At 67.7% G+C, this 56,640-nt stretch carries 54 protein-coding genes and 1 tRNA gene (2 of these 55 cut by a window edge); 35 read left to right on the top strand and 20 right to left on the bottom strand.

From position 1 onward, the window contains the following. The 4 genes from BMW54_RS04255 to BMW54_RS04240 all read left to right on the top strand — a co-directional run. Positions 1-291, top strand: the 3' portion of a protein-coding gene (locus tag BMW54_RS04255) for a YadA family autotransporter adhesin (protein ID WP_090053239.1). It extends 2,025 nt beyond the left edge of the window; the window shows 291 of its 2,316 coding nt (coding positions 2,026-2,316); its start codon lies beyond the left edge, outside the window; its stop codon occupies positions 289-291. 217 nt (positions 292-508) lie between these two features. Continuing rightward, entirely contained in the window at positions 509-1,231 is a 723-nt protein-coding gene (locus BMW54_RS04250) for a 3-keto-disaccharide hydrolase (RefSeq protein ID WP_254779053.1), read from the top strand. A gap of 343 nt (positions 1,232-1,574) precedes the next feature. Continuing rightward, entirely contained in the window at positions 1,575-2,867 is a 1,293-nt protein-coding gene (locus BMW54_RS04245) for a carbohydrate-binding protein (RefSeq protein ID WP_090053236.1), read from the top strand. Positions 2,868-2,961: 94 nt separating this feature from the next. Next, on the top strand, positions 2,962-4,125 hold the full coding sequence (locus BMW54_RS04240; protein WP_090053235.1) for a zinc-dependent alcohol dehydrogenase: 1,164 nt from the start codon (positions 2,962-2,964) through the stop codon (positions 4,123-4,125). A gap of 1 nt (position 4,126) precedes the next feature. Here the strand turns inward: BMW54_RS04240 and BMW54_RS04235 are convergent, their stop codons facing one another. The 4 genes from BMW54_RS04235 to BMW54_RS04220 all read right to left on the bottom strand — a co-directional run bounded on the left by BMW54_RS04235 (position 4,127) and on the right by BMW54_RS04220 (position 8,031). After that, positions 4,127-5,488, bottom strand: coding sequence for a chloride channel protein (locus BMW54_RS04235; RefSeq protein ID WP_090053233.1), 1,362 nt, complete (start codon positions 5,486-5,488; stop codon positions 4,127-4,129). Between the two features lie 84 nt (positions 5,489-5,572). Then, positions 5,573-6,724 (bottom strand): calcium:cation antiporter, encoded by a 1,152-nt coding sequence (locus BMW54_RS04230; protein WP_090053232.1) that lies wholly within the window; start codon positions 6,722-6,724, stop codon positions 5,573-5,575. 86 nt (positions 6,725-6,810) lie between these two features. Then, the gene (locus tag BMW54_RS04225; RefSeq protein ID WP_139206032.1) at positions 6,811-7,458 is read right to left on the bottom strand and encodes a hypothetical protein; all 648 of its coding nucleotides are present in this window, start codon (positions 7,456-7,458) and stop codon (positions 6,811-6,813) included. Positions 7,459-7,524: 66 nt separating this feature from the next. Further along, entirely contained in the window at positions 7,525-8,031 is a 507-nt protein-coding gene (locus BMW54_RS04220) for a helix-turn-helix transcriptional regulator (RefSeq protein WP_090053229.1), read from the bottom strand. A 284-nt stretch (positions 8,032-8,315) separates the two neighbouring features. On the opposite strand from BMW54_RS04220, the gene BMW54_RS04215 reads away from it, so the two are divergent. Continuing rightward, the gene (locus tag BMW54_RS04215; protein ID WP_256374572.1) at positions 8,316-8,954 is read left to right on the top strand and encodes a response regulator; all 639 of its coding nucleotides are present in this window, start codon (positions 8,316-8,318) and stop codon (positions 8,952-8,954) included. Here BMW54_RS04215 and BMW54_RS04210 read toward each other — a convergent pair. Then, positions 8,951-11,935 (bottom strand): sensor histidine kinase, encoded by a 2,985-nt coding sequence (locus BMW54_RS04210; protein ID WP_175472757.1) that lies wholly within the window; start codon positions 11,933-11,935, stop codon positions 8,951-8,953. The two genes, BMW54_RS04215 and BMW54_RS04210, sit on opposite strands and share 4 nt — an antisense overlap. A 191-nt stretch (positions 11,936-12,126) precedes the next feature. On the opposite strand from BMW54_RS04210, the gene BMW54_RS04205 reads away from it, so the two are divergent. Continuing rightward, entirely contained in the window at positions 12,127-12,768 is a 642-nt protein-coding gene (locus BMW54_RS04205) for a hypothetical protein (RefSeq protein WP_090053226.1), read from the top strand. A 6-nt stretch (positions 12,769-12,774) separates the two neighbouring features. Here BMW54_RS04205 and BMW54_RS04200 read toward each other — a convergent pair whose 3' ends face one another. Next, positions 12,775-13,623: an NAD(P)H-hydrate dehydratase gene (locus BMW54_RS04200; RefSeq protein WP_090053224.1), complete on the bottom strand. Its 849-nt coding sequence runs from the start codon at positions 13,621-13,623 to the stop codon at positions 12,775-12,777. After that, positions 13,623-14,414 (bottom strand): histidine phosphatase family protein, encoded by a 792-nt coding sequence (locus BMW54_RS04195; RefSeq protein WP_090053223.1) that lies wholly within the window; start codon positions 14,412-14,414, stop codon positions 13,623-13,625. Before BMW54_RS04195 ends, BMW54_RS04200 begins: the two co-directional genes overlap by 1 nt. A gap of 306 nt (positions 14,415-14,720) precedes the next feature. Between BMW54_RS04195 and BMW54_RS04190 the strand changes: the two genes are divergently transcribed. From BMW54_RS04190 to BMW54_RS18725, 8 genes are all read left to right on the top strand, one after another. Next, a complete protein-coding gene (locus BMW54_RS04190) occupies positions 14,721-16,034 on the top strand; it encodes an epoxide hydrolase family protein (protein WP_090053221.1) in 1,314 nt (437 codons plus the stop codon). Positions 16,035-16,423: 389 nt separating this feature from the next. Continuing rightward, positions 16,424-19,498, top strand: a complete 3,075-nt coding sequence (gene fdnG / locus BMW54_RS04185) for a formate dehydrogenase-N subunit alpha (RefSeq protein WP_090053219.1) — start codon at positions 16,424-16,426, stop codon at positions 19,496-19,498. Positions 19,499-19,508: 10 nt separating this feature from the next. Then, on the top strand, positions 19,509-20,429 hold the full coding sequence (gene fdxH / locus BMW54_RS04180; protein WP_090053218.1) for a formate dehydrogenase subunit beta: 921 nt from the start codon (positions 19,509-19,511) through the stop codon (positions 20,427-20,429). Beyond that, positions 20,426-21,085, top strand: coding sequence for a formate dehydrogenase subunit gamma (locus tag BMW54_RS04175; RefSeq protein ID WP_090053216.1), 660 nt, complete (start codon positions 20,426-20,428; stop codon positions 21,083-21,085). Before fdxH ends, BMW54_RS04175 begins: the two co-directional genes overlap by 4 nt. After that, positions 21,082-22,029 carry a formate dehydrogenase accessory protein FdhE gene (gene fdhE / locus BMW54_RS04170; protein WP_090053215.1) on the top strand — a complete coding sequence of 316 codons (948 nt, stop codon included), beginning with the start codon at positions 21,082-21,084 and terminating at the stop codon, positions 22,027-22,029. The genes BMW54_RS04175 and fdhE overlap by 4 nt, the downstream gene beginning before the upstream one ends. A gap of 12 nt (positions 22,030-22,041) precedes the next feature. Then, positions 22,042-23,463, top strand: a complete 1,422-nt coding sequence (selA, locus tag BMW54_RS04165) for an L-seryl-tRNA(Sec) selenium transferase (protein ID WP_090053213.1) — start codon at positions 22,042-22,044, stop codon at positions 23,461-23,463. Further along, complete coding sequence (selB, locus tag BMW54_RS04160; protein ID WP_217642598.1) at positions 23,460-25,394, top strand: selenocysteine-specific translation elongation factor; 1,935 nt, start codon at positions 23,460-23,462, stop codon at positions 25,392-25,394. Before selA ends, selB begins: the two co-directional genes overlap by 4 nt. An 8-nt stretch (positions 25,395-25,402) precedes the next feature. Continuing rightward, positions 25,403-25,498 (top strand) — tRNA-Sec (locus BMW54_RS18725). Between the two features lie 2 nt (positions 25,499-25,500). On the opposite strand, the gene BMW54_RS04155 is transcribed toward BMW54_RS18725, so the two are convergent. Then, positions 25,501-26,325, bottom strand: a complete 825-nt coding sequence (locus tag BMW54_RS04155) for an SDR family oxidoreductase (protein WP_090053211.1) — start codon at positions 26,323-26,325, stop codon at positions 25,501-25,503. Positions 26,326-26,421: 96 nt separating this feature from the next. On the opposite strand from BMW54_RS04155, the gene BMW54_RS04150 reads away from it, so the two are divergent. Continuing rightward, positions 26,422-27,321: a LysR family transcriptional regulator gene (locus BMW54_RS04150; protein ID WP_090053210.1), complete on the top strand. Its 900-nt coding sequence runs from the start codon at positions 26,422-26,424 to the stop codon at positions 27,319-27,321. On the opposite strand, the gene selD is transcribed toward BMW54_RS04150, so the two are convergent. Continuing rightward, positions 27,318-28,358, bottom strand: a complete 1,041-nt coding sequence (gene selD / locus BMW54_RS04145; protein WP_090053208.1) for a selenide, water dikinase SelD — start codon at positions 28,356-28,358, stop codon at positions 27,318-27,320. The two genes, BMW54_RS04150 and selD, sit on opposite strands and share 4 nt — an antisense overlap. An 80-nt stretch (positions 28,359-28,438) precedes the next feature. Here selD and BMW54_RS04140 point away from each other — a divergent pair, with 80 nt between their 5' ends. Next, positions 28,439-29,491: a permease gene (locus BMW54_RS04140; protein ID WP_217642597.1), complete on the top strand. Its 1,053-nt coding sequence runs from the start codon at positions 28,439-28,441 to the stop codon at positions 29,489-29,491. Between the two features lie 30 nt (positions 29,492-29,521). Here BMW54_RS04140 and BMW54_RS04135 read toward each other — a convergent pair whose 3' ends face one another. Beyond that, positions 29,522-30,529, bottom strand: a complete 1,008-nt coding sequence (locus BMW54_RS04135) for a zinc-binding alcohol dehydrogenase family protein (protein ID WP_090053206.1) — start codon at positions 30,527-30,529, stop codon at positions 29,522-29,524. Positions 30,530-30,631: 102 nt separating this feature from the next. On the opposite strand from BMW54_RS04135, the gene BMW54_RS04130 reads away from it, so the two are divergent. Further along, on the top strand, positions 30,632-31,579 hold the full coding sequence (locus BMW54_RS04130; RefSeq protein ID WP_090053205.1) for a GlxA family transcriptional regulator: 948 nt from the start codon (positions 30,632-30,634) through the stop codon (positions 31,577-31,579). A 111-nt stretch (positions 31,580-31,690) separates the two neighbouring features. After that, complete coding sequence (locus BMW54_RS04125) at positions 31,691-32,587, top strand: AraC family transcriptional regulator (RefSeq protein ID WP_090053203.1); 897 nt, start codon at positions 31,691-31,693, stop codon at positions 32,585-32,587. Between the two features lie 25 nt (positions 32,588-32,612). On the opposite strand, the gene BMW54_RS04120 is transcribed toward BMW54_RS04125, so the two are convergent. Beyond that, the gene (locus tag BMW54_RS04120; protein ID WP_090053202.1) at positions 32,613-33,065 is read right to left on the bottom strand and encodes an acetyltransferase; all 453 of its coding nucleotides are present in this window, start codon (positions 33,063-33,065) and stop codon (positions 32,613-32,615) included. Positions 33,066-33,141: 76 nt separating this feature from the next. Continuing rightward, entirely contained in the window at positions 33,142-33,480 is a 339-nt protein-coding gene (locus BMW54_RS04115) for a DUF3140 domain-containing protein (protein ID WP_090053200.1), read from the bottom strand. Positions 33,481-33,564: 84 nt separating this feature from the next. Here BMW54_RS04115 and BMW54_RS04110 point away from each other — a divergent pair, with 84 nt between their 5' ends. The 4 genes from BMW54_RS04110 to BMW54_RS04095 all read left to right on the top strand — a co-directional run bounded on the left by BMW54_RS04110 (position 33,565) and on the right by BMW54_RS04095 (position 36,951). Next, the gene (locus tag BMW54_RS04110) at positions 33,565-34,428 is read left to right on the top strand and encodes a class I SAM-dependent methyltransferase (RefSeq protein ID WP_090053199.1); all 864 of its coding nucleotides are present in this window, start codon (positions 33,565-33,567) and stop codon (positions 34,426-34,428) included. Positions 34,429-34,558: 130 nt separating this feature from the next. Beyond that, on the top strand, positions 34,559-35,764 hold the full coding sequence (locus tag BMW54_RS04105) for an MFS transporter (RefSeq protein WP_090053197.1): 1,206 nt from the start codon (positions 34,559-34,561) through the stop codon (positions 35,762-35,764). A 53-nt stretch (positions 35,765-35,817) separates the two neighbouring features. Beyond that, the gene (locus BMW54_RS04100; protein WP_090053196.1) at positions 35,818-36,210 is read left to right on the top strand and encodes a limonene-1,2-epoxide hydrolase family protein; all 393 of its coding nucleotides are present in this window, start codon (positions 35,818-35,820) and stop codon (positions 36,208-36,210) included. A gap of 372 nt (positions 36,211-36,582) precedes the next feature. Beyond that, a complete protein-coding gene (locus BMW54_RS04095; RefSeq protein WP_090053194.1) occupies positions 36,583-36,951 on the top strand; it encodes a hypothetical protein in 369 nt (122 codons plus the stop codon). Between the two features lie 116 nt (positions 36,952-37,067). On the opposite strand, the gene BMW54_RS04090 is transcribed toward BMW54_RS04095, so the two are convergent. Continuing rightward, complete coding sequence (locus BMW54_RS04090; RefSeq protein WP_217642596.1) at positions 37,068-37,757, bottom strand: hypothetical protein; 690 nt, start codon at positions 37,755-37,757, stop codon at positions 37,068-37,070. A gap of 314 nt (positions 37,758-38,071) precedes the next feature. On the opposite strand from BMW54_RS04090, the gene BMW54_RS04085 reads away from it, so the two are divergent. Then, complete coding sequence (locus tag BMW54_RS04085; RefSeq protein ID WP_175472755.1) at positions 38,072-40,039, top strand: M13 family metallopeptidase; 1,968 nt, start codon at positions 38,072-38,074, stop codon at positions 40,037-40,039. A gap of 22 nt (positions 40,040-40,061) precedes the next feature. On the opposite strand, the gene BMW54_RS04080 is transcribed toward BMW54_RS04085, so the two are convergent. Then, a complete protein-coding gene (locus BMW54_RS04080) occupies positions 40,062-40,838 on the bottom strand; it encodes an SDR family NAD(P)-dependent oxidoreductase (protein ID WP_090053191.1) in 777 nt (258 codons plus the stop codon). 115 nt (positions 40,839-40,953) lie between these two features. Here BMW54_RS04080 and BMW54_RS04075 point away from each other — a divergent pair, with 115 nt between their 5' ends. Both BMW54_RS04075 and BMW54_RS04070 read left to right on the top strand, forming a co-directional pair. Further along, positions 40,954-41,868, top strand: a complete 915-nt coding sequence (locus BMW54_RS04075; protein WP_090053189.1) for a LysR family transcriptional regulator — start codon at positions 40,954-40,956, stop codon at positions 41,866-41,868. Between the two features lie 13 nt (positions 41,869-41,881). Further along, positions 41,882-42,076 (top strand): 2-hydroxymuconate tautomerase, encoded by a 195-nt coding sequence (locus BMW54_RS04070; RefSeq protein WP_090053188.1) that lies wholly within the window; start codon positions 41,882-41,884, stop codon positions 42,074-42,076. A 51-nt stretch (positions 42,077-42,127) separates the two neighbouring features. On the opposite strand, the gene BMW54_RS04065 is transcribed toward BMW54_RS04070, so the two are convergent. The 4 genes from BMW54_RS04065 to BMW54_RS04050 all read right to left on the bottom strand — a co-directional run bounded on the left by BMW54_RS04065 (position 42,128) and on the right by BMW54_RS04050 (position 44,014). Continuing rightward, positions 42,128-42,874, bottom strand: a complete 747-nt coding sequence (locus tag BMW54_RS04065) for a glucose 1-dehydrogenase (RefSeq protein ID WP_090053186.1) — start codon at positions 42,872-42,874, stop codon at positions 42,128-42,130. A 136-nt stretch (positions 42,875-43,010) separates the two neighbouring features. After that, positions 43,011-43,244 (bottom strand): hypothetical protein, encoded by a 234-nt coding sequence (locus tag BMW54_RS04060; protein WP_090053185.1) that lies wholly within the window; start codon positions 43,242-43,244, stop codon positions 43,011-43,013. Next, positions 43,241-43,429 (bottom strand): DUF3606 domain-containing protein, encoded by a 189-nt coding sequence (locus tag BMW54_RS04055; protein WP_090053183.1) that lies wholly within the window; start codon positions 43,427-43,429, stop codon positions 43,241-43,243. Before BMW54_RS04055 ends, BMW54_RS04060 begins: the two co-directional genes overlap by 4 nt. Positions 43,430-43,492: 63 nt before the next feature. Next, positions 43,493-44,014, bottom strand: coding sequence for a demethoxyubiquinone hydroxylase family protein (locus BMW54_RS04050; protein ID WP_217642595.1), 522 nt, complete (start codon positions 44,012-44,014; stop codon positions 43,493-43,495). Between the two features lie 225 nt (positions 44,015-44,239). On the opposite strand from BMW54_RS04050, the gene BMW54_RS04045 reads away from it, so the two are divergent. Together BMW54_RS04045 and BMW54_RS04040 are read left to right on the top strand one after the other, a co-directional pair. Next, positions 44,240-44,788, top strand: a complete 549-nt coding sequence (locus tag BMW54_RS04045) for a methyltransferase family protein (RefSeq protein WP_175472754.1) — start codon at positions 44,240-44,242, stop codon at positions 44,786-44,788. An 89-nt stretch (positions 44,789-44,877) separates the two neighbouring features. Continuing rightward, a complete protein-coding gene (locus tag BMW54_RS04040) occupies positions 44,878-45,345 on the top strand; it encodes a nuclear transport factor 2 family protein (RefSeq protein ID WP_175472753.1) in 468 nt (155 codons plus the stop codon). Between the two features lie 214 nt (positions 45,346-45,559). On the opposite strand, the gene BMW54_RS04035 is transcribed toward BMW54_RS04040, so the two are convergent. Both BMW54_RS04035 and BMW54_RS04030 read right to left on the bottom strand, forming a co-directional pair. Continuing rightward, positions 45,560-46,987, bottom strand: coding sequence for a sugar porter family MFS transporter (locus BMW54_RS04035; RefSeq protein ID WP_090053179.1), 1,428 nt, complete (start codon positions 46,985-46,987; stop codon positions 45,560-45,562). After that, positions 46,984-47,787, bottom strand: coding sequence for a nucleoside/nucleotide kinase family protein (locus BMW54_RS04030; protein ID WP_254779051.1), 804 nt, complete (start codon positions 47,785-47,787; stop codon positions 46,984-46,986). Before BMW54_RS04030 ends, BMW54_RS04035 begins: the two co-directional genes overlap by 4 nt. Before the next feature lie 86 nt (positions 47,788-47,873). On the opposite strand from BMW54_RS04030, the gene BMW54_RS04025 reads away from it, so the two are divergent. The 8 genes from BMW54_RS04025 to BMW54_RS03990 all read left to right on the top strand — a co-directional run. Beyond that, positions 47,874-49,787, top strand: coding sequence for a glycoside hydrolase family 76 protein (locus BMW54_RS04025; protein ID WP_254779049.1), 1,914 nt, complete (start codon positions 47,874-47,876; stop codon positions 49,785-49,787). Positions 49,788-50,099: 312 nt separating this feature from the next. After that, complete coding sequence (locus tag BMW54_RS04020; protein WP_090053176.1) at positions 50,100-51,059, top strand: acyl-CoA desaturase; 960 nt, start codon at positions 50,100-50,102, stop codon at positions 51,057-51,059. Position 51,060: 1 nt separating this feature from the next. Continuing rightward, complete coding sequence (locus BMW54_RS04015; protein WP_090053174.1) at positions 51,061-52,332, top strand: NAD(P)/FAD-dependent oxidoreductase; 1,272 nt, start codon at positions 51,061-51,063, stop codon at positions 52,330-52,332. Beyond that, complete coding sequence (locus BMW54_RS04010) at positions 52,329-53,099, top strand: DUF1365 domain-containing protein (RefSeq protein ID WP_090053173.1); 771 nt, start codon at positions 52,329-52,331, stop codon at positions 53,097-53,099. Before BMW54_RS04015 ends, BMW54_RS04010 begins: the two co-directional genes overlap by 4 nt. A gap of 53 nt (positions 53,100-53,152) precedes the next feature. Next, positions 53,153-54,382, top strand: a complete 1,230-nt coding sequence (locus BMW54_RS04005) for an SAM-dependent methyltransferase (protein ID WP_090055660.1) — start codon at positions 53,153-53,155, stop codon at positions 54,380-54,382. Next, positions 54,379-55,167 (top strand): DUF1295 domain-containing protein, encoded by a 789-nt coding sequence (locus BMW54_RS04000; RefSeq protein WP_090053171.1) that lies wholly within the window; start codon positions 54,379-54,381, stop codon positions 55,165-55,167. Before BMW54_RS04005 ends, BMW54_RS04000 begins: the two co-directional genes overlap by 4 nt. After that, positions 55,164-56,249, top strand: coding sequence for an SAM-dependent methyltransferase (locus tag BMW54_RS03995; protein ID WP_090053169.1), 1,086 nt, complete (start codon positions 55,164-55,166; stop codon positions 56,247-56,249). Before BMW54_RS04000 ends, BMW54_RS03995 begins: the two co-directional genes overlap by 4 nt. Before the next feature lie 11 nt (positions 56,250-56,260). Beyond that, positions 56,261-56,640: the 5' portion of a lipocalin family protein gene (locus BMW54_RS03990; protein WP_090053168.1), read on the top strand. The gene runs 172 nt beyond the window's last position; the window shows 380 of its 552 coding nt (coding positions 1-380); the start codon lies at positions 56,261-56,263; its stop codon lies off the right edge, out of view.

Here is a 56,640-nt window from a genome sequence, read left to right as displayed (position 1 = left end):
AGCGACTTCGACACGTTCCGCAACCGCGTCGACGACCGCTTCCACCAGGTGAACCAGCGCCTCGACCGCGTCGGTGCGATGGGCACCGCGCTGTCGCAGATGAGCATGAACACGTCGGGACTTTCCGGCGAGAACCGTCTGGGCGTGGGCGCGGGCAACTACGGCGGCCAGTCGGCCCTCGCGATCGGCTACCAACGCGCTTTCAGCCGAAACCGCGCGAGCGTGTCGATCGGCGCGTCGAGCTCGGGCTCGGAAAGCACGGTCGGCGTGGGCGCGGGCGTGAGCTGGTAAGTCCGCTCGCACGCGGTGACATCGTGCGCCGGGGCGATGGTGAGGGTTTCCACGAGCCCCTTACGTCGCACCGGCGCACGCCGGGCCCACGGCGAGGCGGTCGGTCGTCGCGACGAGGCCCAACGCACGACCCGACGCGCATCACGAATTGGCCACGAGTGGCATCGCCGCCATGACGGAACGCGCTACCCTCGGGGCTTTGCCCCCGGAGTCCGCCATGATTCGAGCTCACGTGAAAGCGATCGTCTTCGCCTGCTGCATCGCCGCGCTGCCCGCCCACGCCGCCACCGACGAAGCGGGGTTCACCTCGCTCTTCGACGGCAAGACGCTCACCGGCTGGCATTCATTCGGGCAGAAAGGCGCGGCGAAGAACTGGACCGTGGTCGACGGCATGATCCACTTCCAGCGCAACCGGAAGGCCGATGCGCAAGATGTCGCGGATCTCGTCACCGACAAGGAATACGAGAACTTCCATCTGAAGCTCGAATGGAAGATGACCCCCTGCGCCGACGCCGGCATCATGTTCAACGTGCAGGAGTCGCCGAAGTACCACCAGACCTGGGAGACCGGTCCGGAGATGCAGATCGCCGACCTGGTCTGCACGAAGCCCGACAGCTACACCCTCTACGAACGCTCTGGCGACCTCTTCGACCTCATCTCCTCGGACATCGAAAACGTCAGGGAGGCCGGTAACTGGAACGCGGTCGAGATCATCGTCGATCACGGCCACGTCCGCTTCATCCAGAACGGCCACACCACGGTGGACACGACGCTGTGGACGCCGGAATGGAACGCGCTCGTCGCGAAGACCAAGTTCGCGAAGATGCCGGACTTCGCCCGCTTCCATAAGGGCCACATCGCCCTGCAGGGCGGCGAGGACAAGGGCGTCGAACCGATCACGTTCGTGTACCGCAACCTGCGCATCAAGGAACTGCCGTAAGGGCACGTTTTCGGCAGGAGTCGCCTGTCCTTCGTTGTCATTCGCGACGACCGGTGGACAAATGGCACGCGCCGCGCATGCCGCGGCGCGTCAACCGCCATGCATCGCCTGTCGCCCATTCGACTCGTCAATCGCACCGCAACGCGCCATTTCCTGTCCAGTGGACATTCACGCCCCCGGTCACACTTCGCCTCGCAGCCGATAGACAACGTTGTCATGCCGGGATTAAACCGGAGCCGCTTTCGCAGTCGGCAGTACGGCAGGGTTGCAAGGGGACCGAACGGATCCGCGCGACGCGTACCGGAGAAGCCCCTTCCATTCACTTCGATCTGGAGGCGCTCCCATGTTCACTCGTCCATCGTTCCGCATCGCGGCCGGTGCCGGCACCGGCACGCTCGGTGTCGCCATCGCCATCGCGCTGTCGTCCTTCGTTCCCGTCCACGAGGCGCATGCAGCGACCGCATGCGCCGCCGCGTGGTCCGCCACGGCCGTCTATACCGGCGGCAGCACCGCCAGCCGCAACGGCACCAACTACGTGGCCAACTGGTGGACGCAGGGTAACGATCCCGCCACCAGCAGCGGTGGGCCCGGATCGGGCCAGCCCTGGACCTCCCGGGGCGCCTGCGACGGCGGCAGCACGCCTCCGGACAATCCGCCCGACAACCCGCCCGACAATCCGCCGCCCGCCGCGGGCGACCTGCTCTTCAGTCCTTACAAGGACATCACCATCAACCTCGACTGGAACACGAACATCATGTCGACGATGGTGACGGGTACGCGGATACCCGTCGTCGGCAGCGGCAGCCTCGTCTCGACGCAGGTTCCGAACCTCGGCGCCATCACGCTCGCCTTCGCCTCCGGCGAATGTGGCAGCGAGAACTGGGGCGGGCTGCCCGCCTCGGCCTTCGCCAGCGCGAACATCGCGAGGCTCAACAGCGCAGGCATCAACTACGTGGTCTCCACGGGCGGCCAGGCCGGCGTGTTCACCTGTAGCAGCGCGGCGGGCATGGCGAAGTTCCTTTCCACGTACATGACCCCGCACATGGTCGGCGTCGATTTCGACATCGAGTCCGGGCAGACGCCCGCGCAGCTCAACGCGCTCGTCAGCAACGCGGTCTACGCCGAGAGCCTGTATCCCAACCTGCGCTTCTCCTTCACGCTGGCGACCCTCGCGGCCTCCGATGGCAGCTACGGCGGCGTCAATGCCACGGGCGACGCGGTGGTGCGCGCGGTGAAGGCCTCGGGCCTTAAGAACTACACGATCAACCTCATGACGATGGACTACGGCAGTGCCGGCCCGTCCATCTGCGTCGTGAAGAACGGCAGCTGCGACATGGGCCAGTCGGCGATCCAGGCCGTGCAGAACCTGCAGCACACCTACGGCATCCCGCTGAGCCGGATCGAGATCACGCCGATGATCGGTCTGAACGACGTGGTGAGCGAGACCTTCACCGTCGCGGATATCGACAAGGTCACGCAGTACGCGGTCGCGAACAAGCTCGCGGGCGTGCACTTCTGGTCGCTGGACCGCGACAACCCCTGCGGCGGCGGCTTCGCCTCGCCGACGTGCAACTCGGTGCCCGGCACGACCGTGCTGCAGTACACGAAGAAGTTCCTGACCAACCTCGGCAAGTGAGACGGCGTCGTCAACGCGATCGCACGCCGCGATGACCGCACGTTGAGATACCGGGTGCAACGGTGGGGGTTCTCTTCATGGAGCCCCCACCCCGATGAAAGCACTGACGTATCATGGTTCCAGGGACGTCCGCGTCGAAACCGTTCCCGATCCGCGCATCGTCGAGGCCGACGATATCCTCCTGCGCGTGACCGCCACCGCCATCTGCGGTTCCGACCTCCACCTTTATCACGGCAAGATTCCCGAAACGAAGCACGGCGACATCTTCGGGCACGAGTTCATGGGCGTCGTGGAGGAAGCCGGCCCCGGCGTCACCGAGGTCTCCGTCGGCGACCGTGTCGTCATTCCCTTCGTCATCGCCTGCGGCCAGTGTTTCTTCTGCGAGCTCGAGCAATACGCGGCCTGTGAAACGACCAATCCCGACCAGGGCGCCAGCCTGCGCAAGCGCGCCATGATGACGCCACCCGCCGCGCTGTTCGGCTACAGCCACCTGTACGGTGGCGTTCCCGGTGGCCAGGCCGAGTTCGTGCGCGTGCCGAAGGCCAATGTCGGCCCGTTCGTCATCCCGGGCAGCCTCGACGACGAGCGCGTGCTGTTCCTCTCGGACATCCTGCCCACGGGCTACCAGGCCGTGCTCAACGCGAAGATCGGTCCGGGTTCGTCCGTCGCGATCTTCGGCGCGGGGCCGGTCGGCCTGATGTCCGCCGCGTGCGCCCGCATGCTCGGCGCGGAGCGCATCTTCATCGTCGACGACGAACCGTACCGCCTCGACTTCGCGGCGGCGACCTACGGCGCCATCCCCATCGACTTTTCGAAGGTCGATTCCTCCGAGGCGATCCTCGAGAAGACCCACGGCCGCGGCGTGGACGCGTCGATCGATGCCGTGGGCTTCGAAGCCAAGGGAAGCACGGTCGAAACCGTGATGAGCACGCTGAAGCTGGAGACAAGCTCGGGCGAGGTCATCCGCCAGTGCATCGCCGCGACCCGTCGCGGCGGCATCGTGAGCATCCCCGGTGTCTATGCGGGCTTCATCCACGGCTTCCTGCTCGGCGACGCCTTCGACAAGGGCCTGACGCTGGCGATGGGCCAGACGCACGTGCAGAAATACCTGCCCGAGCTGCTCGACGCCATCGAGGACGGCCGTCTCCAGCCGGACGTGATCATCTCGCACCGGATGAAGCTGGCCGACGCCGCGCGCGGTTACGACGTCTTCGATGCGAAGAAGGAGGATTGCCGCAAGGTCGTGCTCACGCCTTGAACTAGGGTGCCGACGGCGGCCGGGCGGCGCCATCGCGCTCGGCCGCATACTGGGCGATGAGGGCATCCGCCATCGCCTTGTACACCGGCACGCGGCAGACCAGCGCCGATACCGCGCGCGCAAGCAGGCACGCCGCCATGATCGGCAACGCCATCTGGTGGTTCGCCGTCAGCTCCAGGGAGATCACGGCGGACGTCAGCGGCGCCTGCGTGACGCCGGCCAGATAGGCCGACATGCCCAGCAGCACCACGGCCGACGCATCGGCGCCTGGCAGAAAGTGCGCGATGTTGCCGCCCAGTCCTGCGCCGACCGCCAGCGCCGGCGAAAAGATGCCGCCCGGAATGCCGGCCCACGACGACGCGATGTTTCCGAGGAATTTCAGGGCGCCGAACAGCGGCCCGGCGTCGCCATGTCCCTGCAGGATGTCGCGCGCCTGCGCATAACCAGTGCCATAGAGACCGCCGGCGCTGAGCTGGCTCAGCAGCACCAGGGCGAGGCCGCACGCTGCGGCGAAGACCACCGGCTGCCGCGCGCGCAGTCGGCCGAGGACGCCGCGCATGCCGGTGGCCGAGGGAATGATCAGACGGGCGAAGAGTCCGCCGGCGAGGCCGCCCACGACGCCGGTCAACAGCACCGCGATCCAGGCGCGCCCCAGCGGCAGGGCCGCGGAGATGTCGCCGAAGTAGGCGTAGTTTCCGAGGATGCCAAGCGACACGACGCCGGCCACGATCACCGCCGTGAGCAGCGTGCCGCTCATCCGGTGCTCGAACGTGCCGGACATCTCCTCGATGGCGAAGACGACGCCGGCCAGCGGCGTGTTGAAGGCGGCGGCCAGACCGGCGGCCGAGCCGGCGAGGATGAAGCGGCCGGCGGCGGCCGGTTCGTCGAAGCCGAATCGCCGCCCCAGCGAGTACAGCAGTCCCGCGCCGACATGCACGGTGGGACCCTCACGCCCGACAGATGCGCCGCCGAGCAGCGCCGCGAGCGTCAACGCCATCTTGCCCGCCGCGACGCGCAATGCGAGCAGCCGCGAACGGAAGCCGTCGTCTTCCACCTTGAGCGCCGCGATCGCCTGCGGAATGCCGGACCCACGCGTCGCCTTCAGCGCCCCCTGCGTGAGCCAGCACAGCAGCGCGAACATCGATGGCGTGACGAGGAACGGCACCCAGCGACCGTACGCGGCCATCCCGCGAAACGCCTCCGACGCGAAGTCCGCCGCCCGTGCGAAGAGCACCGCGGCCAGGCCGACGACGATGGCACCCACCCAGAAGACGATACGCCTGCGCCACTGCGTCGGCGAAAGCCAGTCGTGGTTCGTGACGCGCTCGAAACGCGCCGCGATGCGTGCGCGCCGGTCACTCATCGGCGGAAAGCGGCATGGGGAGGGCCTTTGCTTCGGAGCTCCCCATGATACCCGCGCGGACGGCGCGATGCCCGCCGCCGTGGATCAGGGGAAGAACACGAAGAAGATGAAACAGGCGAACAGCATCAGATGCACCGCGCCCTGCAGCAGATGCGTGCGCGGGCTCGAGAACGTCACCACGGACATGAACAGCGTGAGGACGAACAGCACCAGATCGCTATGGTCGAGGCCCAGGGTGATCGGATGATCCGTGACGCGGCTGATCAGCAGGATCGCGGGCACGGTCAACCCGATCGTCGACAACACGGAACCGAGGAACACGTTGACCGACCGCTGCAGTTCATTCCGGTTCGCCGCGCGGATGGCGCCGAGGCCCTCGGGCAACGCGACCAGGATCGCCATCGCGAGACCGCCGAGCGCGATGGGCGCGTGCAGCGTCTCCATGACGTAGTCGATCGGCACCGCCAGATGATCGACGAGGAACACTACCGGGATCATGTAGGCGATCAGCAGCGCGGCCGACGTGCCCGGCCCCCGGTCGACCGGCCGCTCGCGCGTGTCCCGCACCTTCGCGGCATCCTCGACGAAGTAGCCGCGCATGCGCCGGTTCTGCAGGAACACGAAGGTGACGTAGAGCACGAAGGCGAAGATCGCGATGAACAGCTGATGCGGCAGCCGACGATAGGCTCCCACCGCGCCGTGCGCGAAGTCCGGCATCACCATCGCCAGCACGCCCAGCGGGATGATCAGCCCCAGGTACGCGTTCGCGCCCTGGAGGTTGTAAGCCTGCTCGTTGTGCTTCAGGCCGCCGAGCAGCAGCGACATGCCGACCATGCCGTTGAGCACGATCATGGTCACGGAGAACAGCGTGTCGCGCGCCAGCGTCGGATTGTTCTCCCCGTGCAGCATCACCGCGGTCACGCTCATGACCTCGATCGATGTCACCGCGAGCGTGAGGACCAGCGTCCCGCGCGGTTCGCCCAGGTGGTGCGCCAGATGCTCCGCGTGCCGGACCACCGCCACGGCGCAGCCGAGCACGATGAGGAACAGCCACGCGAACACGCAGACCAGCCACTCGGTGCGCTCCAGATGCGCCAGGAGCGTCTCCGGCAAGATCAGGAAGGCAAGGCAGGTGAGCCACGCCAGCGGCAGCAGCTTCTCGCCACGGATCACCGAAGCCCAGCGGATGCGGTGGACGGGCGGCGCTGCATCGGCGGTTTCCGGCGAGGGATCCATGTCGCGTCCGGCAAGGTCGGTCGGGAGGCGTGTCGATCCTAGCACCGCGCTGGGAGGTACCATCTACCTCTTCTGGCGCGGTGCGTTCAGAACGCCAGATTGAGGCCCATGTTGATCCAGCGGTCGTCCTGCCGCCCGAGGCTGCGCCCGACGACGAGGTCGATGCTGTCGTCGCCGAACGGCAGACGCACGCCGCCCTGCCATGTGCGTCCGGCCCCGGCGGTGTCCAGGACCTCGGCCAGCAGCGTCATGTCGGGCGACACCGTGAACTCGATGCCGCCCCCGAGGAGCCGCTGCGCGCCCTGCCCCTGCGGCCGCGTCGCGCCGACGTCGACGTTGAACGCCCAGCGCCCGTTCGGATCGGGCTGGTACGTGGTGGCGGCATACGCATACGTCGAACGTGTGCGCGCGTGCTGGAATGTCGCGCCGGCGGCGAGCGCCGTCTGCACGCGCGCCCCGTCGACTACCTGCCACTTCACGCCGGGCGCCACGCCGGGACCGCCGACGTGCCAGCCCGCGGACAGCGGCAACGAGAACTCGACCGGTCCCCAGCTGCAGGCCGGCACGCTGTTCGCACTTCGCGACGCCCGGCCGAACTGCAGCCAGCTCTCCAGCTGGCAATGCCCCGCCGGCGTGATCGCCCCGTCGTCCACGAGATAGCTCCCGCCGGATGCCACGCAGAGCGGGCTGGCGAGCAGCAACAGCCAGGGCGAGGATCGAAGAAGACGCGACACCGAAAGGGTTCCCGGGAAAAATCCGGGAGCATCCTACCGCGGGACACCCGTCGCCTTCGATGCGAATCAGGCCGCCGCGCGCCTGCGCCACGCGCCCGGCGATACGTGCCGGTGGCGCGAGAAGACGTTGGTGAAGTGGCTCTGGTCCGAGAAGCCGCAACGCGCGGCGATCTCCACCAGCGGAATGTCGCGCTGCGCGAGCAGGCGTTCGGCCTCCCTGATCCGTCGCTCCATGTGCCAGCGCGACGGCGACACGCCCGTGCTCGCCTTGAACGCGCGCGAGAAATGCCCGCGCGACGTGCGGCACGCCTGGGCCGCGCCCTGCACGGCGCGGCTCGCATCGAGTTCCCGCGTCAGGTGCTCGAACGCGAGCCGCAGCTGCCAGGTCGCCAGACCCCCGCGGACGCTGGACGCGCCGGCTTCCAGCGGTGCGTCCGCCGCATCGCGCGCCGCCAGCAACGCGTTCGAGAGGTGCTCGACGAACGCGTCGGACGGTTGGACACGATCCACCCTCGCCCGCTGGAGCAGGAGGATCAGCGCGTCCTCGACGGACGACATCAGCATGGACGACATGGGCGACTCCCTCGAGGCTACGTGCCGGATCGTCGGCCCCCCTGTGGACCCGGCGACATCAGATTAGGGGCGCTCGCGATCCGTCGATACCCTCCGACGTGGCGCTCGACGGCCCATTCGTGGGACGACCGGTGACACTTTCGTGTCATGCGCGGCGCGAGCAGCAGATTCATCCATTTGGGTATTGAACGGATCGCGGCATCACACGACCATGGCGGGGCTGCGGTGGTCCGGGGAGAACGGGCGGGACGGCCCAGGCTTGTCCATACGGGGAGGAGACCCTGGTGAGCGATACGAGCGCCGCGCCGGAGAAGATCCGGATCCTGATCACCGACGACCATCCGGCCATGCGACAGGGGCTGACGTCGGCGATCGCGCGCGAACCGGACATGGAACTGGTCGGCGAGGCCGCCGACGGCGCCGAAGCCATCGAGCGTTTCCGCCAGCTCCGGCCCACGGTCGCGCTGCTCGACCTGCAGATGCCCCGCGTCGATGGCCTCGAAGCGATCGAGGCCATCCGCAAGGAATTCCCGGACGCCAACATCATCGTGCTCACCAGTTATCCCGGCGACGCGCGCGTGATGCGCGCGCTGACGCTGGGCGCCACGTCCTACCTGCTGAAGTCGGCCACGCTCGACGAGATCATCCACGCGATCCGCGCCTCGCTCACCGGCCGGCACGTGGTGGCGCCCGAACTGGCCTACCAGATCGCGCTGCACGCCGCCGCCGACAACCTCACCGCGCGCGAACTGAGCGTGCTTCGCCTCGCGGCGGCGGGCAAGGGCAACAAGGCGATCGGCGACGAGCTCTGCGTCTCGGAGGACACCGTCAAGTCGCGCATGCGCAGCATCATGGCGAAGCTGGGCGCGCACGATCGCACGCACGCGGTGATGATCGCCGTGCAGCGCGGGTTTCTCGACTAGGCCGCCGGCGATGCCCCGCGCATGTAGGCGCGGCGCGCCGGGATCTTCACGTGCAGCTCGGTGCCTTCGCCGGGCGCGGAATCGACGTTGAGCACGCCGCCCACGCGCGCCACCCGCTCGCGCAGCCCCACCAGGCCGAACCGCCCGGCGCCTGTCGTGCCGGTCGCTTCCGCGGGCATCCCGATGCCGTCGTCGACGATGCTGAGCCACAGCGCGTCGCTGGCATAGTTCAGCGTGACGCTCACGGTCGTCCCCTTCGCGTGCGTAAAGGCGTTGCGCATGCCTTCGAGCGCGATCTGGCGCAGCTCGTACGTGCATTCCGGACGCAGCGGCCGCGGCTCACCCTTCGCGTCGAGGACGAACGCCATGGCGTGGCGCTGTTGCAGCAGCGAGCCTTCCGCGGCGAGGTCGTCGTAGAGCGCAAGGCCGGTGTCGCCGCTGCGCCGTAGCGAAAGGATGCGCTGGCGTCCCTCGACGATCGCATCGCGCGCCTGTAGCGTCATATCGTCGAGTTCTTTCCGCCAGAACGCCGGGAAGCGGTCGTCCGCGGCCCATGCCTGCAACGTCAGCGTGAGGCCGTGGAAACGTTGCAGCAGCGTGTCGTGGATGTCGCGCGCCACCGCGTCGCGCTCGTCGGCGCGGATCTTCAGGCGTCGGCGAAGGTTCCTCGCGTGGATGCGCTGCCATAGCCAGATCAGTCCCAGCAGCGGCAGGAATGCCAGCGCGCGGAACCACCAGGTCTCGTGCAGCGCCGGATCGCGCGTCAGCCGCAAGGTGGCGACGCGTTCGCTCGCCGCGCCGTCCTGCCCCACCGCCGCGACTTCGAAGGTGTACGCGCCAGGCGGCAGGTTGGTGAACACCGCTTCGCGCCGGTTGCCCACGTCTTCCCAGGTGTCGCTGAGTCCGCGCAAGCGGTAGCGATAATGCAGATGAGGGCCATCGGAGAGCGCCGGGGCGGTATAGGCGATGCGCACGGACCGCTCGGTGCCGTCGAGCGTCGCCGCCTCGTTCGCCGGCAGGCGCCTCTGGCTCGTGGCGATCGTCTCGATGACCGGGCTGACCGGCTTCCGGGAGACGGGCATGCTCGCGGGATCGATCCACGCCAGCCCGGCCGTCGTCTGTGCCCACAGCCGCCCATCCGCGCTCGCGCGCAGGGTGGGCAGCGTCCGGTCCGGATCCGGCGCGCCGGGGACGCCATCGGATTCGTCGAACATCCTGTAGGTGAACGGCTTGCCGCCGGATGCGAGCGCGCCCGGAATGCTCGCCGCATCGATCCGTGCCACACCGCCAAGCGTGTGCGCCCAGAGGTTGCCGGTCGAATCGACGAGAAGTCCCGTCGTAGGCACGAACGCCTCGGCCTCGCTGCCACGAAGCATCGTGAAGCGATGGCCGTCGAAGAATTCGATGCCGCTCTCGCCGCCGATCCATGCGCCACCGCGCACCGGCGCGATGACGCTCATCGCGCGATTGTGCAGGCCATCGCGCGTGGTCCATGCGGTGACCTTTCCATCGAGGACCTTCCACAGCGAGCCGACGCCGCCCATCCAGATCGCGTCGTCGTCGCCGACGGCCGCCACGCGCGGCAGAGCGGGCGGCGGGATGACGGTGTTCCAGGCCGTGCCGTCCCATGAGACCGCGCCGGACGTATCGGAAATCGGGCATAGGTAGATCCGCTCTTTCGCGTCGCTGACCACGCACGCGGGACGACCCACGCCCACCCGCTCGGCGAACGTGGCCACGGGCGTGGCGCCCCGCTCGTCGGCGCGCCACAGACCGGTGGTGTTGGCGATCAGCGCGGCATCGGCATGCCGGTCGAGGAACGCCGCGAAACCGTGCTTGCCGATCCCGGCCTCCTGCCAGGACGCCGGCGGCACGGCATGGATCGCGGGCCGCGTCTCGCTTGCCACCCACACTTCCCCGTTCTTCAGGACCGCCGCCGACACTTCGTGGATGCCCTCGGGCAGGCGAACCTGCGTGAACACCGAGCGGGTGAAGCGATCGATCCCGCCTTCGCTGCCGATCCAGACGTTGCCGTCGGTGTCCTCCGCGATGGGCCACGCGACGCCACCGCTCAACCCTTCCGCCTTGCGCATCGTCTCGTACGCCGGCACCGCGTGGCGGTCTTCCGCTGCCTGCATGGCGGCGCGCGAGATGAAGACCACCCCGTTCGTCGGCGACGTCAGCCACACGTTCCCCTCGCGGTCCTCGCAGAGGCCGAAGGCGTGGAAGTCGAACGGCAACGCCGTCTCCGTCAGCGAGAGGCCCTCGCGCCGGAAGAAGTGCACCGAGTCGGTGCCCATGAGATACATGCGCCCAGACCGGCCGATCCGGATCTTCCTGATGTCGGCCGATGCGTGAGCCACGTCGACGGGCGAATCGCGCCCCTCGGGAACGACGACGGGCGCGACGCCCGCGCGCGCGATCCACAGGTTGCCGTCGGCGTCGAACGCGGCATCCATCATGTCGAGGTCGTCCTTGGCCGGCAGACGGCGCACCCACGCGTGGCGCGCCTCGTCGAACGAGCGGTAACCGTCGGGCGTGGCGATCCAGACCGTGCCGTCCCGCGCCGTGAAGAAACGTCCACCGCGCCCCGGGAACCCCTGCGCCGGACCGAACGTTTCGATGTGGCCGTGCCTCACCAGTGACGGACCGGTCCGGATGTTCGTGACCCAGACGCCACCGCCCGGCGCGGCGACGATCCGATCGAGCTGGGCCTGTTCGAACCGCTCGCCGGCTGGCGGCTCGAACGCGGTGAACGACACCCCGTCGAAACGAGTCAGGCCCTTCGTGCCGATGATCCAGAGGAAACCGTCGCGCCCCTGCACCAGCCCGGCGACGTCACCCGGCGCGCCATCCTTCTTGAGGAAGGCGGTGTGCTGGTAGCTGCCCAGCGTGTCCGGCGCGCTGGCCGCCGCGCACAGCAGTAGCGCCGCCACGGCGATCAGCCCCGCCCTGCCCATCCCCCTGAACCACTCGCGCATCGTCGCCTTCGATCCCCGCGGCCCACCAGGCCTCATCCCGGACATTCCCGGCAAGATTGCTACCTCGTACCCGTCAGCCACAAGTAGCCATGCGTCGAGTCGCCATGACCTGCGACCTCCCTGTGACCAATGGCTCATGGCCCATTCCCGCGCGCGTCTTACCGTCGGCGGTATCGATCAGGGAGTAGCCCATGGCACTGAAAGACATCGTGGCGGGCATCGCGCTGCTCGTCGTTGCCGGCACGGCATCGGCCGACGCGTTGCTGCAGCAAGCGCTCGCGCGCGACGCGCTGGCCCCCGGGGACGTCCGGGGCATGCTGCGCACGACCACCACGGTCACGGGCGGTGACGCACCGGAGGTCGAAACGGTCATCGTGGACCCGCGCAAGGAACCGAAGAAAGCGCTCGCCTCGTATGCCGAACTGAAGGACGTCATCGGTGGGAACGCGCAGGTCGCGAGCCGCGACGCGGGGCGCACCGTCTACACGTTCACCACGCGGCACGTGCCGAAGGCGTTCACGCGCGCCGGCAGCGTGAGCGTGCAGATGGACGGCGAAGGCGACGACGGCCTGTTCGACGGCACCGCCGAGGTAAGCACCGATGCCTCGGGCCGGCCGTACGTCAGCCATGTCGACCTGCGCATGCACGACAGTGCTGGCAATTTCCTCGCCCGCGTGAAGAAGATCGACATCGGCTACGCCTTCGGCCCGGCCACGGGCACCGATGCGATGGTCGCCACGGCGATGTCGGTGGACGTCGACGTGCGCGCCCTCTTCTTCATGCACCGCAACGCCCGTGCGGAGTCCACCCTGGTCGCGGACAACTCGCGGTAGGCATGCCTACCACTGCGCGAGCACCCGCGGAATCCTGGGCAGCAACTCGCGCGCGAGGAAGCCGATCCGTCCGATCTGCCGACCCGCCATCAGCCCGGCGCGCGCGTGAACGGCGACACCCCACACCGCCGCCTGCGGCAGCGTCGCGCCGCGGGCGACGAAGCCCGCGATGACGCCGGCGAGCACGTCGCCCGAGCCCGACGTGCCGAGACCTGGGGCGTCGACGACGTGCTTCCATAGCATGCCCTCGGGGTCGGCGATCCAGGTCGTGGGGCCCTTCAGCACGACGATCGCGCGGAACCGCTCCGCGGCCGCGGTCGCGACGCCGACGCAGTCACCCGCGACCTCCTTCGGCCGCAGGCCCATCAGGTCCGCCATCTCGGGGATGTGCGGCGTGACGACCAGGCGGCCCGCCGCCGGCTCGAGCGCCTCGGCGTGAAGACTGCCGGCGTCCGCGACGACGGGAACACCGGCTCGCGCCACCTGTGCCGACACCGGCGACGCGCGGGTCGCCATCCCCGGCCCGACCAGCACGACGCCCGCCTGCCGCACCAGGTCGACCTGCGCGGCTTCGAGCGCACGCAGCTCCCCGGCCTCGTCCAGCGGGACGCCGACGACCGCCGCCTCGGGCAGCGCGACGCCCAGATGAGCGGCGGCCTCGGCGCCCGTGACGACCATGAGCTTGCCGGCACCGGCACGCAGCGCCGCTTCGCCCGCGAGCGTGACCGCGCCCGGCACCTGACGCGAGCCACCGACCACGAGCACACGGCCGCGGTCCTCCTTGCTCTGTGCGTCGTCGGCGGACGGAAGCGGCCACGACGTCAGCAGTGCCCGGGTAACGCGCGTCGCGTCCATCAGCGTGGCCCCGTCGGCACGTCGCTCTCGCTCGTCACCTCGATCGATTCGAGGGTCGGGGCCACGAAGCGGCCATGCCGCAGCGCGAACTGCACGGGCGGACCGGCATCGATGTCGTATTCCGCGTAACCGCAGTTGGGAAAGTCACCCTCGCGGTCCACCGCCAGGATGTCTTCCTCGCGCATGCCTTCGAGGAGGTAGCGGAAGCAGTTGACGATCACCTGATGGCCGACGACCACGACGCGGCAATCGGGCTTGGTGAGGCGGATGCCGTCGACCACACTTCGTAGCCGAAGGATCACGTCGCACCAGCTCTCGCCACCCGGCGGCCGGAAGTAGAACTTGCCGACCATGCCGCGCTGGGCGGCGAGCTCCGGAAACTTCGACTGGATACCGTGCCGCGTGTAGCGGTCGAGCACGCCGAATTCCTTCTCGCGCAGCCGCTCGTCGACTTCGATCCTCTTCGGATCGAAACCGAGCGCCTCGGCCAGTACTTCGGCCGTCTGATGGGCGCGGACGAACGGCGAGGCCAGGATCGCGTCGGGCCGGGCGTCCTCCGGCAGGCCCGCCAGCCATTCGCCGAGCGCGCGCGCCTGGGCCCAGCCGAGGTCGGACAGCGGCGTGTCCGCGTCGCGATGGTTCAGGTCGATCAACTCGTCGCCGTTCGCCTCGGCGACGTCGCGCGCGACGTTCCCGGCACTCTGGCCATGCCGGACGATGTACAGCTTGCCGCTGGGCTTTCGGGACGATCCGGCCATGCAGGCTCCTCGTTTGGTTTCGCACCCGAGCATCGGACCCACACCGTGAAAGCACCGTAGCAACCCGGTCACCGTGGGAGCGGACCCGGCCGCGACAGCTCTTCGCGACAACCCATCGCGCTGGCGCGCGAGGCTCGGCACCGAGGCGAGAAGCCGTCGCGGCCCGGTCCGCTCCCACCGCGTTTGTAACGCTTTGTAAGCCACCGCCCTGCGATACGTTCGGATGCAAAAAGCGCCCGCCCGCGACACGAGGCAGGTGCATCCCCTCCCTAGTCTGACGGCGTGCCACGGCTGACGGCCGAGCGCATCCATTCATCGACACATCCAGGGAGAACACTGATGTCATTCGCACTCGCACGCCGCGCGCTGACCCTCGCCATCGGCCTCGCCACGCTGGCGCCCACGCTTCACGCCATGCCCGCCAGCGCCTTGGACGCGGCGACGGCCGCCCCCGCACCCGCCACCAAGGACGACGAAAGCATCCGCCCGTTCCATGTCCACGTCCCGCAGGAACAGCTCGACGACCTGCGCCGCCGGATCCGCGAGACCCGCTGGCCCGACCGCGAAACGGTGGCCGACCAGTCGCAGGGCATCCAGCTCGCCCAGGTCCAGGCGCTGGTGAAGTACTGGGGTACCGATTACGACTGGCGCAAGGCGGAGAAGCAGCTCAACGCCCTGCCGGAGTTCGTCACGACCATCGACGGCGTCGATATCCAGTTCATCCACGTGCGCTCGAAGAACCCGAACGCCCTTCCCGTCATCCTCACGCATGGCTGGCCCGGTTCCACCTTCGAGTTCCTCAAGACCATCGGGCCACTGACCGATCCGGTCGCCTACGGCGGCAAGGTCGAGGATTCGTTCGACGTGATCATCCCCTCCATCCCGGGGTACGGGTTCTCGGGCAAGCCGCGCGAGCTCGGCTGGGGCCCGGACCGCACCGCCCGCGCCTGGGACACGCTGATGAAGCGGCTCGGCTACACGAAGTACGTGTCGCAGGGCGGCGACCATGGCTCGGTGATCTCCGACGCCCTCGCCCGCCAGGCACCCAAGGGCCTGCTCGCGATCCACCTCAACATGCCGGCCACGGTGCCGGGCGAGCTGTCCAAGCCGATCAACGCCGGCGACCCGGCCCCCGCCAACCTGACGAAGGACGAACGCGAGGCGTACGAGGCACTCAGCACCTTCTTCGGCCGCAACGCCGCCTACGGCGCGATGATGGTGACCCGTCCGCAGACGATCGGCTATTCGCTCGCCGATTCCCCGTCCGGCCTCGCGTCTTTCATGTACGAGAAGTTCGCCCAGTGGAGCGACAGCGACGGCGTGCCCGAGCGCGTCCTCAGCCGCGACGAGATGCTCAACGACATCACCCTCTACTGGCTGACGAACAGCGGCGCGTCGTCGTCCCGCTTCTATTGGGAAAACAACAACAACAACTTCAGCTCGGCCACCCAGCACACGAGGGACATCAAGGTGCCGGTCGCCATCACCGTCTTCCCGCACGAGATCTACCGCGCGCCGAAGAGCTGGAGCCAGGCTGCCTACCCGAGCCTCTACTACTACCACCAGGTGCCGAAGGGCGGCCACTTCGCGGCATGGGAGCAACCGCAGATCTTCGCCGAAGAACTGCGCGAGGCGTTCCGCCCGGTCCGCTGAGCCGCCGCGACCAACGAAACGCCCGTAGGAGCGCACCTGGGCGCGATCAGGGTCTGCGGCGAGCCCCCATCGCGCCCGTTGGAGCGCACCTGGGCGCGATCAGGGTCTGCGGCGAGCTCCCATCGCGCCCGTTGGAGCGCACCTGGGCGCGATCAGGGTCTGCGGCGAGCTCCCATCGCGCCCAGGTGCGCTCCAACCCCTCCGGCTCTTCGGCCTCACCCAAAAGTAGCACTCCGAAAGAGCAGGATCGTCATCGACGCTCCCCGGGACTCGTGCTAGCGTTTGTGCGAACACCTCGTGAATGCGGGGTGCTCGATCAGAAACGTCAAGCCAGCCGCCGTCCGGTCACATGGGCGGTACGTCCAGCCAGATTCCAGGGAGCTCACGCGATGGCAATGACCCGCCGCGAGTTCATCAAGTTCACCGGCCTAGGCATCACCGCCTCGAGCCTCGGCCTCCTCGGCTTCGGGGCGGCGGGGGTGGCGCAGGCCGCCGCCGTCCGGCCCTTCAAGCTCACCCATGCCACCGAGACGCGCAATACCTGCACGTACTGCTCGGTGGCCTGCGGCATCCTCATCTACAGCATGGGCGACCGTGCGAAGAATGCGGTGTCGAACATCATCCACATCGAAGGCGACCCGGATCACCCGGTGAACCGGGGCACGCTCTGTCCCAAGGGTTCGGCGCTGCTCGACATCGTCCACGCGCCGACGCGTCTGAAGGCCCCGCGCTATCGCGAGCCCGGCGGCACGGACTTCAAGGAAGTCTCCTGGGACTTCGCGCTCGACCGTATCGCGCGCCTCATGAAGGACGATCGCGACAAGCACTTCAAGACGACGAACGACGCCGGCACCACCGTCAACCGGTGGACCAGCACGGGCATGCTCGCGGCATCCGCGTCGTCCAGCGAAACCGCCTACCTCACGTGGAAGGTGGCCCGCTCGCTCGGCATGGTGGTGTTCGACAACCAGGCGCGCGTCTGACACGGACCGACGGTGGCCAGTCTGGCCCCATCATTCGGTCGCGGTGCGATGACGAACACCTGGCAGGACATCAAGAACGCCAATGTGGTGATCGTGATGGGCGGCAACGCCGCCGAGGCGCACCCGTGTGGTTTCAAATGGGTGATCGAAGCGAAGATCGAGAACGGCGCGAAGCTGATCGTGGTCGACCCACGGTTCACGCGCACGGCGTCGGTCGCGGATTATTACGCCCCCATCCGGCCGGGCACGGACATCGCGTTCCTCAGCGGCCTGATGCGCTACCTGCTCGAGAAGGACGCCATCCAGCACGAGTACGTGCGCTCGTACACGAACGCCAGCCTGATCGTGCAGGAGGGCTTCGGCTTCCAGGACGGCCTGTTCAGCGGCTACGACGAGGCCAAGCACGGCTACGACCGCTCGTCGTGGGATTACGAGCTGGACGAGAACGGCTTCGCGAAGTCGGACGACACCTGGCAGAACCCGCGCTGCGTCATCAACCTGCTGAAGCAGCACGTCTCGCGGTACACGCCGGAGATGGTTTCGCGTATCACCGGCACGCCGCAGGACAAGTTCCTGCACATCTGCGAACTGATCGCCGCGACCTCCGCGCCCGACAAGGCCATGACCAGCCTGTTCGCGCTCGGCTGGACGCAGCACACGGTGGGTGCGCAGAACATCCGCGCCATGGCGATGGTCCAGCTGCTGCTGGGCAACATCGGCGTGGCCGGCGGTGGCATGAACGCGCTGCGCGGTCACTCGAACATCCAGGGCCTCACCGACGTGGGCCTGCTGTCGAACCAGATGCCCGGTTACCTCAGCATGCCGTACGACCGTGAGCCCACGTTCGACGACTACATGAAGACCAAGCAGTTCAAGCCCCTGCGCAACGGGCAGACGAGCTACTGGTCCAACTACCGCAAGTTCATCGTCAGCTCGCAGAAGGCGCTGTTCGGCGACGCGGCCACCGCGGAGAACAACTGGGCCTACGACTGGCTGCCCAAGCTCGACATCCCGCTGTACGACATCATCAAGGCGTTCGAGATGATGAACAACGGCGAGATGAACGGCTACATCTGCCAGGGCTTCAATCCGCTGCAGGCGTTCCCCGATCGCGGCAAGATCCGTCGCGGCCTGAGCAAGCTGAAGTTCCTCGTCACCATGGATCCGCTGGATACGGAAACCTCCCGTTTCTGGCAGGACTTCGGTCCGCAGAATCCTGCGAAGCCGTCGGAGATCCAGACCGAGGTGTTCCAGCTGCCCACCACCTGCTTCGCCGAGGAGAACGGCTCGCTGGTGAACTCGGCCCGCTGGCTGCAGTGGCACTGGAAGGCCGCCGAGGCCCCGGGCATCGCCAAGTCCGACATCTGGATCATGACCGGCCTGTTCCAGCGCCTGCGCGAGCTGTACCGCAAGGAAGGCGGCGCCTTCCCCGACGCGCTGCTCAACCTGACCTGGAAGTACACGGACCCGCGCCAACCGGATCCGGAGGAACTGGCCAAGGAGATGAACGGCCGGGCGCTCGCCGACCTCACCGATGCCACCACCGGCGCGGTGACCAAGGCCGGCACCCTGCTGGACGGCTTCGGCCAGCTGCGCGACGACGGCACCACCGCGTCGGGCTGCTGGATCTTCTCCGGCTCGTTCACCGAGAAGGGCAACCAGATGGCCCGCCGCGACGCCACGGATCCGCGCGAGCAAGGCATCGCGCCGAACTGGGCGTGGGCGTGGCCGGCCAACCGGCGCATCCTCTACAACCGCGCGAGCGCCGATCCGAACGGCAAGGCCTGGAACCCGAAGAAGCCCGTGATCGAATGGAACGGGACGAAGTGGACCGGTGTCGACGTTCCCGACTACGGCCCCACGATCAAGCCCTCGGACGGCGTCGGTCCCTTCATCATGAACGCCGAAGGCATGGGTCGCCTGTTCGCGCGCGACCTCATGGTGGAAGGCCCCTTCCCCGAGCATTACGAACCGATGGAATCGCCCGTCGAGAACGTGCTGCACCCGAAGGTGAGCCACAACCCGGTCGCACGCGTGTTCGCGGACGACAAGGCCAACTTCGGCACGCCCGAGCACTTCCCGTACGTGGCCACCACCTACCGCCTCACCGAGCACTTCCACTTCTGGACCAAGCACGCGCTGATCAACGCGATCCTCCAGCCGGAGGAATTCGTGGAGATCGGCGAGGTCCTCGCGAAGGAGAAAGGCATCGCGCAGGGCGGCTGGGTCAAGGTGTCGTCCAAGCGTGGCGAGGTGATCTGCAAGGCGTACGTCACCAAGCGCATCAAGCCGCTGACCGTGGACGGCAAGGCCACCCACGTCATCGGCGTGCCGCTGCACTGGGGCTTCACCGGCCAGGCGAGGAAAGGCTATGGCGCGAACACGCTGACCCCGTCGGTCGGCGACGCCAACACGCAGACGCCGGAATTCAAGGCGTTCCTCGTCAACGTCGAATCGACGACCGCACCGGTCACCGCCTGAGGCCTCCGACATGTCAGATCTGCAATCGCAAGACTATGTCCGCCGCTCGGCGACGACCCTGACGCCGCCGATGGCGCGCAACCATGAAGACCAGGTGGCCAAGCTGATCGACGTCAGCCGCTGCATCGGTTGCAAGGCGTGCCAGTCCGCGTGCATGGAATGGAACGACCTGCGCCCGGAGATCGGGCACTTCGAAGGCTCGTACGAGAACCCGAACGACCTGGGTCCGAGCGTCTGGACCCTGATGAAGTTCGCCGAGTACGAGAACGAACAGGGCAACCTCGAGTGGCTGATCCGCAAGGACGGCTGCATGCACTGCGAGGATCCGGGCTGCCTGAAGGCGTGCCCGGCGCCCGGCGCCATCGTGCAGTACGCCAACGGCATCGTCGACTTCATCAGCGACAAGTGCATCGGCTGCGGCTACTGCGTGAAGGGCTGTCCCTTCGACGTCCCGCGCATCAGCAAGACCGACCACAAGTCGTACAAGTGCACGCTCTGCTCCGACCGTGTCACGGTGGGGCTCGAACCGGCCTGCGTGAAGGCCTGCCCGACGGGCGCGATCATGTTCGGTTCCAAGACCGACATGCACCGCCAGGCGGGCGAGCGCATCGAAGACCTCAAATCCCGGGGCTTCGAGAAGGCCGGCCTGTACGATCCCGCGGAAGTCGGCGGCACGCACGTCATGTACGTGCTGCACCATGCCGACAAGCCCTCGCTGTACTCCGGCCTGCCCGACGAACCACGCATCAGCCCGACGGTCCGCGTCTGGAAGGGCATCCTGAAGCCGCTCGCGGTCATCGGTATCGCGGCCGCCGTCATCGGCTCGTTCTTCCACTGGGTCACCGTCGGTCCCAACGAAGTCCAGGACGAGGACGAGGCCGAAGCCGATCGTGCCCTGCGCGAGATCGAGGAAGAGGAGAAGACGCCATGACCCGTCCGAAGCGAGCCCTCACGCGCTATACCACCGCCAACCGCGTGAACCACTGGATCAACGCCATCCTGTTCGTGCTGCTGGTGTTGTCGGGGCTGTCGTTCTTCGACCCGATCCTGTTCTTCCTTTCGGGCCTGTTCGGCGGCGGCCAGTGGGCACGCGCCGTGCATCCGTGGTTCGGTTGCTGCCTCGTGATCAGCTGGATCGGCATGTTCGTCCAGTTCTGGCGTTCCAACCTGTTCAACCGCGACGACGCGGCGTGGTCGAAGGCCATCGTCCACGTCATGACCAACGACGACGAGAACGTCCCGCCGATCGGCCGCAACAACAGCGGCCAGAAGGCGGTGTTCTGGGCCATGACGCTGCTGATCCCCACGCTGTTCGTCAGCGGCCTGCTGATCTGGGAGGTCTACTTCGGCAAGGCGACGTCGATCCCGGTGCAGCGCGCGGCCGTTCTGATCCACAGCCTGGCGGCGCTGGGTGCGATCTTCGTGTGGATCGTGCACGTGTACGCCGCGATCTGGATCCGCGACTCGGTGCGCAGCATGACGCAGGGTTACGTCACGCCCGGCTGGGCATGGCACCATCACCGCAAGTGGTTCTATCAGCTGGCGTCCGGCCAACGCGTGAAGACCGAACCCAGGAAGAATCCGTGAAGCAAGCCGAAGCACCGCCGAACGCCAAATGGAGTGGCCCGTCCCACGCAGGCGTGAAGGCACCCGATCCGATCGTCCTCCCCGATCCCGCCCGCCGCTTCGCCACCACGGCGAAGCGGCTGGACGGGATGGCCGAAGGCCACCCCCTGGAGCCGTGGCTGCGGTTCATGGCGGCGCTTTCGCGGGCGCAACACGACGTCGCCACGGCGATCGCGCCGGGTGCCACGCTCACCGGCGACGACGTCGCGCGTGCCGTCGACGCCCGTCTGCCGCCGCTCGCCGCGGACGGCCATCGACGCGACGCCGCATGGCGCGACGGACTGACCCGCCTGCTCGACGGCATCGACGCGGCGTCCTTGCCGCCGCCGGCCCGCGACGCGATCGCGCAACTCCGCGGCATGACGCCCGACGCGATCGAGACGCTCGCCGACCAGTTCCTGCGCGGTCGCGTCGCCACGGCGGACGCCGCCGCGGCGGTCTATGTCGCCGCGGCCCTGCAGGTGTATTTCACGGTGTCGGCCGCGCGGCTCGACGCCGACGCGCTGCGCCTGCTCGAGGAGCGCCCGCTCTGCCCCTGCTGCGGCTCGCCCTCCGTGTCGGGCCTCATCACCGCCAGCGGCACGACGCCCGGCAGCCGCTTCCTGTACTGCTCGATGTGCTCCACGTCGTGGAACCACGTCCGTGCCGTGTGCCTGAACTGCAAGGGCACCCGGAAGCTCTCCGTGCAGGGCATCGAGGGCGATCCGGAAGTCGTCAAGGTGGAAACCTGCGGCGACTGCCATACCTACAGCAAGCTGCTCTATCAGTTGCGCGACATGCAGGTCGACCCGTACGCGGACGACCTCGCCTCGCTCGGCCTCGACCTGCTGGTCGCCGAAGCGGGATACTCGAGGCACGCACCGAACCCGCTGCTCCTCGCGGGGGACGACGACGCCCTCGAGTAGACTCCACGCGCCATGGCCGACCCAGAAAACGTTTTTCGCCAGCTACCCGCCGTCGCCACCGTCCTCGCCACGCCCGAGGCGGTGGCGCTCGCCGGGCGCCACGGGCGCCAGGCCACCACGAACGCCATCCGCGACGCGCTCGCCGACGCACGCCAGGCCCTCCAAGGCCAGGACGGGAGCGCGCTCGCAGGCGATCGGCCACCCTCGGCGCACGACATCGTCCACGCGGCGGCAAGGCGGCTCGACACGCCGCCCACCCTCCGCCCGGTCATCAACCTCACCGGCACGATCCTGCACACGAACCTCGGCCGCGCCCTGCTCCCGGAGTCCGCGATCGAGGCGGCCGTCGACGCGATGCGCCACCCGGTGCCGCTGGAATACGACCTCGGCACGGGCGCGCGGGGCGAACGCGACGACCACGTGCGCGCATTGCTGCGCGAACTGACCGGCGCCGACGATGCCACGGTGGTGAACAACAACGCGGCGGCGGTACTGCTCTGCCTCAATACCTTCGCCCTGCGTCGCGAGGCGATCGTCTCGCGCGGCGAGCTGATCGAGATCGGCGGCGCGTTCCGCATGCCCGACATCATGGCGCGCGCCGGCGCGGACATGGTCGAGGTCGGCACGACGAACCGCACCCACCCGGCGGATTACCGCGACGCGCTGAACGAGCGCAGCGGCCTGATCCTGAAGGTGCACACGTCCAATTACCGCATCCAGGGCTTCACGTCGGAGGTCGGCGCGCGCGAGCTGGCCGGCATCGCCGACGCCGCCGGCGTGCCGCTGCTGAACGACCTCGGGTCCGGCAGCCTGGTCGACCTCTCCATGCATGGCCTCGCTCGCGAGCCGACGGTGCGCGAAGCCGTGCAGGAAGGCGCACGGCTGGTCACCTTCTCCGGCGACAAGCTGCTCGGCGGGCCGCAGGCCGGTTTCATCGTCGGCGACCGCGCCCTGATCGAGCAGATCAACCGCAATCCGCTCAAGCGTGCGCTGCGCGTCGACAAGATGCGCCTCGCCGCCGTTGAGGCGACGCTACGGCTCTACCGCGATCCGGATCGTCTCGAGGAACACCTTCCGACGCTGCGCTATCTCTCGCGTACGCTCGGCGAGATCCGTGCGCAGGCGACGCGACTGCTGCCCGCGGTCGCCGCGCGACTCGGCGAGGTGTTCCATGCCGACATCGGCGATTGTCACAGCCAGGTCGGCTCGGGCGCACTGCCTCTCGACACCCTGCCGAGCGCCGCGCTGACGATCCGCGCGCACGGCAGCCAGTCCGCGCTCGAAGCGCTGGCGGCCCGCCTGCGCACCGGCGCGCGACCCATCATCGGACGGGTCGCGGACGGTGCGCTGCACTTCGATCTGCGTTGCCTCGCCGACTCGGACGAGGCCGCGTTCCTGGCCACGCTCGCGGAACGGAGCGCCGAGGCGCCGTGATCGTCGGTACCGCGGGACACATCGACCACGGCAAGACGTCGCTGGTGCGCGCGCTGACCGGCGTGGATACCGATCGGCTGAAGGAAGAGAAAGCGCGCGGCATCACCATCGACCTCGGCTTCGCCTACCTGCCGCTGGACGACGGCCGTACGCTCGGCTTCATCGACGTGCCGGGGCACGAACGCTTCGTGCATACCATGGTGGCCGGTGCCAGCGGCATCGACATCGCCCTGCTCGTCGTCGCCGCCGATGACGGCGTGATGCCGCAGACGCTCGAACACCTGGCGATCCTCGACCTGCTCGGCACGCGTCGCGCCCTGATCGCCCTGACCAAGGCCGACCTCGCCACGCCCGAACGGCTCGCCACCGTGGAGGCCCGGATTCGCGAAGCGATCGCAGGCACCGTCCTGGAAGGCGCCGACATCCTGCCGGTCTCGGCGAGCACGGGGGCTGGCGTCGACGACCTGCGCGCGCGCCTCGCCGCGGAAGCGCGCGCACTGGGCGAGCGCAGCGACGATGCCCGCTTCCGCCTCGCCGTCGACCGCGTGTTCACCCTGCCCGGCATCGGCCTCGTCGTCACGGGCACCGTGTTGTCGGGGAGCGTGCACGTGAAGGATCAGGTCACGATCAGTCCCTCCGGCCTCGCCGCTCGCGTGCGTTCCATCCACGCGCAGAATCGCCAGGTGACGACGGGGCGCGCCGGCGATCGCTGCGCGTTGAACCTCGCCGGTGACGGCGTCGCGAAGGATGCCGTCCAGCGCGGCGACATGATCGTCGATCCGTCGCTGCATGCGCCGACCGACCGCATCGACGCCCGGCTGCACCTGCTGCCCGGGGAGCCGAAAGCGGTCGTGGCTTGGTTCCCGGCGCGCCTGCATCACGGTGCCACGGAGGTCGGCGTCCGCCTCGTGCCGCTTCAGGGCGAACAGGTCCGGCCCGGGCAGACGGCCGACGTGCAGCTCGTGCTGGACCGCCCCATCGCGGCCGCCGTCGGCGACCGCTACGTGCTCCGCGACGTGTCAGCGCGCCGCACCATCGGCGGCGGCGCGTTCATCGACCTGCGGGCGCCCGAACGCCAGCGGCGCAAGCCCGAGCGCATCGCCGAGCGCGAGGCGATGGCGATCGCCGATCCACGAGAGGGCCTCGCCGCCCTGCTCGACATCGCGCCGTACGCGCGCGACCTCGACGTGTTCGCCCGCGATCGCGCGCTCACGCCGTCGACGCTCGCCGCCCTCGTCGCGGACATGGACCTCGTGCGCTTCGACAGCGGCGACGAGCGCGTCGCCATCGCCATGCCCGCGTGGCGGCACTTCGTGGCGGCGGTGAACGAACGCCTCGAAACGTTCCACGCCGCCCAACCGGACGTCCAGGGCATGGCGCGCGAGAAACTCCGCCTCGCCGTGCTGCCGCGCCTGACGGCCGGCGCGTTCGCGCTGGCGCTGCAGCACGCCGACGTCGCCGGCACCGTCGTTCGCGACGGTGCCTTCGTGCGCCTCGCCTCCCACTCGCTGCAGATGAGCCCCGAGCGCGAGGCGCTCTGGAACAAGGTGGCACCGCTGCTCGGCGGCGAGGCGCGTTTCAAGCCTCCCCGGGTGCGCGATATCGCGGGCGAACTCGGCACGCCGGAAGACCAGGTCCGCCGGATGCTGAAGTTCGCCGGCCGGCTGGGCCATGTCGACGAAGTGGCGCACGATCACTTCTTCCTGCGCGCCACGATGCACGAGATGGTGCAGGTCGCCGTCGACATCGCGGCGCACGCCGCGGACGGCCGCTTCACCGCCGCCCAATTCCGCGACCGCCTCGACTGCGGCCGCAAGGTCGCGATCCAGATCCTGGAGTTCCTCGACCGGCAGGGTGTTATGCTCAATCAAGGTACGTTGCGCCGGATCCAGCCGCGCTACGCCGACCTTTACGGCGGTCCCTCGCCGTAACCGTCACTGGAAGAGCAACGTCCCCGGTGGGGCGTCCGGACTTCAAATCCGGGTGAGGCAGCCAGACTGTTTCGGGTGGGTTCGACTCCCATGCTCTTCCGCCATTTCAGCCGCCGAACTGCCGCCGCATGAAGGCCATGTACTCGTCTTCCGAGGTTTCCCGGCGAGCCTTGACGAGCGGCTTGATGTCTTCGGTCGCCACGTAGCGGAGGCGATTCGTGCCGTCGGTGACCGCTTCGTGGATCACGCCTGCCACGTCGTCGGACGTCGCGAGGCGGTTCGCGCGCAGGCCTTCGAAGATCTTCGCCGCGTTCGCCACGAAGGTCTCGTATCCCTCGGGAATCGTCGCCTGACCGAACTCGTCCGTCGAGCGCGCGCTGAATCCGGTGTCCAGCACGCCACCCGGTTCCACGATCTTCACTACGATGCCCTGCGAGGCCAGTTCGTACGACAGCGATTCCGAGAAGCCCTCGAGAGCGAATTTGCTCGCGTTGTATAGCGAGATCATCGGCAGCCCGAACACCCCCGCGCCGGAACTGACGTTGACGAAGGTGCCCCGTCGCCGCGCCCGGAAATGCGGCAGCACGGCCCGCGTGACGTCCATGACGCCGAAGACATTCACGTCGAACTGCTCCTGGATCTTCTCGCGGCTGGCCGCCTCGAAGATCCCGAACAGGCCGAAACCGGCGTTGTTCACGACCGCGTCGATCGCGCCGAATCGTTCGATCCCCGTGGCGACGGCTGCGTCGATGCTGGCGCGATCCTGCACGTCGAGGCGCACCACGAGCACGTTGGGCAGCGTGGCCAGAGCGGCGCCCGCGCCAGGGTCACGCATGGTCGCGACCACGTTCCACCCGCGGGCGGCGAACAGGTTCGCGGTGGCACGGCCGAAACCGGTCGAGGCGCCGGTGATGAGGACGGTGGGGTTCATGAGCGGTCTCCGTTGAGTGACATCTACAAGCTAGATGCGCGTCACTGTGCTCACAATCAGGCTTATCCCGGATGCGTCGATGAAGGATTTCGCACAATGCAGAAGACGGGCCTGCCAGAACTCCACGCGGTACTCGCCGTGGCGACGCATCGCAGCTTCCGCCGCGCGGCGCTGGCGCTGGGCATGTCGGCGTCCGCGCTCAGCCACGCAATCGCCACGCTCGAGCGTCGCATGGGGGTATTGCTCTTCCATCGCACCACCCGCAGCGTCTCCCTCTCCGAGGCGGGCGAGGCGTTCGTCGCACGGATACGTCCGGCACTGGAGGAAATCGCCGCGGCGATGGACGAAGCCAACGATTTCCGCGACAGCCCGGCGGGAACGTTGAGGATCAACACCTCGGAGGGCGCGGCGGCAATGGTGCTGCGACCGATCCTGCTCGAGTACGTCCGTCGTCATCCGGCGATGCGGCTCGATGTCGTGACCGAGGGCCGTTTCGTCGACATCGTGGCGGAGGGTTTCGACGCGGGCATCCGTACGATCGATGCGGTGCCGCAGGACATGGTGGCCGTTCCCTGCAGCGGTTCGCTGCGCTTCGTTGTCGTGGGCTCCCCCAGTTACTTCGAGGGCCGGTCAAGGCCGAGGACTCCGGAAGACCTGCTGTCGCACGTCTGCATCCGGAGCCGTCTGCCGAGCGGCGCCTGGTACCGCTGGGATTTCGCGCGCCATGGCGAGGAGCGCACCGTGGACATCGACGGCCCCCTCGGGTTCGACAACCACCACCTCATGATCGCCGCCGCGCTCGACGGCATGGGCCTGATCTGGACCAACGAATGGTCGGTCGCCCCGCACCTGTCCACAGGCCGGCTGGTCGCGGTGCTCGAAGACTGGTCGCCACGCTTCGATGGCCTGTGCGTGTACTACCCCGCGCACCGCCACATGACGGCCGGCCTTCGCGCTTTCATCGATCTGGTCAAGGAGAAGGCCGGAGACGTCTAGACGACATCGACACCGGGCGCGCCTTCGACGACCGAGCCGACGATGCTCGCCCGCGGATAACCCGCATCGACGATGCGACGAAGGATCGTCTCGGCATGCGCGGCGTCGCACGCGACCAGCAGTCCACCCGACGTCTGCGGATCGGTCAGCAGGTCACGGCGCCACGGCGGCAGATCGTCCGCGAACGCGATGCCGTCGCCATAGCTGGCCCAGTTGCGCTTCGACGCGCCGGTGACGAAGCCAGCCTGCGCCAGCGCCTCCGCCTGGGCGAGCCACGGCACGGCCTTGTGCTCGATGGCGAGACGAACCCCACTGCCGCGCGCCATCTCCAGCGCATGGCCCAGCAAACCGAAACCGGTGACGTCCGTGATGCCATGCACGTCGTCATCCTTCGCCAGCTCGTGCCCGATGCGGTTGAGCAACGTCGTGGAAGCGATCATCTCGTCGTACGCGTCCTTGGGCAGCGCTTCCTTCTTGAAGGCCGCCGAGTACACGCCCACGCCGATGCCCTTGGTCAGGATCAGCGCATCGCCGCGCCGCGCACCGGTGTTCCGCCGCACCTCGCCCGGTGCGCACAGCCCGATCGCTGCGAGGCCGTAGATCGGCTCGGCCGAATCGATGGAATGCCCGCCCGCGATGGGAATACCGGCCTCCGCGCACACCGCCTCGCCACCCGCGAGAATGGCGCGCACCGTTTCCGTGTCTATCTTGCCCAGCGGCATGCCGAGGATGGCGAGGGCCATGATCGGCTTGCCGCCCATGGCGTAGACGTCCGACAAGGCGTTCGTCGCCGCGATGCGCCCGAAGTCGAACGGATCGTCGACCACGGGCATGAAAAAGTCGGTGGTGGCGATGACGCAGGTGCGGTCGTCGACCTGCCAGACGGCGGCATCGTCGCTCGATTCGGTGCCGACCAGCAACTGAGCGAAGGGCATCGCGGAAGGCTTGTCGGCGAGCAGGTCGCGCAGCACGGACGGTGCCAGCTTGCAGCCACAGCCGCCGCCGTGGGCAAGTTCGGTCAAACGTGGAAAAGTCATGACAGATTCCAACAAGTGCGCGATAGCGCGCCGGTATGTTTGTGCGGCAGCATAACGCAGAGCCAAATCCAGGGGTCCCCATGTCCGTCGCCACCATGCGCTCCGCGCGCACCATGCGCTGGTCCGTCTTCCTCCTACTCGCCGTCGCGGGCCTCTTCTACGTGAAGTGGTATCCGTATTACGGGCGCGCGTTCGAGGCGGCGGCGAATCATTCCATCGGCAAGTCGATCCTGATGGGTGACGCGGCGAGCGCGCCGGCGGCGTCGTGGGACGCGGCGCTCGGCTACGCGGTGGCGTATGGCAAGGCGATCTGGAAGGCGATGCTGCTCGGTCTGCTGCTCGGCTCGGCGCTGCAAGCGCTGATCCCCGCGAGCGCGGTGCATCGCGCGCTCGGCGGACGCGGCCTCGGCAGCACGCTGATGGGCGGGCTGATGGGCATTCCCGGGATGATGTGCACCTGCTGTGCCGCACCGGTGGTGGTCGGCCTGCGCAAACAGAACGCCGCGCCGGGAGCGTCGGTCGCCTTCTGGCTCTCCAACACCATGCTCAACCCCGCCACGCTCGTGTTCACCGGCTTCGTGCTCGGCTGGCACTGGACCGGGCTGCGCCTGGCACTGAGCATTCCCCTGGTCTTCGGCCTGGGCTGGCTCGCCAATCGCCTCGCCGGTCCGGGAGAACCCATCGTCGCGACGCCTCCGGCGGAACCGGAAACGCACACGTTCGGCGACGTCCTCGTGCGCTGGGGGCAGATCTTCCTGCGCATGACCGTGCGCCTGATCCCCGAGTACCTCGTCATCGTGCTGTTGCTCGGCGCGGCGCGCGCGTGGATGTTTCCGCACGTCGGACCCGACGTGGGCGATCAGTGGTTCTGGGTGCTGGGTCTCGCGCTGGCCGGCATGCTCTTCGTCATCCCGACGGCCGGCGAGGTGCCGATCGTGCAGGCCATGCTCGCGCTGGGCGTGGGCGCCGCGCCCGCGGCCGCCCTGCTCATGACCCTGCCGCCCGTGAGCCTTCCGTCGCTCGCGATGCTGGTGCGTTCGCTGCCGATGAAGCTCCTCGTCACCATCGCTCTGACGGTCGTGGCATTCGGTGTCCTCGCCGGCACGCTGGCGAGCCTGCTCGGCTTCCGCTAGCGGCGCGGCGAGGCACACGCCCGATCCGGCTCAGAACCCCTCGAGGACCAGCTTCCCCTGCACGCGATGGCTTTCCAGCAGCGCATGCGCCCGACGCAGATTCGCGGCGTCGATGCGACCGAGGTGTTCACCGACGGTGGTGCGCACGACACCCTGGTCGATCAGCGTCGCGACGCGATCCAGCAGTTCGCGCTGCTTGCCCATGTCCGGCGTGCGGTACATGGAGCGGGTGAACATGAACTCCCAGTGCAACGAGATCGACTTTCGCTTCAGCGGCATCGCGTCGAGCGTGGCCGGGTCGTCGATGAGGGCCAGCTGCCCCTGCGGCTTCAGGACCTCGACGATCTGCGCGTAGTAATCGCCCGTATGCGTCAGGCTGATCACGTGATCCACCTGCGGATGCCCCGCCTCGACCAGTTGCGGACCGAGCGGCTTCGTGTGGTCGATCACGTGATGCGCGCCAAGCTCCCGCACCCACGCCTGCGTCGCGGGACGGGACGCCGTGCCGATGATCGACACGCCGGTCAGCTTCCGCGCGAGCTGCACGAGGATCGATCCCACGCCTCCCGCGGCGCCGATCACCAGCAGGCTCTGCCCTTCACCGCCGCCCTCCGGAATGCGCAGACGGTCGAACAACAGCTCCCACGCCGTGATCGCCGTCAGCGGCAGCGCGGCCGCTTCGGCGGAGGAAATCGAGCGCGGCGCGTGTCCCGCGATCCGTTCGTCGACGAGTGTGTACTCGGCGTACGAGCCGGGACGCGTGATGTCGCCGGAGAACCATACCCGGTCGCCTTCGCGGAAGCCTTCGACGCCCGCGCCGGCCTTCTCGACCACGCCCACGCCATCCCAGCCGAGGATGCGCGGCGCCGGGGGCTGCACGGCCGCGCGCAGCTTGGTGTCCACGGGATTGACCGCGATGGCCTCGATCCTCACCCGCAGATCGCGCGCGCCCGGCTCGGGAAGGGGCACGTCGACGTCGTACAGAGCGGTGGGATCGCTGGCCGGAAGCCCGGCGCGGTCGTAGACGATGGCTTTCATGGCGCTACCTTTCGTGAACAGAAGGTTGCATTATGCAAGTCGCTATGGTGCGGATAAACGACAATAACGACCACGAATCAGGACACGGCACAGGACCACGCGATGCATCGGATCGGCTATCTGCTCACCGAAGGTTTCCAGGTGATGGCCTTCGGCACCCAGACGGTGTTCGAGATGGCCAACGTCGTCGCGCGGGAGCCGGTCTACCGTGTCACGAACCACTCGCTGGCTGGCGGTAGCGTGACGTCGTCGCTGGGTGGCCGCGTGAGCACGGATGCCGTCACCGATGGCACGGACGCGGACACGTGGATGATCTGCGGCGTCGTCGATCCGACGCTTCAGGTCGTCGCCGACGACGAACTCGCCTTCCTCCGCGCGGCATCGACGAGCAGCCGCCGCGTCGCGGGACTGTGCACCGGCGCTTTCGCGCTCGGCGCCGCCGGGCTCCTCGCCGGCCGCCGCGCCACCACGCACTGGGCGTTCGCCGATGCCCTGCGCGCGCGCCACCCCGACGCCCGGGTCGAGGCCGATCGCATCTTCATCGCCGATGGCGCCATCTGGACCTCGGCAGGGCTGACCGCGGCCATGGACCTCTCGCTCGCCATGGTCGAGGACGACCTGGGCCGGGACGTGGCGAACCAGGTCGCCCGCGTCCTCGTCATGCATCACCGGCGCGGTGGCGGCCAGTCCCAGCATTCCGAGCTGCTGCGCATGGCGCCACGTTCCGATCGCGTGCAGGCGGCGCTCGACTTCGCGCGAAGCAATCTCTCGCGGCCGCTGTCGGTGGACGAACTGGCCGCGGCCGTGCACCTGAGCGCGCGTCAGTTCAGCCGGGTGTTCCAGGCGGAAACCGGCACCTCGCCCGCGAAAGCGATCGAACGCCTGCGCCTCGAGGCCGCGCGTACGATGGTCGAGCGCGGCCGGCATGCCCTCGACACCATCGCGCGCGAGACCGGCTTCCGCGATCGCAAGCACCTGCGCGACGCCTTCGTGCGTGGGTACGGCATCAGTCCCCAGGCGCTGCGCCGCGACGCGCGCGCGGCGGCCTGACCGCGATCGCGACGGCTTACCCCCCGACGTGCGGGCGATTCGCACGAAAGTGGCTTTGCATGCGCGAACGCATCGCCTACCCTGCCATTGCCGACGCCCCTCACCGTACCCATGACGACCGCGACACCCTTCTCACGTACCGAGCGGCTCCAGCCGTTGCCGGAGAACGTCCTCTCGATCACGGGGCGCCACCATCACTGGGCGGGTGCGCGCGTCGACATCCACGAACAACGTAGCCGGGGCCGCGTGTGTCACCACCTGTGCTACGAAAACGAGACGCGCCTTTCCGCCCTGCTCGAGGAAGTCGGCACGGGCCGGGCCGAACCGCGGATCAAGGCCGACAGGCGCTGCGAGGTGGAATACCAGCCCGGGCACATGACGCTGGTCCCGGCGGGCATGGACCTCTACGGCCACAGCGACGACATCGTCTACATGAAGGACGCGACGGTGGCGTTCGATCTCGACGTGCTCGAGCGACGCTTCGAGGGCATCTTCCAGCGATCGGCGTTGCTGGCGCCACGGGTGCGCATGGTGGACCCGCGCATCGCCTCGATCCTCCGGCTGCTCGGCGAGGTCGTCGAGAACGACGACCCCTCCGTGCAGCTTTACGGCGACAGCCTCATCGCCAGCCTCGTCGCGTGCCTGATGCGGCCCGGTCGGCCGGTCGAGACACCGAAAGGCGGGCTGGCGCCCTGGCAGGTGCGAAGGGTCACGAACTACCTCCACGACCGGCTACCGCTGCGCGTCGACCTCGAGGAACTGGCCGGCGTGGCCGGATTGTCGCTCGCGCATTTCAGCCGCGCCTTCAGGCTCTCGACCGGCCTCGCCCCGTACCAGTGGCAGCTCGACATGCGCATCAAGCGCGCGCAGGAGTTGATGGTGACGACCACCGATACGCTCGAGGACATCGCGGAATCCTGCGGCTTCGCGGACAACGCCCATTTCGCGCGCACGTTCAGGCGATTCGCCGGGTGCACCCCATCGGCCTGGCGTCGCAGCCGCGCCTGACGCGGCGCGCGCCATACCGACGAAGCTACGCCGGGCCCGATGTCGGTTCCGCCAGATGCAACAGCGGGAACGGCCGGCCCTCGCCGTCCGTCTCGGAGCGGGAGACCACCACGAAGCCGCGCGCTCGATAGAACGCGAGGGCCGCCGGATTCTGTTCGTTGACGTCGACGGTCAACGCCCCCTTCAGCATGCGCGCATGCGCGAGCAGCCTCGATCCCACGCCCATGCCGGCGTGCGACGGATCGACGAACAGCGCCTCGAGCTTCGCGCCATCGAGGCCCATGAAGCCGATGGGCTCGTCATCCTCGCCGGTCAGCACCCATACCTCCAGCTGCGCGAGCGCGCCATCGCGCACCGCGGGAATGAGCGCCTCGATATCGGCTTCCGATAGAAAGTCGTGCGTCGCTCGTACCGAGCGCAGCCAGAGGGACAACAGGAGCCCGGCGTCGCCGGATCGCGAAAGGCGGATGGTCGACATGATTCGGTCAGGATGCATCAGGGATGCGGAGCGTACCGTTTTGTGATGCGCGACGCGAAGTCTCCGTCCACCGGCGCTATCGCCGCAACGGATCGTGACCCCAGTTCATCAGCGAATAACGCCACGGCGTGTCTTTCACGTTCCCGGCCGGTCGCTGCGCGAGGTGCCGTGCCACGTAACCATTCACCTTGCGCATGTGCCTGAGGTCGCCCTCGGTGAGATCGCGCTGCGCTTTGCCGAGCAATCGCACGATACGCCGTCCCGACGCGTGGCCGACCGACTCGCGCCCACCCTCTTTCGCGCCCACCGCTTTCGATTCGTCCGTCGCGAGCCACGTCTCGAGGCGCTTCGCGGTCATGTTCACCGCTGCGTGAAAGTCCTTGATGATGCTCGCGCGTTCGTCGTCGATGCTCATGGCGATATCCCGTGCCCAGGTCCGCGTACTCAAACATCGCCGGGGTCGACATAATGTCTGCGGACAGACAAGGAAATCCGTGCGATGTCGTTGAACGATCTTTCCGCCGCCCTCGCCGCCATCGTCGCCGGACGCGACGACGACGCGACCCACGCCTTGCGGCGCGTCTCCGGTGACGGATCGATCATGGCGCGCGCATTGCTCCACGCGCTGAACGACGGTGCCACGGGTGGCGCGTACGACGAGGCGGCCGCCTTCCAGACTTTCATCCGGGCCGGCGGCAACGTGCCGCTCTACGCGTCGGTCGGCGACACGCTGGCGGCCGTGTACGACGAGCGGCGTCCCGCGACACTGCTGGACATCGGCACCGGCGACGGCATGGCCCTGCTTCCCGCGCTGGCGAAGGCATCGCATCCGCCGGCCGATGTCACCGTCGTCGAACCGCATCCCGGTCTTCTGGCGTCGCTGACCGCCCGGCGGCCGGACGTTCGCGCGATCGCGGCGACGCTCGAGGCGTTCGCCGCGAGCCTGACCGAAAACGATCGCTGGGACCTCGCCCAGTCCACCTTCGCACTGCAATCGGTCGCTCCGGAGGCGCGGCGCGAAGCGCTTCGGCTCCTCCGCCCGCACGTGGGCGAACTCGCGATCGTCGAGTTCGACGTACCCGATCTGGCGTGGGCCAGCGACGAGATGAGCGCCTCGTTGGCCCGCCGCTACGAGCGCGCGGCGAGCGAGTACGGCGCGGACGCGGAACTCGTCGCGGGCGGATTCCTCGCACCGATGCTGCTGGGCCAGATCCGCGCCGCCCGACCCTCCAACTGGGAGCAGCCCATTGCCGCATGGATCGACGAACTGCGCGATTGCGGTTTCGTGCGCATCTACGTCGAGCACGTGCACGATTACAGCTGGGCGCCGGCCATGCTCCTGAGCGCGTCATCGCAGGCCTGACGCGAAAGATCGGCCCTCCCGGGAGCGATGGATCTTCAACTGCCCGTTGAAGGTGATGTGAGCGGCCGTGCGCTACCGCCGTGCGGTCGCGGCACCCAGACTAGGCCTATGCCTTTTGCAGAGAATCGCCATGTCCGTTGCCCACACTACCGTCGGCGCCGGCGACCGCGCGTCGCCATGGTCCGCCGTCGTCTCGGTGTCGCTCGGCGCGTTCGCGCTGGTCACCAGCGAATTCCTTCCCGTCGGCCTTCTGCCGCAGATCGCGCGTGACCTCCGCATCACCGACGGCGAAGCCGGGCTCATGGTCACCATGCCCGGCTTCCTCGCCGCTGTCGCCGCGCTCCTCACGCCCGTCGTCACGGCAAGGCGCGACCGGCGCAGCGTGCTCCTGGCCCTCCTGGTCCTGCTCGCGGCCTCCAACGCCGTGGTCGCGCTCGCCGGCAACCTGCCGATGCTCTTGCTCGGTCGTGTGCTGCTCGGCATCGCGGTCGGTGGCTTCTGGACGATCGGTGGGTCCGTCGGGCCGCGGCTGCGCCCGGGCGCCGAAGGCGTGCGCGCCACGTCGATCATCTTCTCGGGCGTCTCGCTGGGCACGGTCGCGGGCGTTCCCGCAGGCGCGCTCATCGGCGGCATGATCGGCTGGCGCTGGTCGTTCGCGGGCGGTGCGATCATGGCACTCGTGGCGCTCTGCGCGCTCGCCGCGCGCTTGCCTTCGCTACCGGCGCAGCCGGGCACCGGCCTCAGGCAGATCCCGGCCTTGCTGAAGCATCGCATCGCACTCACGGGCCTCGTGGCGACCGCGCTGCTCTTCGTCGGACAGTTCGCGACGTACACCTACGTGACGCCGTTCCTCAACCAGGTGGCGAACATCCACGCGGGCACGGTCAGTGCCGTGCTGCTTGGCTATGGCGTGGCGGGTTTCGCGGGTAACGCACTCGGAGGCTGGGCCGCCGGCCGCGACGTGCGCAAGGCGCTGAGCATCACGGCGCTCATCGTCGGCGGGTCGGTCGTCCTGCTCGCGCTGACGGGCGCGCATCCCGCCGCCGCAGTCGTCGCCGTCATCGCCTGGGGCGTCGGCTTCGGCATGATGCCGATCGCCATGCAGACCTGGCTGTTCAGCGCCACGCCCGACCGCCTGGAAAGCATGGCTTCCCTGTTCGTTTCCATCGCGCAGCTCTCCCTCGGCACCGGCGCCCTGCTCGGCGGTCTCGTCGTCGATCACCTCGGCGTGGCCGCCACGATGTGGATGGGTGGCGCCATGGCGATCGCGACCGCCGCCCTGATCTTCCAATCGGAGCACGGACGGCGAGTGGTATCCGTAGCCTGCTGCGACTGACGCCCCATTCAACCCGACGGGACCCGTGTCCCGTCGTCTTTCGAGGAACTTCGATGAACGATACGTCCCCCCTGGCACTCGCCCGCCTCTTTTTCGGCCACTGGAGCGGCGGCCGCATCGACGACGCGCTGGCCATGCTCGCCGACGATGTGCTCTACGACAACGTGCCCCTGCCCGACATCGTCGGACGGAGCGGCGTGGAAACGTTCCACAAGGACTTCGGCGTCGGTCGCGACTACGCGGTCGACTGGCAGGTGGTCAGCATCGCCGCCGCGGGCGACGTCGTGCTGAACGAGCGCCTGGACCTCTTCCGTCACGTCTCCGGCGCCGAAATCTCGCTGCCGGTCATGGGCACGCTGACCTTCGTCGATGGAAAGATCACCGTGTGGCGCGACTACTTCGACCTCGGCACGTTCGAGCGGCAGCTCGCTGCGATTCCGGCGTAAAAGGCGGCGCGGCGAACGTTTGATGGTGTGTTACACGTCTCGGCCCCGCGCGAGGGGCGGCACTCGGCGGCCACGACTGCTTAGGGCCGACCCGATTGCATGTCGACCAGAGTACGAACATCATCGCCCTGGTCATGTCGGCCGTATCGATAGTCACAGGCGAGGTCGTAACGAGGTATGTCGAGCGTGTCCATTCACCGTCCCCGCGTTCACTACATGACCTTTGTACTCGGTCAATCTCTCGTCGTTTCGCTCACCTTGCTCGGAGGGTGCGCACGGCCGCAGGCTTCGATGCCGGCCGCACCGCCACCAGCGCGCATTGCCGCTTCCAGCTACGAAGCGCTTCCCGCCGCGAGCGGCGCCCGATATCACATGACAACCCAGCAGCACGCATCGGGTGCGCAGCCGGTCGCCAACGATCCCCCGGCGTACCCACCGGGCTGGATCGCGGCGAACCTGCCGCCCGTGACGATCCGAGCCAAGGTCATCGTCGACGGTGCGGGCAAGGTCACCGAGGTACGCGACCTCGACGACCTCGGAGACCCACAGCACGTCGCCTTCTTCGCGGCGACGCGCGAGGCGGCGATGCACTGGACCTACACCCCGATGACGGTCGTGCAGGATCACGAGGATGCCAGGGGCAACTTCAGCACCACCCGGAGCACGTCCCCCTTCAGCCTCGATTACGCGTTCCGCTTCGAGCTCCGGGACGGTAAGCCCGTGGTATCGGCAACGCGCTGAGACGACGCTCCGGCCGGTGATGACTCTGAGAACGCAACGAAACGCATCTATTCGCCACTCTCCACCGGCCGTCACATCACGAAGAACCAGGCGCCGATCGGATGAGGATTCCGAGGCTAGTTCGCGTTGAAGTTCGAGATCACCCGATACTTGATGTGATCGTTAGTCGCCTCCAGAATTTCGAGTCGCGCACCCTTGTAGCCTATGGTCGCGGATTCCGATAAATCGTACTCGACGTCATTACTGAAAGCTGGTCGCGCCACGTTTCCCGAAAACTCGCGATAACCGACATTAACCTTCTGACCTATTTTTCCACTGTAGATCAATGTCTGCTGGAATGACTCATCGGTAGCGATAGCCTTCACGACCCGGCGAAAGTCATCGCTCTTCTTGCAGACGGATGCATTGAAGACTGTCACGACGCAAATTCGGTTGTCGCCTTTGTATGCCTGAACGGCCTGAAATGGGTCAGCAAGAGCAGCCTTCTCGATTCGGCCGCCATCGGCTGTAGGGCTCGGCACATAGAAGTCCGAGTTCTTGTTCTCACCCTGCTTTACGAAGTAGCCGTGGTGAAGCGTATATGGGCTGAACAGCCCGATGTTGACATCCTTCTGAAGAAGAAGGGCCTCACGCTCGAAGAGCACGCCTTGCTTCAGCATTTCATCGCCCACCGACGCGGTAACGATCTGTCCTACGGCAGGCTCACTCAGGCGCGTTGCTTTTGGCGCGTAATTGTATTTCGGAGCGACACATGCCGAAAGCATGAGCGCTGAGCAGACCATTGCGGTGCGATAGAAAAAGAGCATGCGTAAGTTCCCCTGAAGTATCCGGTCCAACACGGTCACGGCGCTCCGAGAAACCTTTCGAATCCCTCAGGCACGGCTGTAGCCGGAGCTATCGGCGATCGACCGGGAATCTTTAACGAATTTCGCCATTGGCACCACGCGCGACTACCGACCACCTCGCCGTAGGCACCGGTGAGCGCCGGTGCGACGCCATGGAGAGGCCCGGTCGCGGTGGAGGTACCGCCAACGAGGACAACAAACAGCAGGAACGTTCCTTGCGGCGGGACGACGCCCACCAACAATACGTATTCTCTTCCCTGCGCGTCTTCGCACTCATGCTCAGATCCGTTTTCGCCGTCCTGGCCATCGCCAGCGCCACGGCCTCCGCCGCTTCGTTCGACATCCGCGGCATGGATCGCTCGGTCCGGCCCGGCGACGACTTCTATCTCTACGCCAACGGCCAATGGGACAGGGACACCGTCATACCGGCCGGCGCCCCGTTCGTGTTCGGAACCGTCAACGCGCGACGGACCTCCATCGAGCGGCTCGGTTCGATCGTCGACGAGCTGGCGGCCGATCCCGCCTCGCGCGCGGGAGCGCTGTACCGCAGCTTCATGGACGAGGCCCGCCTGGATGCGCTCGGCCTCGGGCCGGCCGGACCCATGTTGCGGGCGCTGACGGGCCTGCGCAGCAAGGAGGCGGTCGCCGAAGCGATGGGCCGCTACGGGAACCTCGGCGTCTCGACATTCCTGGCCGGCACCGTCGACGACGACGACCGCCGTCCCGGCCACCGCGCGCTGCACTGGACAAGTGACGGCCTCGGCATGGGCGACCGTGCCTACTACCAGCCCGGCACCGCGGATGCGGCGAAGGTCGCGCAGGCCTACCAGGCCTATGCCAGGCAGTTGCTCGCGCGCGCCGGCGTACCGGATGCACCGCGTCTGGCGGCCGAGGTGCTGGCGTTCGAACGGCAGCTCGCCGCGCCGAATTCGCCCGAGGGCGGCACACCGGTGTACGACAAGGTCAGTCTGCGCGACATGGAGCGGCGCATGCCCGGCGTTCCCTGGCACACGGTGACGCGCGCGTTCGGTTGGCCGGAAGGCCGCGCCATGCTCATCGACGAACCCGAGGTGCTCGCGGTGCGAGCCGCGGCTTTCCGAAAGGCGTCCGTGGAGACGCTGCGCGCCTACCTCATCGTACGCTTCCTCGACGCCTATGCTCCGTACCTCTCGCATGACGTCGCCGATCTGGCGTTCGCCTTCGATCAGGGTGTGCTGAAGGGCGTGACGGCGCCGAAACCGCGGAAGGAGCGCGGAGCCGACCTGATTCGCCGGTTCATCCCGGACGATGTCGAGTCGATCTACGCCGCCCGGTACTTCTCGGCCGCCGCGCGTGCCGAGGTGAAGGCGTTGACGCGACACGTGCGCGATGCGTTCGCCAGGCGGCTGGCCAACGTCACTTGGATGGACGACGCGACCAGGAAGCGCGCACTCGGCAAACTCGACAACGTCATCATCGAGGTTGGCTATCCGGATACCTGGCGCGCATACAAAGGGCTGCGGTTCGAGGACGACGATCTGTTCGGCAACGTCGTCCGCGGCGAGGCATGGCAGCACGAATGGAACGTGGCGCAGCTGGACGTGCCGGTCGATCGCCACGAATGGCGCTGCCTGTATCCGTCGACGGTCAACGCGTGCTCCGACGACACCCGCCTCGCCCTGTTCCTGCCAGCCGGCTTCTTGCAGGCACCCACGTTCGATCCCGATGCCGACCCCGCGCAGAATTACGGGCGTCTTGGCGAGACGGTGGGCCATGAGCTCACGCATCAGTTCGACAGGGCCGGAAGCACGTTCAACGAGGACGGCCTTCGCGCGCCCTGGTGGCCGGCCGCCGTCCGCGAGCGATTCCTGGCGCGCGAGGACGCCCTGGTGAAACAGTACGACGCGTACGAAGCCGCGCCGGGCATGCGCGTCGATGGCAAGCGCACGCTGGGCGAGAACACCGCTGACCTCGGCGGCCTCAACATCGCCTACGACGCGTATCGCGCGGCGTTGGATGGCAAGGAACCGCCGGTCGTCGATGGTTTCACCGGCGACCAGCGGTTCTTCCTGTCCTTCGCGCAGAACAACCATGGAAAGTACACCGCGGACGGTCTACGGCACGTCCTACTCACGAACGAGCACGCCCCGGGCCACCAGCGGACGTTCGAGGTACGCAACGTCGATGCCTGGTACCGCGCGTTCGACGTCGAACCGGGCGACAGGCTTTACCTGCCGCCCTCCGAACGGGTCCGTATCTGGTGACGGACCTTGCGCCGTCCCGTCTTCAGACCTGCGCCTGGCCACCGTCGACGAAGAGCTCGATGCCGGTGATGAAGCTGGCTTCATCGGACGCCAGGAACGAGACGGCCTTGGCGACCTCGTCCGGCGTGCCGGTGCGGCCGAGCGGGGTGATGGCCTCCATGGCGGCGACGTAGCCCGCGATCTGCTCGTCGTTCATGCCGAGCTCGGTCTTGTAACCCGGGGTGACGACGACGCCCGGCGCCACGACGTTGATGCGGATGTCGCGGCCCTTGAGGTCGCTGGCGAAACTGCGCGCCAGCGACCGGACGGCCGCCTTCGTGGCCGCGTAGACGCCGAACGTCGCGGGGCCCTTCACCGACACCATCGAGCCGTTGAGCACGATCGCCGAGCCGGGGCCCATCAGCTGCAGCGCCTTCTGCACCGTGAACAGCGTACCCTTCACGTTGATGCCGAAGTACTTGTCGAACTGCGGCTCGGTGACCTGGTCGAGTGCCGTGAACTCGCCACCGCCGGCGTTCGCAAAGAGGATGTCCAGCCGGCCGCTGCGCTCGCGGATCGTGTCGAAGATGCGGTCGAGGTCGGCGGCGACCGCGATGTCACCCTGGATCGCCGTGGCGCCGATGCGCGCCGCCACCTGGGCCAGTTCGCCTTCGCGACGGCCGGTGATGTAGACGGTGGCGCCCTCGCGGATGAACCGCTCGGCGGTGGCCTCGCCGAGACCGGAACTGCCGCCGGTGACGAGGACGATCTTGCCGGCATGGCGGGTCGTATGGACGTTGCTGTTGGCGAGCGTATACATGGCGAAACTCCGGTGAGTGAAGCCGCGTCGCGGCTGATGGCGACAGTTTCGCTATTTAGCCTCGGCCAATAAACTGGCATATTGCGATTACTTTATTTCTTTGCAGGAATAATCCGTGGATCGTCTGCTGGCCATGCGCGTGTTCACCCGGCTCGTCGACACCGGCGGTTTCGGCAAGGCCGCCGATGCGCTGCGGCTGCCCAAGTCGACGGTCACCAAGATGATCCAGACGCTCGAGTCGGAACTCGGCGTGCGCCTGCTGGAGCGCACCACGCGCCGGATCTCCGTCACCGCCGAGGGCGCCGCCTATTACGAACACACGCGGCGGATGCTGGCGGATCTGGACGACTTCGAATCCGATCTGGCGGGAGGCGGCAACAGCCCGATCGGCCCCTTGCGGGTCGAGACGGGCGGCTCGGTGGCCGCGCGACTCCTGATTCCGGCACTGGGCGAATTCCGCGAACGGTTCCCCGGCATCGAACTGCAGATCGGCGTGAGCGATCGGACCGTCGATCTTTTGAGCGAAGGCGTGGACTGCGCGATCCGGAGCACGGGGGACGATCCGGCGGTCGTCGCACGGCAGATCGCCGAACTGCCGTGGGCGCTCACCGCCACGCCTGCCTACCTCGCCAGGCAAGGTATGCCCGAGACGTTGAGCGATCTGAAAGACCACGCGATGGTCGGCTATTTCTCCGCGCGCACCGGGCGCTCGCAGCCGTTGCGGCTCAGCGATCCGTCCGGCGCGGTGCACACGGTCGACATCGCGCGCGCGCTCGAGGTCAACGAAAGCAACGCACATTCGGCGGCAGCGCTCGCGGGGCTCGGCCTCGTGCAGACCCTTCGCTTCCAGGTCGCGGATGCGCTCGACGACGGGCGTCTGGTCGATGTCATGCCGACCTGGCAGCCGCCGCCCCTGCCCGTCTATCTCGTCTACCTGCCGACGCGGCGGCATAATCCCCGGCTTCGTGCCTTCGTCGAATGGGTCGCCCAGGCGCTCCCGGCGCGGGCCGGCGCCTCACCCATCACCTGACAGCGAGACCGATATGCCCATCGTCACCGTACAGATGCTCGAAGGCCGCAGCGACGCCCAGAAGGAGGCGCTGATCGCCGACCTGCACGACGCGGTCGTGCGCCACTTCGGCGTGGCCGACCAGGCGGTGACCATCGTGCTGCAGGAAAGCGAGGCCGCGAACTGGGCCGTGGGTGGGAAAAGCATAAGACAGCTGCGCGGCGGTTGACGCGCGCGCTGCGCGGATGGCGCGCCTCGCGGCACGCCATCCGCGGACGGTTTAGCGCAGGCCGCCCGTCGAGAGGATCAGCTCGCCGGTGACCCAGCCCGCGTCGTCCGACGCCAGGAAGGCGACGATCGGAGCGATGTCTTCCGCCTTGCCGATGCGCCCCAGCGGCGTCTGGCTTTCCATGGCCGTCTGCAGTTCCGAGCCGATGAAGCCGGCGGTGTGCGTACCTTCCGTCTCGATCATGCCCGGGTTCACCGAGTTCACACGGATGCCGCGCGGGCCAAGCTCGCGCGACAGCACGCCGGTGATCGCGTCAACGGCGCCCTTCGTGCCCGAATAGATCGCGCTTTCCGCCGGAACGACGCGGGTGACGGCCGAACCGATGTTGATGATGCTTCCGCCCTTGCCCAGGTGCGGAGCCGCCGCGCCGGCCACGAGCAGCAGGCCGAGCACGTTGATGTCGAAGATCTTGCGATAGAGCTCTTCGGTCGTCTCTTCGATCTTGGCGAACTGGTACACGCCGGAATTGTTCACGACGATGTCCAGACGGCCATACGTATCGATGGCCGTCTTGATCAGCGCATCGACCTCGGCCTTGTTGCTGACGTCGGCACCGACCGCGATGGCCTTGCCGCCTGCCGCCTCGATGTCCGCGACCACCTTGTCCGCGCCCGCCTTGCTGGAGGCGTAGTTGACGACGACGCTGGCACCATCGGCCGCGAGCCGGCGCGCGATGCCGGCGCCGATACCCTTCGACGCGCCGGTGACGATGGCGACCTTGTCCTGAAGCTTGCCCATGCTCGATTCCTCAAAGTGACGCCAGCCCGACATGGGCCAGCTATTGCTTCACTTGGAGGCATGAGTCGCCAAGACTATTGCATCGTCGAGAACAATGCCTTTGACTGGCGAGCATGGAATCGCCGCCACGGCGTCCTTAGTAAGGCACGGTGATCGGCATCCATCCGCCCGACGCGGTTTCCTTCAGCACCTCGACGAGACGACGATCGTTCTCGCGGGACTGCGTCGCCCGCTCGAGCGCGTACTCGACGGCGGTGCCTTCCGTCCCGAACGTCCGCACGACGCCGCCTGGCACCAGGACACGCCAGAAACGTTCGTTCATGCCGGGAAAGAAAATGAAGATACGGCGCTGCTTGTTGTCATCGTTCACTTGCGACGCAGCCTGCGGATCTCCGCGCGCACGGCCCAGGAATCGACCCCGACGGACATGACGGCCTTCAGCAACACCTTGTCGCTGACGCCGAGGACCCGGGTCCAGTAGCGCATGTCGGACCGCAGGCAGGTGTTGACCCGGGTCAGGTCGTCGGGTCGCGCGACAAATACGGCGTCGGTCATGTGCTTGGTCTCTGATGGAGACCCGCTATGACACACAGGGTGTTACATGGGTGTGATACGGCCTCAGAGCCGCATCCCCAACCAGATCACCGCCTCGGTCGCCGCGGTGACGACGGGGTGGATCACCCGGAACCACAGGCCGGTGTCGGCCACGTGCGATGCCGCCTGGTCGTGATGCATCTGCTCCTCCGAGACGATGGCCGAAATGGCGACAACCGCCGCGTCGTCCACGCCGCAGAGTTCGAGACGCTGACTCGTGAGGTGGCGCAGCACGACGCTCTCCACCGCGACCGTCGTCGCGGATATGGCGGCACGCCCGAACAGACCCGTGATCAGCCCGAGCGTCAGCCCGCCCAGGCCGCATAGCCAGTAGCTCCTGCAGCGGCGCTGCCCCCTGCGCGCCAGCTCCGCGGCGAAAATCGCCCGGTGGCCGCGCTCGTGCGAGCGAAATTCGACCAGCTCCGGCACGAGCTCCCGGGCAAAGACCTTTGCCACTGCAACCTGCCCGGTATAGATCGAGATCGCTCCGAACTCGCCCGCATGATCGACCTTGAGGATCCGGTCGGCCCGTTTCGTTCGTGCCATGGCTTGCCTTTCCGGCATCGCATCCCTCGACATTCGCCATCCCGACCATGTGACGAGGCGGCGCTCCGGCCCCGTGTCCCCGCGGTTCGTCCCTCGCAGGGGGCCGACCGTCCCGGCAAGGATGCCTGCACGCCGCCGGCACGCCAAGCTTGACGTGCGACACCTCATCATCCCCAGCCAGAACAAGGACGACGCATGCCTCCTCTTTTCGAACACGGGCTCCGCATGAGCTGGCTTTCGGTTCTCGCCTACTGGCTCTGGGCCGCGCGCACCGCCAGGCCCTCCATACAGAAGGAACCGCTTGCGCGGCGTATCGCCGTTTACTGGCTGCCGCTGATCGTTGCCGGCGTCCTCCTTGGCCCCAGCGAGTGGTTCGAAGGTTCACCGCTACGCGAGCAATTCGTCCCTCACACCCCGCTGGTGTATTCCGTCGGCCTCGCGTGCTGCGTGGCCGGTGCCACGCTCGCGATCGTCTCGCGGATTCTGCTCGGACGGAACTGGAGCGCGACGGTGGACCTCAAGCGCGAGCACGAGTTGGTCACCGCCGGCCCGTACGCCCTGATCAGGCACCCCATCTATACGGGCTTCCTGCTCCTTTTCCTCGGCAACGCCATCATGGTGGGCGACTGGCGTGGATTGCTGGCAGTGGCGATCGTCTTCGCATCCTTCTGGCGAAAGCTGCGGCTGGAGGAACGGTGGCTCGGTGATCACTTCGGGAGCACTTACCTCGACTACCGGGCTCGCACCAAGGCCCTGATCCCGAAGCTGCTCTAGCCGCGCGGCCTCGGCGAACTGGCTATCGTCGTCTGCACCCGTCCATACTCGGTCAGAGACATCGACAGGGGGATGAGTGCGTCATGGGGATGAAATGGCTTGCGGCCGCGGTGGCGGCTCTGTTCTGGCTTCCGGTCGCGCACGCCGACGACGCGGCGGGCGCGCTCACGACCACGGTCATCGGGCTCGACACGTCGTTCTTCGACAGCTTCAACCGCTGCGACCAGCCGGGACAACTGGAGAAGCATGCGGCGCTTCTGGATCCGAAGATCGAGTTCTATCACGACAACGGGGGGGTGAGCTGGACGAGGGACGAGTATCTGGAGAAGACGCGGAAGAACGTGTGCGGCCACTTCCACCGGAAGCTGGTCGAAGGCAGCGTCCATGTCTATCCGATCAAGGATTTCGGCGCGATCGAGGAAGGCGAGCACATGTTCTGCGATGTGGGCGCCTCCACGTGCTCGGGGATCGCGAAGTTCGTGATCGTCTGGCACAAGCTTCCCGCGGGCTGGCAGGCGACGCGCGTGCTCAGTTATGGGCACCGCGCGCTTCCTTAGATGTCCTGATACGGATGCGCCCGAGCCCGTATCGCACGCGCCGCCGCCCGATCAGGGACCGGGGCCGTGGACCCCGGCGTACGCCGGGGTGACGGTGAGGGCGAACCGTGCGGCTCGTCGCACCGGGGTACGCCGCTGCCTACGGCGAAGCGATCGGTTGTCGCCACATCACGACCAGATCAGCCTGGCGGGACCTTCAGGATCGCGCCGCGACTCACGACTGCCGCGCCGCCCGGGCCAGGCGCTTCTGCTGGTACGGGTAGAAGCGATCCTCGCGCAGTTCGTGTTCGATCTCCTCGAGGCTCTTGCCCATGGTTTCGGGCAGCAGGTAGTAGATGAAGACCAGGGCCGCGACCGAGATGGCCGCGTACAGCCAGAACGTGTGGGTGGCGCCCAGCCAGGTCACCAGCGAGAGCGTGGTCAACGTCACGATCAGGTCGAAGATCCAGTGGCTGAAGGAGCCGAGGCTCGCGCCCTTGCCGCGAACGAACAGCGGATACACCTCGGCATTGATCAGCCAGATGCACACGCCGAAACCGCCGCAGTTGAGCATCATGTAGGCCGCGAGGCAGCCGACGGTGAGCCAGCGGCTGAAGTCGGTCTGCGGACCCGCGCCCTGGAACAGGTAACCCATCAGCAGCAACGCCACGATCGAACCGGGAATCAGCCACAGCAGGTACTTGCGCCGGCCGATCCGGTCGACGAGGAAGCTTCCGATGACCGTCATGATGACCACCAGCACCGTGCTGGCGCCCGTGCCCAGCACCGCGGCCTGTTCGGAGAAGCCGGCCTTGGTCAGGATCGTCGGGGCGTAGTAGATCAACGCGTTGTTGCCCGTGATCTGCGAGAACATGGAGATGCCCGCGCCGACGATCACCGCGGGACGAATCCACGGCTTCGCCAGATCCTTCCACCGGCCGGTCGGTTCGGTCTGCGACACCGTCTCGATCTCGGCGATCTCGGCACGCGCCGCCGCGGTGCTGCCGCGAACGCGCTCGAGCACCTTCATCGCCTCGTCCTTGCGATGTTCGGCCATGAGCCAGCGCGGGCTCTCCGGCAGGAACGCCATGCCGGCGAGCAGGATCAACGCGGGAATCAGGCCCAGGCCGAACATCCAGCGCCAGTGCTCGCCGAGCGCGAAGCCCGTGAAGTACGCCACGGTGATGCCGAACACCACCATGAACTGGAACAGCACCACCATCTTGCCGCGGTGCTTCGGCGGCGCGACCTCGGCGATGTAGACAGGAATGATCTGCGTCGAACTGCCCGCCGAGAGGCCGAGCAGGAAGCGCGCCGCGATCAGCCAGCCCACCGACGGCGCGAGCGCCGAGGCGATGGAGCCCAGCGCGAAGAGCACGCCGACGAAGATCACCATGCGCCGGCGCCCGAGCCGGTCCGACAGCGGACCCGTGAGCAGGCAGCCGAACAGCGCGCCGAAGATGATGGCGCCCGTGACGAGCTGTTTCGTGGTGTCGTCCAGCGCGAACTGCCGGCCGAGACCGAGCAGCGCGACACCGATGACGCCCGTGTCGTAGCCGAACAACAGGCCACCGAGCGCCGCGATCACCGCGATGCCGATGACCACACCGTTGCGTGGGGTGGCGTCGCTCGCCACCGACGCAGAAGACGTTACCGCGTTCATGCAGACTCCAGGGGAAGGGTTCGTGCGCGGAAATCCGCGCGATGCGCCGTGGCGGCGATGCGCCGGGCGTTCGGTTCGTCGGTGGTCTCGATCCAGTCCAGCGCGGCCTGTCGCGACCGACCGAAGCGCATGTGGCGCTCCAGCAACTGCGCGTGGCGTCGGGCGTCGTCGACGTCCACGAACCACGTTTCATCAAGCAGCGGACGCACGTCGGCCCATGCGCCCTCTTCCATCAGCAGGTAGTTTCCCTCTGTGACGACCAGCCGCACGTCCGACGTTACGGCGATCTCGCCGGCGATGGGCTCCTCGATCTCGCGATGGAAGGCGGGCGCGTAGACGGTTTCGCCCTCGATGGGCTCGCGCAACCGCCGCAGCAGGGCCACGTAACCGCTGGCGTCGAAGGTATCGGGAGCGCCCTTGCGCGATGCCCGCCCCAGGCGCCGCAATTCCGCGTTGGCCAGATGGAAACCGTCCATGGGCACGTTCACCGCGATGTCGGGATAAGTCGCGAGAACTTGCGATGCGAGCGTGGACTTGCCCGATCCCGGTAAGCCAGCGATGCCAAGGATGATGCGGCCGCCGTGCCCGAGCAATGCGTCGAGCCGCGCGCGTGTGGAAGCGTCGATCATTCGTGTGAAGGTAGACCTGGATTTGTCAGCGTACGATGAAAGCGATCCGTCACGAGAACACCCGCAGGCATCGCTTGCCTTGACCGGGTTCTCACTTTCGCAAGAAATCCTCTGCAACACTCCGTGGACTCGCGCGAGCCGTTGCCTCTTCCGGCCGTCCAGACGGCGCAATGCGATGACAGGGCAACCGGACCTCCACCCACGGTCCGGTGACGACTCCATCCCGTTGTGGGTATTCAGAGGGAGCGCTCCAGATCATGAAGTTCCGCGCATTACGCTCGCGTGTCCAGACGGTGCTGGCCGTCGCCAGCCTGACGGTACTCACCGTCGCCTTTCCCTCCATGGCCGCCGAGCAGGAGCGCGGCCTCGACAGATTGACCGAAGGCCCCGTCGCCATGGCGCGGGCCCGCGTGGCCGCGGACGTGCTGATGAGTTCCTACGACCCCGAGAAGGCGTGGTTCCCATCCAGCTGGTGGAATTCCGCCGTCGCCCTGCAGACCATCGGCGACTACATGCAGCGTACCGGCGACCGCCGCTACCTCGGCCAGCTCGACAACACCTTCGAGAAGGACAAGGGCGTCTTTCCCGCGGGTGTGCTCTCCGGGGATCCGCTGCTGGGCAATTTCACCAGTCGCGCGATCGACGATTCCGAATGGTGGGGACTCACCTGGATCCAGGCCTACGACCTGACCCGGGATCCGAAGTACCTCGACATGGCGGTGACCATCGCGAACTACGTCAATGGCTACTGGGACACCGGCACCTGCGGTGGCGGCGTGTGGTGGGACGGCGAGCGCACGTACAAGAACGCCGTCACCAATGGCCTGTGGATCCGCCTCACCGCCGAGCTGCACAACCGGATTCCCGGCGACACGCTCTGGCTGGGCCGGTCGCGCACCGCGTGGGCCTGGTTCCAGGGCAGCGGCATGATCAACGCCGATGGCCTCGTCAACGACGGCATCACCCAGGCGTGCACCAACAACGGCCAGACCGTGTGGAGCTACAACCAGGGCCTCGCGATCGGCGCGGGACTGGAACTGTGGCGCGCCACCCGCGATCCATCGATCCTGACCACCGTGCGCCGCCTCGCGGACGCCGCGATCGGGCCGAAGGGCCTCGTCACCGACGGCGTGCTGACGGAAAGCTGCGACGCTTCGGACCAGCGTTGCGACGACAACGCGAAGCAGTTCAAGGGCATCTTCATGCGTTACTGGACCGATCTGGTCGACACGACGCATGACGGCGGCTACGCCGCGTTCCTCGATCGGCAGGCCGAGGGCATCTGGGCCAACGATCGCGATGCGGCCGGTCGCCTCGGCACGCGCTGGTCGGGTATCACCAACGACGATCATCCGAACGTGTTCGACTGGCGCACGCAGGCCAGCGCGCTCAGCGCGCTGATCGGCGACGTGCCGGCCTTCACCCCGATCGAGTCGCTCGCCGCCACGCTCTCGCCGGCCCAGCCGGTGGTGATTCCCGCCGCCTCGGGTGCGACCGCCATACCCCTCGAACTGCGCGCCTCGGCCACCGGCTACCTGCCGCTGCTGACGCTCGTGTCGGTCGACGCGCCAGCCGGGTGGAGCGCCACGCCGCGCGCGAAGCTGCTGACGCTCAAGCCGCGCGGCAATGCGAACCCGGTGAGCGGGACGCTGCCCCTGCAGGTCACCGTGCCGAGCCAGGCCACCGACGGGCATCACACGGTGACGGCGAAGCTCGTCGCGGGACTGCTGCGCTTCAGCACGGAGGCCGATGTGCTCGTCGCGCACACGATCGACTTCGACACCGGTACCGTCAACGAGAACCCGTGGCTGTTCGATCCCGACCGCTCGCAGAGCAACGGCGTGCAGAACCGTTTCGCCGACGGCAATGCGCACTTCACCTATCGCTTCCCGTTCCCGGCCGACACGACCGCCGCCCAGGTGACGCTGACCATCGACGCGGAATACCTCGTGCAGGCCAGCTCCGATAACGAGACCTGGACGACGGTGCTGCACGAAACGCGCCCGATCACGGACGGCTCGAACAAGGGCGTGCAGACGATCGATCTGACGCCGTTCCTTCGCGCCGGTGCCGATGGCACGAAGCCGGTGTACCTGAAGGTCTCGGACTCGTTCCCGAACGATGGCTGGGGCGGCCGCGTTTATCACGTGACGGCGAATATCGTGGAGTAAGGCGTCCGGGCCTGGGGCTCCTCACAAGAAGCCGGGTCCACCTGCTGTTGTTGGAGCGGACCTGGCCGCGATGCTCTTGAAGCCGGCCGCCACAGGCCCTGCGGCTCTTCGCGAAAAGCTGTCGCGGCCAGGTCCGCTCCCACAAGAAGCTCGGCTGCTGTTGGAGCGGACCCGGCCGCGATGCTCTTAAAGCCGGCCGCCACAGGCCCTGCGGCTCCTCGCAAAAAGCCGTCGCGGCCGGGTCCGCTCCAACGTGCATCCGATCGGCCGCCATTTGCGTAGAGGTCCTTGAGAACGTTCAGGGACCCACCGATGAAAGTCAGCGACACGCACGACGAAACACCGCCCGGCGCGGGTCGCGGCCCCTGGCTGAGCCTCCGCCAATGGTTCGACGGCGGGGCGGCCCCGGTAGCGGGCGTGGACGCGCGACGCATCGACTGGGTGCGCGCCCTGCCCTTCATCGGCATGCACCTGGCCTGTCTGGCCGTCTTCGTCGTCGGCGTGTCGTCCATAGCCGTGGCCGTCGCCGTCGCCCTCTACGCCGTGCGCATGTTCGCGCTGACCGGCTTCTACCACCGTTATTTTTCCCATCGCGCCTTCCGCACCTCGCGCGCGACGCAATTCGTTTTCGCGCTCATCGGTGCGGCATGCGTCCAGCGTGGGCCGCTCTGGTGGGCCGCGCACCATCGCCATCACCATCGGCACGCCGACACGCCGCTCGATCCGCATTCGCCCTCCGTCCATGGGTTTCTCTGGGCCCATGCGGGCTGGTTCCTGACGCCCGCCGCGTTCGCGACGGACCTGAAGCGCCTGCCGGATTTCCGCGAGTACCCCGAACTGCGCTGGCTGGACCGCTACGACCTGGCCGTTCCCGTGGCGCTCGCCGCGGCGCTGTTCGCGCTGGGCAGCATCCTGAAGACCCACGCCACCTCCCTCGGAACATCCGGCCCGCAGATGCTGGTGTGGGGATTCTTCGTCTCCACCATCGTGCTCTTCCACGCGACGGTCACCATCAACTCGCTCGCGCACCGGTTCGGTTCGCGGCGTTTCGACACCCGCGACGACAGCCGCAACAACGTCTGGCTCGCGCTGCTCACCTTCGGAGAGGGCTGGCACAACAATCACCACTACTTTCCAGGCTCCGCGCGGCAGGGTTTCCGCTGGTGGGAGGTGGACATCACCTGGTACGGCCTGAAACTGATGCAGGCCCTCGGCCTGGTCTGGGACCTGAAGCAGGTCCCGGCGTGGGTCCACGACAAGGCGAGGCATTGATATGCGGATCGCCATCATCGGCTCGGGCATCTCGGGCCTCGCCAGCGCCTGGCGCCTGAGCAAGGAGCACGAGGTCACCCTCTACGAGGCGAACGATTACCTCGGCGGACACACGCACACGCACGCCATCGAACTCGACGGCCGCGGCTACCGTGTGGACACCGGATTCATCGTGCACAACCCCGTGCATTACCCGTTGCTCCATGCGCTTTTCGACGAGCTCGGCGTGACGTCGCGGCCCACGACGATGAGCTTCTCGGTACGCAACGCCGGCACCGGGCTGGAGTACAACGCCACGACGCTGGACACGCTGTTCTGCCAGCGTCGGAACCTGCTGTCGCCGCGCTTCCTCGGCATGGTCCGCGACCTCACGCGTTTCTACCGCGAGGCGCCCTCCGTGCTCGACGGCCCCGCGCCCGGCCCGAGCCTGGCGGATTACCTCGCGGAACGCGCCTACGGTGCGGCCTTCCGCGACGAGCACCTGATCCCGATGGCATCGGCGCTCTGGTCGTCGCCCGCGGCGACGATCATGAAGTTCCCGGTGCGCTACCTGGTGCGCTTCATGGCCAATCACCAGATGCTGCAGATCGCCGGTCGTCCCCAGTGGCAGGTCGTCGAAGGCGGTTCGAACACCTACGTCGCGGCGATGGCCCGGCGCTGGAACGTGGACGTGCGCCTGGGATGCGCGGTCTTCCGCGTGGCCCGGCACGAGGGACACGTCGAGGTGCAGACCTTCGCGGATACCCAGTCGTTCGACCACGTCGTGCTCGCGTGCCACAGCGACCAGGCGCTTCGGCTGCTCGGCGACGCCTCCGACCGCGAGCACGAGATCCTCGGCGCCATCCCGTATCAGCGCAACGACACCGTGCTGCACACGGACGCGAGCGTGCTCCCGCGCCGGCGCAAGGCCTGGGCGGCCTGGAACGCCGTCATTCCCGCGACGCCGGACGACCAGTGCACGGTCAGCTATCACATGAACCAGTTGCAGGGCATCGACTCGCCGCGCCCCCTGATCGTCAGCCTCAACCAGACGGCCACCATCGACCCGGCGCACGTGCTTCGCCGCATGAGCTATGCCCACCCGGTCTACACGCACGCGTCGGTTCGCGCTCAGGCGCGGAAGGCGGAGATCCAGGGCCAGCGGCGCACGTGGTTCGCCGGTGCGTACTGGGGCTGGGGCTTCCACGAGGACGGCATGCGCAGCGCGGCGGAGGTCGTGTCCGCGCTTTCGGGCCATCGCGCCGCGCACGATGCCGAGAGGGTCCCCGCATGAGCGGCCTGGCGAGCGCCGTGTACGAAGGCCGCGTGACGCATCGTCGCTTCAGCCCCCGTGCGCATGCGTTCACCTACCGCATGGCGCAGTTGTACCTCGACCTCGACGAGATCGACGAGCTCTTCCGCTCGCGATGGTTCTGGTCGGTGAACCGGCCCAATCTCGCGCAATGGCGTCGCGCGGATTACCTCGGGCCGGCCGAGGTGCCGCTCGCCGACGCCGTGCGCGACCGCGTCCTCGCGCACACCGGCCGCCGTCCGACCGGGCCCATCCGGCTGCTGACGCACCTGCGTTACGGCGGCTACGTCTTCAATCCCGTCAGCTTCTATTACTGCTACGCGGACGATGGCGTGACGCTCGAGACGATCGTCGCCGAGATCACGAACACGCCGTGGGGCGAACGCCATGCGTATGTACTGCCCGTCGACGACGCGTCCGTGAACGGACGCGCGATGGGCTGGCGGTTCGACAAGCGTTTCCACGTCTCACCCTTCATGGCCATGGCCCGCCGCTACGACTGGCGCTTCACCGCACCCGGCGACGACCTTCGCGTGCACATGCAGGTAAGCCAGGGCGATGCGCGCGAATTCACGGCCACGCTGGTGCTGGAACGTCGACCGCTCGACGGCGGCTCGCTCGCCCGCGTGCTGTGGCGCTACCCGCTGATGACGGCGCAGGTCATGGGCGCCATCCACTGGCAGGCACTTCGCCTGTGGCTCAAGCGCGTGCCCGTGCACGACCACCCCCTTTCCGGAGACCTCACGTGAACGAGCTCGTCAAGGATTCAGCGCTGGGCGCATCCCCCGATGTCGTGTCCGCGATGGACCGCTTCCTGCGCCGCCGCCTGCTGGACACGCTGGCCACCCTGCGCGACGGCCCGCTCACCGTGCGCGATCCGCTGGGCGTCGAGGTGCTCGGTCTCGACCACGCGGGCGCCCTGTCCGTGGAGATCGTCGTGCACGACATGCGCTTCTACCGCCAGCTCGCCACGCATGGCAGCGTGGGCGCCGCGGAGGCGTTCATCGACGGCTACTGGCAGTGCAACGATCTGGTCGGACTCGTCCGCCTGCTGGTGCGCAACCGCGACCTCCTCGACGGCATGGAAACGGGCATGGCCCGCCTCGGTGCGACGGCCCTCCGCGCGTGGCACGCGCTGCGCGAGAACACGCGCTCCGGCAGCCGGCGCAACATCGCGGCGCATTACGACCTGGGCAACGCGTTCTTCCGCCTCTTCCTCTCCGACGACCTCATGTATTCCTCGGCGTTCTGGACCGACGACGGCGATACGCTGGAGACCGCCTCGACGCGCAAACTGGACGTGATCTGCCGCAGGCTGGGCCTGCGCCCCGGCCTGCGCGTCGTCGAAATCGGCACCGGCTGGGGTGGCTTCGCGGTGCACGCCGCGACGCATTACGGCTGCCACGTCACCACGACGACGATCTCGGCGGAACAGTACAAGCTCGCCTGCGAACGCGTGCAGGCCGCGGGCTTGGGCGACCGCGTGACGGTACGCCAGGACGACTACCGCGACCTCGAGGGGACGTACGACCGCGTGGTCTCGATCGAGATGATCGAGGCGATCGGCGCCCGCTACATGGAGACGTACTTCGCGAAGATCGGAAGCCTTCTCTCGCCCGACGGGATGGCCCTCGTCCAGGCCATCACGATCGAGGACCACCGCTACGCCCAGGCGGTCGCGTCGGTCGATTTCATCAAGCGGCATGTCTTCCCGGGCAGCTTCATCCCTTCGATCAGCGCGATGCTCGCCGCCAAGACGCGGTCGAGCGACCTCGCGCTCGTGCAGCTGGAGGATTTCGGCCTCTCCTACGCGCGCACCCTGCGCGAATGGCGTACGCGCTTCCTCGCCCGGCTGGACGAGGTGAGGCGGCAGGGCTTCGACGAGCGCTTCGTGCGCCTGTGGGAGTTCTATCTCGCCTATTGCGAAGGCGGCTTCCTCGAACGTTCCATCGGCGTCTCTCACCTGTTGCTCGCGCGACCGGAAGCCCGCCCGGCCGCCGCCCGTTGGGGCGCCGACACGGTGTCGCCATGAGTGCCGGAAGTCTGCTCCTGCTCGCCGTGCTGATGATCGCGATCATGACCGCGGGCTGGGTATGGCAGCGACGTCACCGGAACGCCGGCATCGTCGACGTGCTCTGGGCGAGCGGCCTGGGCATCGCCGCCATCCTCCTGGCGCTGATGGGCGACGGCGCGGCGGTCAACCGCGTCCTGCTCGCGGCCTTCGGCGCCGCGTGGTCCGCGCGACTCGCGCTGCACCTGTGGAAACGCGTGCGTCACGAAGGCGAGGACGGCCGCTACCGCTACCTTCGCGAACACTGGAACGGCAGCCAGACGAAATGGTTCCTGTTCTTCCAGGCCCAGGCGTTGCTGGTCGTGCTCTTCGCGCTCCCGTTCCTGGCCGTCGCCGCGAACCCGCGGGTGTCCATCGGCTGGATCGTGCTCGCGACCGTCGTCTGGATCGTGAGCATCGCCGGCGAGGCGATCGCCGATCGTCAGCTCGCTCGGCATCGCGCGCAGTCGGCGCATCGCGGCAAAACGTTCCGCGGCGGACTCTGGCGCTATTCGCGGCATCCGAATTACTTCTTCGAATGGGTGCACTGGTTCACTTACGTGGCGCTCGCCATCGGTTCGCCGATGGGATGGCTGGCCTGGAGCGGTCCCGTCGTCATGTACGCGTTCCTGCGCTGGATCAGCGGCATTCCGTTCACCGAGGCACAGGCGGTGCGGTCGCGCGGCGACGACTACCGCGAGTACCAGCGCACCACGCCGATGCTGATCCCCTGGTTCCCCTCCCACGCCAAAGGAGCGTCCCGATGAACGCCGCCGCCGTATCCCGCGAACTGGCCGCCGACCGCGCCGGGCCCGGCCTGCTAGGCCTCGCCGAACGCGGCCTGCTTCCCGATTCGCTGATCCGCCTGGGCATCCGCCGTCTCTGCGAGCAGCGACTGCGCGAATGCGAACAGGGTGATCCGCAGGAGCGAAAGCGACGCCATGCGGCCCTGATGGATGCCCTCGCGCAGGCGCCCCTGGCGATCCACACGGAAGAAGCCAACGCGCAGCACTACGAGGTGCCCACCGCCTTCTTCCAGCAATGCCTCGGCGCGCGGCTCAAGTATTCGTCCTGCTATTTCCCCGACGCCACCACGACGCTGGACCAGGCCGAGGACGCGATGCTGCAGCTCTACGCGGAGCGCGCGGGCCTCGCGGACGGACAGTCGATCCTCGAACTGGGTTGCGGCTGGGGTTCGCTCACCCTCTGGATGGCCGCGCGCTATCCGCGCGCGCGCATCACCGCCGTGTCCAATTCCCACTCGCAGCGCATGCACATCGAGGCGGAGGCACTGCGCCAGGGCCTGACGAACATTCGCGTCATCACCCGCGACATCAACGCGCTGGATCTGGAAGACGACCAGTTCGACCGCTGCGTGTCGGTCGAGATGTTCGAACACGTGCGCAACCATCAGGCGCTGTTCAAGCGCATCGCGCGCTGGCTCCGGCCGGGCGGCGCGCTGTTCGTCCATATCTTCGCGCACCGGCACGCCGCCTATCTCTTCGACACCGAAGGCGACGACAACTGGATGGGACGGCACTTCTTCACGGGCGGCATGATGCCGGCCATCGATACCCTGCTGTGGTTCCAGCACGATCTCCGGATCGACGGCCAGTGGCTAGTGGACGGCACGCACTACGAGCGCACCGCCAACGCCTGGCTCGCCAACCAGGATCGTCACCGCGACGCGATCATGGACGTATTTTCGCGCGTCTATCCGACGCGGGCCCTCGCCCGGCTATGGTTCCAGCGCTGGCGCATCTTCTGGATGTCGTGCGCGGAACTGTTCGGCTACGCCGGGGGCCAGGAATGGCTCGTGGCCCACTACCGGTTCATCCGTCAGTCCTGAGGAGAAGCACCATGGCATCGATCACCTCCCGCCTGGGCAAGCTGCTGTTCGTCGCCTGGCCCCTCACCGCCTGCGCCTCGGGCGCGCCACCCGTGCCGCGCGCGGCCGAGGTCGACGTCTCGCGCTACATGGGCGACTGGTACGTCATCGCCTCGATCCCCTCGCGTCCCGAAAAAGACGCTGTCAACGCCGTGGAATCGTATCGACTGGCCCCCGGCGGGAAGATCGAGACGACGTTCCGCTATCGCAAGGAAAACGTTCGGAACGACCTGAAGACGATCCACGCCACCGGCTACGCCGACGCGTCGACGAAGAACGCGGTCTGGGGCATGCAGTTCATCTGGCCCATTCGCGCCCAGTACGTCATCGCCTGGGTGGACCCGGACTACCG

It is taken from the genome of Luteibacter sp. 329MFSha, from assembly GCF_900111665.1.
Classification (GTDB): domain Bacteria; phylum Pseudomonadota; class Gammaproteobacteria; order Xanthomonadales; family Rhodanobacteraceae; genus Luteibacter.
The sequence above is the reverse complement of the archived record's forward strand: the minus strand, read 5'-3'. Positions and strand labels throughout refer to the sequence as shown.

Excerpts from the sequence above, each read along its gene's own strand:
- BMW54_RS04025 (WP_254779049.1), top strand. The coding sequence starts at position 47,874 with ATGAAGTTCCGCGCATTACGCTCGCGTGTCCAGACGGTGCTGGCCGTC.
- BMW54_RS04150 (WP_090053210.1), top strand. The coding sequence starts at position 26,422 with ATGCAGAAGACGGGCCTGCCAGAACTCCACGCGGTACTCGCCGTGGCG.
- BMW54_RS04065 (WP_090053186.1), bottom strand. The coding sequence starts at position 42,874 with ATGGGCAAGCTTCAGGACAAGGTCGCCATCGTCACCGGCGCGTCGAAG.
- BMW54_RS04090 (WP_217642596.1), bottom strand. The coding sequence starts at position 37,757 with ATGCTCTTTTTCTATCGCACCGCAATGGTCTGCTCAGCGCTCATGCTT.
- BMW54_RS04005 (WP_090055660.1), top strand. The coding sequence starts at position 53,153 with ATGGACCGCTTCCTGCGCCGCCGCCTGCTGGACACGCTGGCCACCCTG.
- BMW54_RS03995 (WP_090053169.1), top strand. The coding sequence starts at position 55,164 with ATGAACGCCGCCGCCGTATCCCGCGAACTGGCCGCCGACCGCGCCGGG.
- BMW54_RS04155 (WP_090053211.1), bottom strand. The coding sequence starts at position 26,325 with ATGAACCCCACCGTCCTCATCACCGGCGCCTCGACCGGTTTCGGCCGT.
- BMW54_RS04205 (WP_090053226.1), top strand. The coding sequence starts at position 12,127 with ATGGCACTGAAAGACATCGTGGCGGGCATCGCGCTGCTCGTCGTTGCC.
- BMW54_RS04010 (WP_090053173.1), top strand. The coding sequence starts at position 52,329 with ATGAGCGGCCTGGCGAGCGCCGTGTACGAAGGCCGCGTGACGCATCGT.
- BMW54_RS04020 (WP_090053176.1), top strand. The coding sequence starts at position 50,100 with ATGAAAGTCAGCGACACGCACGACGAAACACCGCCCGGCGCGGGTCGC.
- BMW54_RS04080 (WP_090053191.1), bottom strand. The coding sequence starts at position 40,838 with ATGTATACGCTCGCCAACAGCAACGTCCATACGACCCGCCATGCCGGC.
- BMW54_RS04250 (WP_254779053.1), top strand. The coding sequence starts at position 509 with ATGATTCGAGCTCACGTGAAAGCGATCGTCTTCGCCTGCTGCATCGCC.
- BMW54_RS04195 (WP_090053223.1), bottom strand. The coding sequence starts at position 14,414 with ATGCTCGGGTGCGAAACCAAACGAGGAGCCTGCATGGCCGGATCGTCC.
- BMW54_RS04135 (WP_090053206.1), bottom strand. The coding sequence starts at position 30,529 with ATGAAAGCCATCGTCTACGACCGCGCCGGGCTTCCGGCCAGCGATCCC.
- selD (WP_090053208.1), bottom strand. The coding sequence starts at position 28,358 with ATGACTTTTCCACGTTTGACCGAACTTGCCCACGGCGGCGGCTGTGGC.
- BMW54_RS04140 (WP_217642597.1), top strand. The coding sequence starts at position 28,439 with ATGTCCGTCGCCACCATGCGCTCCGCGCGCACCATGCGCTGGTCCGTC.
- BMW54_RS04050 (WP_217642595.1), bottom strand. The coding sequence starts at position 44,014 with ATGGCACGAACGAAACGGGCCGACCGGATCCTCAAGGTCGATCATGCG.
- BMW54_RS04220 (WP_090053229.1), bottom strand. The coding sequence starts at position 8,031 with ATGTCGTCCATGCTGATGTCGTCCGTCGAGGACGCGCTGATCCTCCTG.
- BMW54_RS04035 (WP_090053179.1), bottom strand. The coding sequence starts at position 46,987 with ATGAACGCGGTAACGTCTTCTGCGTCGGTGGCGAGCGACGCCACCCCA.
- BMW54_RS04015 (WP_090053174.1), top strand. The coding sequence starts at position 51,061 with ATGCGGATCGCCATCATCGGCTCGGGCATCTCGGGCCTCGCCAGCGCC.
- BMW54_RS04110 (WP_090053199.1), top strand. The coding sequence starts at position 33,565 with ATGTCGTTGAACGATCTTTCCGCCGCCCTCGCCGCCATCGTCGCCGGA.
- BMW54_RS04115 (WP_090053200.1), bottom strand. The coding sequence starts at position 33,480 with ATGAGCATCGACGACGAACGCGCGAGCATCATCAAGGACTTTCACGCA.
- BMW54_RS04095 (WP_090053194.1), top strand. The coding sequence starts at position 36,583 with ATGACAACCCAGCAGCACGCATCGGGTGCGCAGCCGGTCGCCAACGAT.
- BMW54_RS04000 (WP_090053171.1), top strand. The coding sequence starts at position 54,379 with ATGAGTGCCGGAAGTCTGCTCCTGCTCGCCGTGCTGATGATCGCGATC.
- BMW54_RS04245 (WP_090053236.1), top strand. The coding sequence starts at position 1,575 with ATGTTCACTCGTCCATCGTTCCGCATCGCGGCCGGTGCCGGCACCGGC.
- BMW54_RS04235 (WP_090053233.1), bottom strand. The coding sequence starts at position 5,488 with ATGAGTGACCGGCGCGCACGCATCGCGGCGCGTTTCGAGCGCGTCACG.
- selA (WP_090053213.1), top strand. The coding sequence starts at position 22,042 with ATGGCCGACCCAGAAAACGTTTTTCGCCAGCTACCCGCCGTCGCCACC.
- BMW54_RS04055 (WP_090053183.1), bottom strand. The coding sequence starts at position 43,429 with ATGACCGACGCCGTATTTGTCGCGCGACCCGACGACCTGACCCGGGTC.
- BMW54_RS04240 (WP_090053235.1), top strand. The coding sequence starts at position 2,962 with ATGAAAGCACTGACGTATCATGGTTCCAGGGACGTCCGCGTCGAAACC.
- BMW54_RS04125 (WP_090053203.1), top strand. The coding sequence starts at position 31,691 with ATGACGACCGCGACACCCTTCTCACGTACCGAGCGGCTCCAGCCGTTG.
- BMW54_RS04105 (WP_090053197.1), top strand. The coding sequence starts at position 34,559 with ATGTCCGTTGCCCACACTACCGTCGGCGCCGGCGACCGCGCGTCGCCA.
- BMW54_RS04210 (WP_175472757.1), bottom strand. The coding sequence starts at position 11,935 with ATGCGCGAGTGGTTCAGGGGGATGGGCAGGGCGGGGCTGATCGCCGTG.
- fdxH (WP_090053218.1), top strand. The coding sequence starts at position 19,509 with ATGTCAGATCTGCAATCGCAAGACTATGTCCGCCGCTCGGCGACGACC.
- BMW54_RS04120 (WP_090053202.1), bottom strand. The coding sequence starts at position 33,065 with ATGTCGACCATCCGCCTTTCGCGATCCGGCGACGCCGGGCTCCTGTTG.
- BMW54_RS04190 (WP_090053221.1), top strand. The coding sequence starts at position 14,721 with ATGTCATTCGCACTCGCACGCCGCGCGCTGACCCTCGCCATCGGCCTC.
- BMW54_RS04040 (WP_175472753.1), top strand. The coding sequence starts at position 44,878 with ATGAAATGGCTTGCGGCCGCGGTGGCGGCTCTGTTCTGGCTTCCGGTC.
- BMW54_RS04100 (WP_090053196.1), top strand. The coding sequence starts at position 35,818 with ATGAACGATACGTCCCCCCTGGCACTCGCCCGCCTCTTTTTCGGCCAC.
- BMW54_RS04130 (WP_090053205.1), top strand. The coding sequence starts at position 30,632 with ATGCATCGGATCGGCTATCTGCTCACCGAAGGTTTCCAGGTGATGGCC.
- BMW54_RS04230 (WP_090053232.1), bottom strand. The coding sequence starts at position 6,724 with ATGGATCCCTCGCCGGAAACCGCCGATGCAGCGCCGCCCGTCCACCGC.
- BMW54_RS04085 (WP_175472755.1), top strand. The coding sequence starts at position 38,072 with ATGCTCAGATCCGTTTTCGCCGTCCTGGCCATCGCCAGCGCCACGGCC.
- BMW54_RS04200 (WP_090053224.1), bottom strand. The coding sequence starts at position 13,623 with ATGGACGCGACGCGCGTTACCCGGGCACTGCTGACGTCGTGGCCGCTT.
- BMW54_RS04175 (WP_090053216.1), top strand. The coding sequence starts at position 20,426 with ATGACCCGTCCGAAGCGAGCCCTCACGCGCTATACCACCGCCAACCGC.
- BMW54_RS04045 (WP_175472754.1), top strand. The coding sequence starts at position 44,240 with ATGAGCTGGCTTTCGGTTCTCGCCTACTGGCTCTGGGCCGCGCGCACC.
- BMW54_RS04070 (WP_090053188.1), top strand. The coding sequence starts at position 41,882 with ATGCCCATCGTCACCGTACAGATGCTCGAAGGCCGCAGCGACGCCCAG.